Source organism: Metamycoplasma auris 15026 (genome assembly GCF_000367765.1).
In the GTDB taxonomy this organism is placed as follows: Bacteria; Bacillota_I; Bacilli_A; order Mycoplasmatales; family Metamycoplasmataceae; genus Metamycoplasma; species Metamycoplasma auris_A.
This window is the reverse complement of record NZ_AORI01000005.1, coordinates 1-57671: the sequence shown is the minus strand read 5'-3', so window position 1 is coordinate 57671 and position 57671 is coordinate 1. Positions and strand designations below refer to the sequence as shown.

At 26.6% G+C, this 57671-nt stretch carries 44 protein-coding genes, 3 tRNA genes and 1 pseudogene (1 of these 48 running past the window's edge); 29 read left to right on the top strand and 19 right to left on the bottom strand.

All coding sequences use genetic code 4. The features are described 5' to 3' along the window. Both MAU_RS00970 and MAU_RS00965 read left to right on the top strand, forming a co-directional pair. On the top strand, positions 1-270 hold the 3' portion of the coding sequence (locus tag MAU_RS00970) for a DUF885 family protein (protein ID WP_004423748.1). 2403 nt of this gene lie to the left of the window's left edge; 270 of the gene's 2673 nt are visible here — the last part of the coding sequence; the start codon falls outside the window, past its left edge; its stop codon occupies positions 268-270. Positions 271-608: 338 nt separating this feature from the next. Next, positions 609-977, top strand: a complete 369-nt coding sequence (locus MAU_RS00965) for a variable surface lipoprotein (RefSeq protein WP_004423744.1) — start codon at positions 609-611, stop codon at positions 975-977. 89 nt (positions 978-1066) lie between these two features. On the opposite strand, the gene MAU_RS00960 is transcribed toward MAU_RS00965, so the two are convergent. Further along, entirely contained in the window at positions 1067-2257 is a 1191-nt protein-coding gene (locus MAU_RS00960) for an Mbov_0401 family ICE element transposase-like protein (RefSeq protein WP_004423741.1), read from the bottom strand. Between the two features lie 53 nt (positions 2258-2310). Beyond that, positions 2311-6027, bottom strand: a complete 3717-nt coding sequence (locus MAU_RS00955) for a hypothetical protein (RefSeq protein WP_040543818.1) — start codon at positions 6025-6027, stop codon at positions 2311-2313. 34 nt (positions 6028-6061) lie between these two features. Here MAU_RS00955 and MAU_RS00950 point away from each other — a divergent pair, with 34 nt between their 5' ends. Both MAU_RS00950 and MAU_RS00940 read left to right on the top strand, forming a co-directional pair. Then, positions 6062-6367, top strand: a complete 306-nt coding sequence (locus MAU_RS00950; RefSeq protein WP_152414843.1) for a hypothetical protein — start codon at positions 6062-6064, stop codon at positions 6365-6367. Between the two features lie 413 nt (positions 6368-6780). Then, complete coding sequence (locus MAU_RS00940) at positions 6781-7377, top strand: Mbov_0392 family ICE element protein (RefSeq protein WP_004423734.1); 597 nt, start codon at positions 6781-6783, stop codon at positions 7375-7377. 25 nt (positions 7378-7402) lie between these two features. Here MAU_RS00940 and MAU_RS00935 read toward each other — a convergent pair whose 3' ends face one another. After that, positions 7403-11800: a hypothetical protein gene (locus tag MAU_RS00935; protein WP_004423731.1), complete on the bottom strand. Its 4398-nt coding sequence runs from the start codon at positions 11798-11800 to the stop codon at positions 7403-7405. Positions 11801-12692: 892 nt separating this feature from the next. On the opposite strand from MAU_RS00935, the gene MAU_RS00930 reads away from it, so the two are divergent. The 10 genes from MAU_RS00930 to MAU_RS03400 all read left to right on the top strand — a co-directional run bounded on the left by MAU_RS00930 (position 12693) and on the right by MAU_RS03400 (position 24597). Next, complete coding sequence (locus MAU_RS00930; RefSeq protein ID WP_004423728.1) at positions 12693-13388, top strand: hypothetical protein; 696 nt, start codon at positions 12693-12695, stop codon at positions 13386-13388. A gap of 47 nt (positions 13389-13435) precedes the next feature. Then, a complete protein-coding gene (locus MAU_RS00925) occupies positions 13436-13846 on the top strand; it encodes a hypothetical protein (protein ID WP_004423726.1) in 411 nt (136 codons plus the stop codon). After that, a complete protein-coding gene (locus tag MAU_RS00920) occupies positions 13840-14532 on the top strand; it encodes an EcoRI family type II restriction endonuclease (RefSeq protein ID WP_004423723.1) in 693 nt (230 codons plus the stop codon). The genes MAU_RS00925 and MAU_RS00920 overlap by 7 nt, the downstream gene beginning before the upstream one ends. Beyond that, the gene (locus tag MAU_RS00915) at positions 14522-15721 is read left to right on the top strand and encodes a hypothetical protein (RefSeq protein ID WP_040543811.1); all 1200 of its coding nucleotides are present in this window, start codon (positions 14522-14524) and stop codon (positions 15719-15721) included. The genes MAU_RS00920 and MAU_RS00915 overlap by 11 nt, the downstream gene beginning before the upstream one ends. Before the next feature lie 69 nt (positions 15722-15790). Further along, positions 15791-16123: an Mbov_0395 family pilin-like conjugal transfer protein gene (locus tag MAU_RS00910; protein ID WP_004423719.1), complete on the top strand. Its 333-nt coding sequence runs from the start codon at positions 15791-15793 to the stop codon at positions 16121-16123. Positions 16124-16162: 39 nt separating this feature from the next. Further along, the gene (locus MAU_RS03760) at positions 16163-17776 is read left to right on the top strand and encodes an Mbov_0396 family ICE element transmembrane protein (protein WP_004423717.1); all 1614 of its coding nucleotides are present in this window, start codon (positions 16163-16165) and stop codon (positions 17774-17776) included. Then, positions 17763-20438 (top strand): Mbov_0397 family ICE element conjugal transfer ATPase, encoded by a 2676-nt coding sequence (locus MAU_RS00895; RefSeq protein ID WP_004423713.1) that lies wholly within the window; start codon positions 17763-17765, stop codon positions 20436-20438. Before MAU_RS03760 ends, MAU_RS00895 begins: the two co-directional genes overlap by 14 nt. A gap of 6 nt (positions 20439-20444) precedes the next feature. Next, positions 20445-20921 (top strand): single-stranded DNA-binding protein, encoded by a 477-nt coding sequence (locus tag MAU_RS00890; RefSeq protein WP_004423710.1) that lies wholly within the window; start codon positions 20445-20447, stop codon positions 20919-20921. 90 nt (positions 20922-21011) lie between these two features. Further along, entirely contained in the window at positions 21012-21794 is a 783-nt protein-coding gene (locus MAU_RS00885; RefSeq protein ID WP_004423707.1) for an MSC_0882 family membrane protein, read from the top strand. Between the two features lie 136 nt (positions 21795-21930). Next, the gene (locus tag MAU_RS03400) at positions 21931-24597 is read left to right on the top strand and encodes a BspA family leucine-rich repeat surface protein (protein ID WP_004423704.1); all 2667 of its coding nucleotides are present in this window, start codon (positions 21931-21933) and stop codon (positions 24595-24597) included. A 463-nt stretch (positions 24598-25060) separates the two neighbouring features. On the opposite strand, the gene MAU_RS00875 is transcribed toward MAU_RS03400, so the two are convergent. The 10 genes from MAU_RS00875 to MAU_RS00830 all read right to left on the bottom strand — a co-directional run bounded on the left by MAU_RS00875 (position 25061) and on the right by MAU_RS00830 (position 33179). Beyond that, the gene (locus tag MAU_RS00875; protein WP_004423701.1) at positions 25061-25705 is read right to left on the bottom strand and encodes an Mbov_0400 family ICE element protein; all 645 of its coding nucleotides are present in this window, start codon (positions 25703-25705) and stop codon (positions 25061-25063) included. Positions 25706-26917: 1212 nt separating this feature from the next. Next, on the bottom strand, positions 26918-27775 hold the full coding sequence (locus MAU_RS00870; protein ID WP_040543803.1) for an ArdC-like ssDNA-binding domain-containing protein: 858 nt from the start codon (positions 27773-27775) through the stop codon (positions 26918-26920). A gap of 110 nt (positions 27776-27885) precedes the next feature. After that, on the bottom strand, positions 27886-28137 hold the full coding sequence (locus tag MAU_RS00865) for a hypothetical protein (protein ID WP_152414842.1): 252 nt from the start codon (positions 28135-28137) through the stop codon (positions 27886-27888). 35 nt (positions 28138-28172) lie between these two features. Then, positions 28173-29078 carry a hypothetical protein gene (locus tag MAU_RS00860; protein ID WP_004423695.1) on the bottom strand — a complete coding sequence of 302 codons (906 nt, stop codon included), beginning with the start codon at positions 29076-29078 and terminating at the stop codon, positions 28173-28175. Positions 29079-29162: 84 nt separating this feature from the next. Further along, positions 29163-29753 carry a hypothetical protein gene (locus MAU_RS00855; RefSeq protein ID WP_004423692.1) on the bottom strand — a complete coding sequence of 197 codons (591 nt, stop codon included), beginning with the start codon at positions 29751-29753 and terminating at the stop codon, positions 29163-29165. Further along, positions 29743-30372 carry an Mbov_0392 family ICE element protein gene (locus MAU_RS00850; RefSeq protein WP_004423688.1) on the bottom strand — a complete coding sequence of 210 codons (630 nt, stop codon included), beginning with the start codon at positions 30370-30372 and terminating at the stop codon, positions 29743-29745. The genes MAU_RS00855 and MAU_RS00850 overlap by 11 nt, the downstream gene beginning before the upstream one ends. 30 nt (positions 30373-30402) lie before the next feature. Then, complete coding sequence (locus MAU_RS00845) at positions 30403-31086, bottom strand: hypothetical protein (RefSeq protein WP_004423685.1); 684 nt, start codon at positions 31084-31086, stop codon at positions 30403-30405. 8 nt (positions 31087-31094) lie between these two features. Further along, complete coding sequence (locus tag MAU_RS00840; RefSeq protein ID WP_004423682.1) at positions 31095-31691, bottom strand: Mbov_0392 family ICE element protein; 597 nt, start codon at positions 31689-31691, stop codon at positions 31095-31097. Between the two features lie 74 nt (positions 31692-31765). Continuing rightward, positions 31766-32404 carry an Mbov_0392 family ICE element protein gene (locus tag MAU_RS00835; protein WP_004423678.1) on the bottom strand — a complete coding sequence of 213 codons (639 nt, stop codon included), beginning with the start codon at positions 32402-32404 and terminating at the stop codon, positions 31766-31768. After that, a complete protein-coding gene (locus MAU_RS00830) occupies positions 32388-33179 on the bottom strand; it encodes a hypothetical protein (protein ID WP_004423675.1) in 792 nt (263 codons plus the stop codon). The genes MAU_RS00835 and MAU_RS00830 overlap by 17 nt, the downstream gene beginning before the upstream one ends. Positions 33180-33361: 182 nt before the next feature. Between MAU_RS00830 and MAU_RS00825 the strand changes: the two genes are divergently transcribed. The 6 genes from MAU_RS00825 to MAU_RS00800 all read left to right on the top strand — a co-directional run bounded on the left by MAU_RS00825 (position 33362) and on the right by MAU_RS00800 (position 39540). Then, positions 33362-34405 carry a BMP family ABC transporter substrate-binding protein gene (locus MAU_RS00825; RefSeq protein ID WP_004423672.1) on the top strand — a complete coding sequence of 348 codons (1044 nt, stop codon included), beginning with the start codon at positions 33362-33364 and terminating at the stop codon, positions 34403-34405. Positions 34406-34410: 5 nt separating this feature from the next. Beyond that, positions 34411-36288 carry an ABC transporter ATP-binding protein gene (locus MAU_RS00820; protein ID WP_004423669.1) on the top strand — a complete coding sequence of 626 codons (1878 nt, stop codon included), beginning with the start codon at positions 34411-34413 and terminating at the stop codon, positions 36286-36288. Between the two features lie 2 nt (positions 36289-36290). Further along, a complete protein-coding gene (locus MAU_RS00815) occupies positions 36291-38225 on the top strand; it encodes an ABC transporter permease (protein WP_004423667.1) in 1935 nt (644 codons plus the stop codon). Continuing rightward, positions 38225-39178: an ABC transporter permease gene (locus tag MAU_RS00810; protein WP_004423664.1), complete on the top strand. Its 954-nt coding sequence runs from the start codon at positions 38225-38227 to the stop codon at positions 39176-39178. The genes MAU_RS00815 and MAU_RS00810 overlap by 1 nt, the downstream gene beginning before the upstream one ends. Positions 39179-39374: 196 nt before the next feature. Continuing rightward, a tRNA-Leu gene (locus MAU_RS00805) sits at positions 39375-39461 on the top strand. 3 nt (positions 39462-39464) lie between these two features. Continuing rightward, positions 39465-39540 (top strand) — tRNA-Lys (locus MAU_RS00800). Positions 39541-39685: 145 nt separating this feature from the next. Here MAU_RS00800 and tsf read toward each other — a convergent pair. The 3 genes from tsf to arcA form a co-directional block, all read right to left on the bottom strand. Further along, complete coding sequence (gene tsf / locus MAU_RS00795; protein WP_004423656.1) at positions 39686-40564, bottom strand: translation elongation factor Ts; 879 nt, start codon at positions 40562-40564, stop codon at positions 39686-39688. 27 nt (positions 40565-40591) lie between these two features. After that, positions 40592-41494 (bottom strand): 30S ribosomal protein S2, encoded by a 903-nt coding sequence (gene rpsB / locus MAU_RS00790; RefSeq protein WP_004423653.1) that lies wholly within the window; start codon positions 41492-41494, stop codon positions 40592-40594. Positions 41495-41768: 274 nt separating this feature from the next. Then, positions 41769-43001, bottom strand: a complete 1233-nt coding sequence (gene arcA / locus MAU_RS00785) for an arginine deiminase (protein ID WP_004423650.1) — start codon at positions 42999-43001, stop codon at positions 41769-41771. A 496-nt stretch (positions 43002-43497) separates the two neighbouring features. Here arcA and rpoE point away from each other — a divergent pair, with 496 nt between their 5' ends. From rpoE to MAU_RS00765, 4 genes are all read left to right on the top strand, one after another. Next, a complete protein-coding gene (gene rpoE, locus MAU_RS00780; protein WP_004423649.1) occupies positions 43498-43773 on the top strand; it encodes a DNA-directed RNA polymerase subunit delta in 276 nt (91 codons plus the stop codon). 39 nt (positions 43774-43812) lie between these two features. Then, complete coding sequence (locus MAU_RS00775) at positions 43813-44661, top strand: class II fructose-bisphosphate aldolase (RefSeq protein WP_004423646.1); 849 nt, start codon at positions 43813-43815, stop codon at positions 44659-44661. 2 nt (positions 44662-44663) lie between these two features. Continuing rightward, on the top strand, positions 44664-45410 hold the full coding sequence (locus MAU_RS00770; RefSeq protein ID WP_004423643.1) for a thermonuclease family protein: 747 nt from the start codon (positions 44664-44666) through the stop codon (positions 45408-45410). Positions 45411-45576: 166 nt separating this feature from the next. Continuing rightward, positions 45577-45670, top strand: a tRNA-Ser gene (locus MAU_RS00765). Between the two features lie 96 nt (positions 45671-45766). Here MAU_RS00765 and argS read toward each other — a convergent pair. Continuing rightward, complete coding sequence (argS, locus tag MAU_RS00760) at positions 45767-47392, bottom strand: arginine--tRNA ligase (RefSeq protein ID WP_004423639.1); 1626 nt, start codon at positions 47390-47392, stop codon at positions 45767-45769. Positions 47393-47452: 60 nt separating this feature from the next. Here argS and cysS point away from each other — a divergent pair, with 60 nt between their 5' ends. Next, positions 47453-48664, top strand: coding sequence for a cysteine--tRNA ligase (gene cysS, locus MAU_RS00755; RefSeq protein ID WP_004423638.1), 1212 nt, complete (start codon positions 47453-47455; stop codon positions 48662-48664). Positions 48665-48673: 9 nt separating this feature from the next. Then, on the top strand, positions 48674-49366 hold the full coding sequence (gene rlmB / locus MAU_RS00750; RefSeq protein ID WP_004423637.1) for a 23S rRNA (guanosine(2251)-2'-O)-methyltransferase RlmB: 693 nt from the start codon (positions 48674-48676) through the stop codon (positions 49364-49366). A 20-nt stretch (positions 49367-49386) separates the two neighbouring features. Here the strand turns inward: rlmB and MAU_RS03395 are convergent, their stop codons facing one another. Continuing rightward, the gene (locus MAU_RS03395; protein ID WP_004423635.1) at positions 49387-50277 is read right to left on the bottom strand and encodes a nuclease-related domain-containing protein; all 891 of its coding nucleotides are present in this window, start codon (positions 50275-50277) and stop codon (positions 49387-49389) included. Between the two features lie 331 nt (positions 50278-50608). On the opposite strand from MAU_RS03395, the gene MAU_RS00740 reads away from it, so the two are divergent. After that, positions 50609-51394: a hypothetical protein gene (locus MAU_RS00740; RefSeq protein ID WP_004423633.1), complete on the top strand. Its 786-nt coding sequence runs from the start codon at positions 50609-50611 to the stop codon at positions 51392-51394. A 387-nt stretch (positions 51395-51781) separates the two neighbouring features. Then, entirely contained in the window at positions 51782-53077 is a 1296-nt protein-coding gene (locus MAU_RS00735; RefSeq protein WP_004423630.1) for an ATP-binding protein, read from the top strand. Positions 53078-53412: 335 nt separating this feature from the next. Here MAU_RS00735 and MAU_RS03755 read toward each other — a convergent pair. Further along, positions 53413-54634: pseudogene (locus MAU_RS03755) on the bottom strand (transposase); the annotation flags it as partial. Positions 54635-54843: 209 nt separating this feature from the next. Between MAU_RS03755 and MAU_RS03390 the strand changes: the two are divergent. After that, complete coding sequence (locus tag MAU_RS03390; protein ID WP_004423628.1) at positions 54844-57447, top strand: MAG6090-like repeat-containing lipoprotein; 2604 nt, start codon at positions 54844-54846, stop codon at positions 57445-57447. Positions 57448-57671: the final 224 nt, after the last annotated feature.

Below are 57671 nucleotides of genomic sequence, written 5' to 3'. Positions count from 1 at the left end.
ATGAAAGAAAATTCTGCTTTAGGTGTTGGTGACATCGCTGCCGAATCTAAACGTTATCTAAATAACCCAGGTCAATCAGTTTCATATAACACAGGTAAAGAAAGCATGCTAAAACTATATGATGCTGTAAGAAAATCTAAAGGTCTATCAAGAAAAGCATTTGTTGAAAACAAAGAAAACATTAAAGAATTTACAAACATCATTCTAGAAACTGGTGCTTTACCACTTGGTGCTCTAGAAGAAATTGTAAAACTACACTACAATCTATAATTGTTTTATAGAAACAAAAAAATACAAGAAAGGAAGCCAAAATCCCTTTCTTGTTTTATTTATATAAGTTATTAATACCACAAATTATCATTTTAAAAACAAACTTGCATTTAGTCAAATTTTTAACTTTTATAAATTTATTTTTAAAATGATAATATTTGTATAGATAGATAGAATATAAATATATATTGAATCTACGAAACAATTGAATAAAGAAATCAATTATATAGACATTTTTCACAAAGTAGTTAAAGAAAGTTTTAAAAATTAAGATTTTCTTAAATAACTAAACACCTTTTTCTATCTATCAATCAATATAATAATGAGGATAAATCAAGATGAAAAAATTATTATGAGGACTTAGTGTTTTATCAAGTGTTGTAACTTTACCTTTGATAGCAGCCTCATGTGGTAAGAGTAAATATACTCACCCAAATGCTCCTAAGGTACCAGTAGCTAATATTAAATTGAATGAAGATTTAAAACTTACAGCCGATGAAGCAAAAAATCTTCCATACAAATACATTATGATTACTGATGGTGCAGCTCTTAATGACAAGTCCTTTAACCAATCAACTTGAGAAGGTCTATTACACTTTGCTGAACTTCAAAATAAATTGCCTCGTGATAAATTTGGGACGGTGTTCAATATAAAGTGGCAGATTCTAGTTAAGAATCATTACAATATCATTATATCGGGTTTTTAAGAGAATAAACACAAATATTTTTAAAAAAAGTAAAAGTTAAAAATATGCTTATGGCATATGAAACAACTTGTGTTTTTTAGATTTATAAATTAATAATTAATATAGTTTTCTAGATAAATCCCAGTCTGGTTTTTAAGCAATAATACCATTATAGAGTGCACTCCATAAATAGTTCAGTTTCTTTTGATTTTCTTCTTAATTAAGTGTGATACAAAACTTTCTGCAACATTTCCAAAATATAAAGAACTATCCATAGGAACATCTACAAGTCCTTTAAGATTTCTTTTGATATATTTTAAAAAATCAACAAGATGATTTCACCTTGAGAGGTTAAGATAATCTTTTAGTTGACTTAATCCTTGCTCAAGAAACTTAATAAGTTCTTCATAGTTTTTATTAAAAAGAAATCGATTAATTACCTTATCCAATCTAATGCCTGAATCTTGATAATATTTATCAAGCATGTTTTTTAATTCCTTTGAATTATTAAATATTACTCCTAGTTTTTGTTTTAAATGAAACCTACAAAGAATATAATCTGCTTTTAATCTAACAGCAAGATTTTTAATTCAAGTGGCACCATCACCAGTGACAACTAGTTTAATATTATCTCCATAGCAATAGGAAACTATGCTTTTAATTTTTTCAACTAGTGCTGAAATTGGATAATTGATATTATCTAAATCATCACGAAGAATAATAAAATGGTTTTTATTTATCATTTTTCTTGAAGGAGTAAGCATATAAAAAATAATCAATTTAAACTTGATTTTTCTCACATTATTTTTAGAAACATAAAACCTATGATATGCATCATCAAGTGAAATATAAACTATATTTTGTTTATTATTTTCAAGTTTTTCCTTGTAGTCAATCAAACTGTTTTTATTGACTTCAGAAGACTTAATAATTCTTCAAATGTTACCTAAGGAAACATTATGCTTTTTAGCATTTGCCCTATAACTATACCCATTTAAGAAATCATTGATAATTGAATTGTAAAAAGATGAAGATACTAATTGTCTTTTATTTTGTAATAAGGTATGCTTATCAAATATATAAATCCTATTAGGTTCACCTTTAATCTTTCTTATATATTTTGTTAACAAAACAACTACTACCCCATTGGTAGTAGCAATTTTTCTTGTAACTTTTGAATGAACAGTCAAATGTAGTTCTTTTCTTTCTTTTGATTGTTTAAAGTCTAAATCTGCTTGTTCAATTTGCTCCTTAAGTAATGACAATACTGATTTATCATAGGAACTTATATTATTGCCCATTAAAAAACTCCAAAAAATTAGTTAGATATTCTAATTCTAAATAATAATTAAACCTACTCATCATTTTCTTCTTGCAATTCAATCTTAATATGATTTTTATGTGTTTTTATAAAGACTGCAGCTATTGCTATTATCACACCTAAGAATACTAGTGAAGTTAACACACCAGCAATAATTTTAATATTTAGATTTGTATCATTCTTTTCTTTAGGCTTTGGTATTGTAGGAATTGATGGTTTTGGATCTTTTTCAATTGGTTTTTTAGTTTCTTCAACAAAATCAATTTTAAGAATTAATTCGCCTTGAAGAGCACTAAAACGATTTGCTACAAACTTAATTTGTCCATGGTCATTTTGTTTAACTGGAAATCTAGTTGAATAACTAAAATCTATGTCTTTTCTTGGAACAAAATAAGGAGTTCTTAATAAATTAATAAACTCATCTAACATATCATTTATGTCTGTATTTTGTGTTAGTCTTAGTGTTCATTGTGATTTTAATTTAGATATATCAATAGGCTTTGGTCTATTATAAGCTAAGTGTAATGAATTAATAAACATTTTGTTATTTTTTGAAAATATTCTTGCAAATCCATCTAAACTAAAGTGTGACTCACTAGTTAGTATTCCATAATTAATATCATATCTAGGGTTTCAACCTAATGCTTTATTGAATGAAGCAATAATTTCTGATGTTGGAGTATATTTAGTAATTTCTTTTTCAATGTCTAGTTTTAGTTTTGATAAATCAATTGGTAAGTTCTTCTTAGGGATATAAATTAACAACTCACCAGTTATTTTTGTATCTAATGCTGTTATTTTTATAATTCCTATATTTTCTTTTGTTGCAGGAGTTATTGAAACTCTAAAGTCTTTGTTTTTTATTACCTTAAATCTTAGTTTTTCAATTAATGCTTCAGTAATCATATCTTCAGTAATATCTTTTGTTAAATCTAGATTTAATTCCAAAGATGAAATATCATCAAGTTTAAGTTGGGTAATAGGAATATATAATGAACCATAGATTTTTTGACCAAAACCTTTAATTCAAACTTCACCTGATGCTTTTTTAGTTGCTTTTCGTATAGATATTTCATAATCTTGATATTTCTTTATTTCAAATCCTAATACCTGAATAAGTCTTTTGATAATCAATTCTTCTTTAGTCTTATTTGTTATTCTTAAACGCAAATCTAATTTTGAGATATCTTTTCTTATAAAAGGAAGTTCAATTTCAAGTTCACCTACTATTTTTTTAGTTTTCTTTGCTTTAAACTTAACAAATCCTTTAATTCCAGGAACTGATTTTTTTAATTCAAAACTAAAATCTATATTTTCTTTAACTTCAAATGGTATTTTTTTAGCAAACGCTCTAATTCAATCTTCATGAGTTAAATTATTAGCAAGAACTATATCTAAATCTAAATCTGAAATGTCAAATAGTTTATTAATTTCATCAATATCAATTCTTAGTTGCTTATTTCATGAAGTTAAAATACTAACATAAGATTTCATATCAGCAATTGAAACTTTTTTAAAGTCATTGTCTGCAATTGACATTGATTTTATTAATTCAGTTTTCTTTGAATAAGCATTGTATATTTTTTTTGCATATTGAATACTTTTTGATTTGTATTCTGAGACTAAATCTTTGTATTTCTTGGCAGTTAAAGAATCAATAGTTGAAATAAACTTATCATATTGTGAATTAAATTGCCCAATTAGTTGTTTTTTAAGTTTTTCTAAATACTCAGCATACTTAGTTTTAAATGTATTTTCAAAATCACTAATAACTTTTAATATGTTTGTATAGTAAGATTTATCTTTTGAGTTATCAAAAATATTAATCTTATATAATTCATATTTATTAAAGTCTTCTTTCAGAAATTGCAATTCAGTATTGATTTTTTCTTTTGTGATTTTTTGGTCATTCAATCATTTATCAATAGTTGCTTGTTTCTTTTTAATTTTATTGTATATTTCAATCTTTTCAGATGAGGCATTTAAACTGAAACGTCTTTTTATTAATTGATTTTTTAAAGTTGGATGATTAGATAATGAAACTTCAAAGTCTAATGTTGATTTAGTTCCATCATTTGATGGATTTAATTTTATATTGCTAATTTTAAATAGACCTTTATAAGGCGCTTGAATATAGAATGCTAATGCTGAAGGTTTTAAATTATATAAATCAATATCATTGATTAAGAAATTATGATAATTGTCTTCAAGATTAAACTTAGTTATATATAAGTTATTTATTAGAAAATGGACTTCTGGAGATTTTAGATTGGTAACTTTAATTGCTTTATTAAAGATATCAATTGATTTTACTAACGAATCATATTTTTCTTTAATTCTTATATATTCATTATAAGTGTGTTGCCATTTAGAAATATCGCTTATATATTTTTGATTTAATTTATTATATAAGTTTTCAATCAACTCTATTGTTGCTAAAAGATTTTTATTATTCTTTATCCTTTCAACAACTGGTTTAATTGAAGAAATATATTTATTTCATTCTTCAACTTCAGGTTTGATTAATTCAATAGCTTCTTTTCTTTTATCTTCATTTAGTTTAGTATTGCCATTTGAATTGGCTATTTTAATAATGTTTTTAGCTTTAGAAATTAAGTCTTTTAGATTAGCTAGTAACATTGCATGTGAAACACCAATTCATTTATTTGAGTTAGATGGTTCTACTTTATATTTTAAATGTCTTGCAATTTCTTTTAAAAGATTATTAAAAGGTTCTTGAAGTGATTTTGGTAGATTTGTTGGTGGATAGTTAAGGATTTTATCTATTTCTGTTTTTGTTAGTTTATTCACTTCCTTATAAGAACTTTCTCTAGTTTTAAGTTCTAAATCATAAAACAATGATTTAGTATCTAAATTAGCAAGATTATTTCAGTTTCATCAAGGTAAAAAATCAAGAAATGTAGATTGAAGAAGTTTAAAGTCATGAAAAATAAACTCAGTAGTAATATCTTTATTGTTTAATGAATGCAATAAAATATAATGGGATAATGCACTTAAAGAGGAAAATAAATTATTTTTGGAACTTAGATAATCTGATGCATTGATTTCTTTGAAAAATTGGTCAAGTTTTGGTATTTCAAATTCACCATTGAAATACCCGTTTTTTAACATATCACTAACTGTACGAAATCATCAATCCTTGTTTGCTTCTTTGTAAAAAGTAAAATGGTCAATATATTTTTTAAATAAACCAGATTGGGTTTTATATGTTTTAACAAAATCAATAAAGAAATCATAAAATCCAGATGAATTAAAGAAATCTTCTTTTTCAATATCATCTTTATCAGAATAGACCCCATCATAAGAACTAAACTCCTTTAGCGAATCTAATAAATATCTAGCCATTTTTTCAAATGTATATAATGTTAGATATTGATTAAGACTTGCGTTATTTGTTCTTTTGAAATGAGGAAGCAATAATGATATTTTGTTAACATCAAATGTTTTAGTTTTAAAAATAGAATGCTTTTTAATCATTTGATTTCAATACATCAAAATAAGAAGATTACTTCTTAACTTGGGGTTCTTGATAAAGACTATAGTTTCCTGTTTGTTAGCATCAACACCAGCATGTAGTTTTTCAATGTAATTTGAGATATTTATAGGTAAAACATCAAGATTTTCATATAAACTTCTTAATTTATTTTGTAATTCATATTCAGATTTTGGATTTTTAAGTTCCTCTTTGATTTCTTTTTCTAATGATTTTAGAAAATTAGAATCAAACAACAAATTAGTATTATTTACTAATACTTTTTTGACTGTGGAAGAGTTTCTTGGAGGAGTTGTAGAGGAAGAAGATGGAGTTGAACTTCTTGGATTTAATTCATCATCGTCTTCAGCTTCTTCTTTAGGCTGTGGTTTTGGTTTAGGAGTTGGGAAGAATCTATCTGAATTAGTATCTATTGTTGAGGATGATGAAATAGCATTAGAAGTAGTGTCTAAAGAAGTTGTAGTTGTAATCGTTGATGAAGAAGGTTCTTCTTTATCAGTTGGATATCTAGGTATTCATGGTTTACTATTTTTTGGTCAATTTTTTGGTAAAAAGAAATCATATCTGGTTCTATAAACAGGTCTGCCATGGTAATAAGATATTTTGGAATTATTGGTTTTTTTAGTTTCGTTATTTATGTTAATTTTATTCTTGCTTTTATTGCTAATATGAACTTTTAGTTCATTTATACCAATTCCAACAATTCCTATACCTGCAAAAATACCAAAAGCAGCAAGAAATTTCTTTAGCTTTGATTTTCTAGGTTCATTATTTTTACTGTTATTATTTGGATTAGAGTTATTTTTAAAATTATTATTTATGGTTTATACCCCCTATTTTTTAAAAAAGATTACTAAAGTAAATGAGAATACAATAAAACAACATATTTGCTATAAATATGTAGATAATAAACTTAGTTTGGTATCTTAATTATAATATAATTATAATTAAAGTAGTTTATTATCTGATATTAATGAAAGTAAGAATAAATGAGAATTACAACTAAACAAGCAAAAGATATTTTTTTAAATCAAATACGGCAAATGAATGACAATGATATTTATTTGCTATTTAGATTTTTTATTTTAAGCAAAAAAGAATCTGAGAAAATAGAATATTTATATGACTTTTGTTTTTATTTAAAAGAAATCCAAAAAATAGTTATTAATTTAAATACCAACTGAAAAGAAAAAGTCTTAGATGAACTTTTTAGTCAAAATATATCTATTTTTAAATTAGAGATCGTTTATAACTTTCTTATTTGACTTAACTCAAATAACATATCATACACATATTCAAAAAATGAAGAAGTGTTAAATATTGGATATTCAATTAAAGACTTTTGCTATGAAAATAATATATATTCACACAACCATTTAGAGTTTTTAATAAATGAAGATTTAAAACTATATGGTTGAAAAAGTAAATGAATTATTTTAATACCTCAGATTTTAACTTTTAAAAGTGATTCTTATGTTTGATATAACAAAGAAAAGCATTCATTAATAGAATTAAGTTTGTTAGAGTTGCAAAATACATATAAGAATTGACTTTTAGCTCTTGATTTTGAGAAGATTATTTATTAAAAAATAACGAAAGAAATCTAAGAAATTATTCCTTAGATTCTTTGGTGTTTTTATTGTTTTTTGGTTTTAAAAGTGATATTAAAATATCATTGTTTTTAGATTTTTTAGAGTTCTTTTTATTTTCTTTTGATTTATTAATTACTTCAACTTCGCTGTCAGCTAAAGCTTTTTTACTTCTTTTTAATCTAATGATTAAGATTGGAAGCAAGATAGCGCCAAGTGGCACAATTCAAGCTAAAGGAATAATTCATCATAAATGCTCTTTAACATTAAATGTCTTATCTTTATTAGATTTGTTATTTGAATTGCTATGAGTATTTGTATCATCTGGACTATCTTCTGGATTAATAATTTCTTCAATGTCATCACTTAAAGATAGTTCATATTTTTTGTATACTTTGTCTTTTAATACCTTAGGAAGTTCAAAAAATCCTAATGAAGATTTTTCTAAATCTAGAACATATTTCATTCAAAGTAAATCAAAAATAGTATCTTTATTAAAATTAATATCTAAAGTAGTTTTGAAACTATTAATTCCTCATTTAGGTTGTCCTGCTTCATCTTTAGATGGGACTATATTAATTTCTTTATTTATATCCTTTAGTTTATCTAAAGAAAGACTTTCGAGTGATTTTAGATTTGTAAAATCAACATTTGGAAGAAGAAAACTAAACACCTGATAAGCATCAAAGGCATAACTTTTATTTGCTGAAATAAAATCATCAACATCAAAGAAACTTTTGTCATATGAAGGATTTATTAGTTTCATGTAATTGCTAATTTTATTTTTAATTACATCATTAATATAAGCACCATATAATTCAAATGTAGACTTAGCTAATTCAACTAAGAAGTTACTATTATCAAAGACCTTATTTCTTAATTTATTTGTTAATTCTAAAAGGTTCTTATCAAACTTTTGTTTTAATGCAGCACTTGAGTCTGCAAAAATATCTTTGATAGTAATCTTTGGAGGATTTAAGAAATATTCATCATTGTAATTTTCTTTAATTGGAACATCTAGAGTTTTTGCAATATCATCAAAATCATCCTTGTATTTAGTATTAAGGTTTTCTTTTCAGTTTGGATATTTGTTTTCAAGTGACTTATTAATTTCTTCTCTAAGAATAGAAAAGTCAATTACTCTTGAAGATGAAGAATTATTTTGGATTGAAATATTAAACTCTTCTGCATTCAAATAATATTGTTTTAAATAAGATGGAACATTAATTCCTAAGTTGATTTTTCTTAAAGCATAGAATAATGATTCTAAGTATTTATCTAAGATTTCTTGTCTTTCACCCTCATTAAGATTTAGTGAATCTACTGATTTTTTAATTCAAAAACTAGGAATAAACTCAAAGGTAAATAATTGTTCATTATTTTCCTTGTCTGTTTTTAAAAAGTCTTCTATTGTAGTTTTGCTTCCAAAAATATCTTTATTAGTTTTGAATTGATTTATTAATTCTAATGTGATATTTTTCTTTATTTCAGCAATGATTTCTTTATATCACATTTCATATTCAAAAGCACTAGTGTTAGTTGAAAATAAAGTATCTATTTTTAAAGAAATATCGTTCAATTTTAATGATTTAAAATCAAACGGCTGAATGTTAGTAAATCTAAAGAAAAGTTCTTTTTTAGATTTATTTTCATCTAGTGCTGAAGCATCTAATGTTAGAGATATTTCAACAAAATCACTTTGTTTTTGCTTAATAGAAGATTGATTTGACATTAATTTCTTTATATTTGTATCTTGAATAACATCTTCTAAATTAGATTTAAAATCGCTTAAATTATATGAAACTTCTTGTAATCAAGGGATTTCTTTAAATCAATCTTCTAATTTCTTTTTGATTATTTCTTTAAGACTTTCAATTGATAAAGTGTTAATTATACTAGAAGAATATTTCTTTAATTCATCATATAAATTGATTTCAAACACTTTCTTATCATTATCTAAATAATCAGGTTTTTCATTTTGGAATAAATCCCCTAAGAAAACTAAATCTTTAATTTCAAAACTACCAAAATCATAATGTTCAGATTTAACTCTAAAAACTAAATCTTTTCCATTTGAAGAATTAAAAGTTTCTCAATCATAAATTACTTTTGCTTCTTTAAACTCTTTTTCTAAAAAGTCATCAAAACCATTTTCTTTACTAAAGGAAACATTTTCAATATATTTATCTTTATTTTCAATAATAAAGTTTGGATTTTTTTCAACATATTTAATAAATTGATTTCTAGAAAGACTTTTAATATCTTCTTTTAATTTCTTTTGATTGATTTCTATTTTAGATTTTAAAAACTCAAATGTAATATCCTTTTTTTCTTTTAAATCTAAAGTAAACTCAGTGTTGCTAAATAGATATTCCTTATTCAAATTAGATTTTTGTTTAAAAGTAATCATAAGATGTTTGGAGGCTTCATTAAAATCTAACTCTAAACTTTCTATAGTTTTTAAAACTTCATCAGGAGATATATTTTTTTGTTGTTTAGAAGTTATTTTTACAAAATCTTTAAAGAATAAAGAATTATCTTTTTTATATTTTTCCAATGAAGAAGAAGAAGTAATTGTATTTGCTAGTTTTTCATAATCAAAGCTAACTTCTAGAGCTTTTAGTGGTGAATAAGTAGTTCATTTATTTGCTAAATGAGTTAAATATTCTTGGAAAAGAATATAAATATCATGGTAATTTAAAGATGCTAAATCATTAATTGCTATCTGTTTTGTTTTTTGAAGAAAATGGAAGAAAGAAGATTTTGGATGAATCTCAAGATTTCTATTTGCATCTAAAATTGGGTCTTTTAAACGATATAAAGATTGACTTAGAAGGTTTGCAAGTTCTTTATAGTTAGGTTTATTTGTTCCATTTTCATTAATTTCACTAATGTATTCTATAAATGGATTTAATAAATCTAAAAAGTCTAGATTTCTATTTAAATATTGATTTTTTTCTTCAAGATTTTTAATTGAATATTCAATCTTTTTCTTTAAATTATCAGGTTTCTCTTTATCTTTTATAAGAGTTTTCAATCTTTCAATTTCTTTTTTATTTTCAGCAATCATTGATTCAAAATCAAGTTTTTTTCAAAATCTATTTGATTTATCGTTATCATCAATTAATGGAGGTAGCAATTGTAACAATACTCATTTAGTTTGGTTTGTTTTTTTATTTTTAATTCCAATCAAAAGAACTGACTTTAGAGCACCTATAAATCTTGCATTTCTACTTTCATTAAAAATCCGCTCAAGTTCAGTTTGATTATAAGGTTTCTTTTCTGGCCATTTGTATTTACCAAATCCATTATCCTTAATTTCTGTTAAATCATAAAAATATAATTCATTATTATTAAAATCAAGTTCAGGAATATAAAATCTATCTGAATAAATTGATTCAACAAAAAACCCTATGTTTTTATCATTTTGCTGGTTTTTAGGTTCCAATAAAAAAGGCATGTTTATAGGAAATGGCTCTTGAAATCTTGAAGTATCAAATCATAGAGTTTGTTTTTCAAAATATGAACCTTTTTCATCTTCTCAGAATCTTGATTGAAAATTAAAGGAGTTGCTACTTAATTTAAAAGTTTGTTTGAAAGTAAAGTTTTTTCTAGTTGCATCATCTGTTCAAGAAGTTTTTAGAACAAATGTTTTTATACTATCAGCATCAAGTTCTTTTTCTAGATTTTTCTCCTTATTTTTCTTTTCTTTAATTTGGTTTTTTTGATTTTCAAGGTCATTTTTGGCTCTTGTTTCTTCTTCTGTTCTAGAAGCTCAAGAGGTACTTTTAAACTTAGTAAAAGCTTTCCTAAAGTTATTTTGTAGCTTAGCCTTATCTTTTTTGATAGCAACTAATTGTTTTCTTAATTCTTTAGTTTCTTTTTCATTTAGTTGTGGACTTAGATTTAATCTAGAAACTTTAGAGCTCTTTTTTTCATCAATAACCTCTGCTAAATCAGGGAGACTGATTTTTTCTTCTTTTGATGGTTCAATATCAGTTCTAACAACTCCATTTTGCTCTTTAAGAGTTGCCAATGTAACATTAGGAACATCTGAGATTAAATCAAAGTTATAATGAATTAGCACATCAACAGGATAATCATATTCAAATATTCCAAGGTCAACTTCATAGTTTTTCTTTTCTTTATCTACAAAAACTTTGATTTTACTTTCATCTATTTTGTATTCTTTACTAATAATGCGAGGCTTATTTTCAATTACAGAATCATTATCATAAAACTTAAAAGGAACTACACTTATAGTTTTTTTAAATCTCTCATAGTTTTTAGTCACAGCTTCATCTTTAAAATTAACTTCCTGCCTATCTTCTTCAGCTTTTCTAATAGAAAAAGTTCCACTAACTAAAAAAGGTGGAAATAAACTAAGAGATAACAAAGTTATTAGATTTCTTTTTTTCATAAGCAAAAACCTTTCATTAACTATTGCTTGCTAATGAAGTGCTTACAAAAAACGGATTTTACTTAGTTTGGTATCTTAAGTATATCGGAAATTAGAAGTTAATCTGCAAATTAAAAAATAAAAAATAGAAAGAGAGACATTAATTTTTTTTGTTTTTTTATCTTTTTTATTTTTTTCAAGTAAAATTGCAACCTTCAGGAAAACTGCTAAGATACTTTTATATTATAAGTTTACTTATAATTTAATATACTTATAAATATAAGATAATCTTAGTTATAAGTATACTTATATAAGTTAACTTAATTACTAGTAAATATACTAATAATTTAAAGATAAATAAAAAAAGATAACTATAAATATAAGATTCTAATAATTATAAGTATACTTATAGACTAGGAAGTATACTTATAATTTTAAGTATACTTATATTCCAATAATTCTAAGTATACTTATAAACTAGGAAATATACTAATAATTCTAAGTTTTATTTTATTTCTTTCTTAAAGAAATTATATTTCTCCCTAAAAGAAATTAATAAGAAAGAAATAAAAGAAAAATATATAAAAAGAAAAAAGAAAGAAGGGTTAATAAAGAAAACCCCTCCCTCTTCTACATAAAGAAATGCTTAAAGGGGGGGTGCCCTGCATTTTTCTAAAAGATTTAGGCTTTTTTTGCGCATCCCCCCATTTTTTCCGATATCATTAAAGTACCAAACTAAAAAAAACACAACACAAATAACAAAACCAAAACACACACAAAAAAATCCTTAGTTCTTTACACAACACATATATATACACATTAAGCAAGATATAATGTGTAGATTTATTTGTTGACTTTTTTTCATTATATCTTCCTTTCTATACACAAAATAACTAATCTAAAAAGGAAAAAAATGAAAACTGCAATAATTTCCAAAAAGTCCAAAGTCTTAAAAGTAGGTTTAGAAATACTTCTATTTCTAGTTTTCACTGCTAGTGCATTAAGTATTGCATACTTAGTTTTTAATCTAAAAAAGAACTCTCTACCTACCAAAACTTTTTTAACCTTTTTTGTTTCTAAACTACAAACTTTACTCTTAAGTTTATTTGTAACCATTTTTGCCTTTAGACTAACTTGAATGATAACTTTTGCATTTTTAAAAAACCAGTTTTTGTCTGACTGAATGTCATCAAAACCATATCCTAGACATTACAAATGATTTGATATTGTCCAAAAACAACAAATTACCATAAACCCAAATCAACAATTACCTTTGGTAATATCAAATCCACAGTCAACTCCAGTTCCTCAAGAACAACCAAAAAAAGTAGAGGAACCAAAAATAAAAGAAAAACCTCAAGAAACTAAAAAACCAGAAGTCATAAATCCTTCTACAACTCCTCCTCAACCAAAACCTAAGTCGTCAGAGGAAGTTCCTTCAAATACTTTAGATAAATCTAAGGAAATGACTTCAAGTCCTTCTTCAGAAGAAAATAATGTTGTTGCCCAAGAACCACAATCTACAAAAGAAGAGGATAGTTCTTCTCCAAAAGACTTTAATCCTTTTTGGGAAAATGCTGATGATGGAATTGACTATAGTGATGAGTAAACAAACATTAGTTTCACTTATAAACGGTAACTTTGTAGGATAAAATCATGGAGATAATTATCAAAGATAAAATCTTAAATCTTGATAAACGTCTAAATATCATAACTCTTCCAAATCAAATTCAAGTTTACTATGACATTTCAAATCTCAAAGTAAATGACCAAGTGGAGTTATATGTTTACTGAATAAGTCCGAAAAAAGCACTAGGTTTTAAATCTTATAAAGAACTACAACTATTTTGTTCTTTAAAACAATTTGAACTTTGAAGTAATCTTAATGACCTTCATAATATCTTGACATTAAAGAATGATTATAAAGAAATCATAAAAGCAATTGTTTCTAAAGATTTTAGTAGTTTAACTATTCTGCTAGAAATTGAAAGAAAAAATGTATATGAAGTCATTAGAGTTTTGCAACCTGAGTTTACAGATGATAAAAACAACTTTTTTGTTTGCTAGGTAAAAATATATCTTTAGATATCCAAAAAGAACCTATTGAAATTAAATCAACATCTATAAACTTCTATACACAAGTAGCCCATGAACAAGAAAATAGCCTTAAAGAAACCATTTCTTTAGTAATGAAAACTCTTATAGATAAATACCCAACTTTGGAGTTTGAATTAAAACCTCGCTTGCTTTTAAAAGAAATTGCTTGTGTAATTAATGCCTTAGAAAACTCATCATCCTTTAGTTCTAACTTTGAATCTACTTTCATAAGTCCTGATGGAGGAATATTATTTGTAATTGACCCAAATAATAAAACCAAAAAATATCCTATTTTAATTTCTGAAATAAAAACTCAAGGGTCTAATAGTTTGGCAAAAGGTAATGCAATTGAGCGACTTGGTAAAAATGTAATTGCTATAAGAAGTTTTTTGGCAAAAGACCAAATAATGCCATTTGTAGTATTTTGTGCTGGCAAAGACTTTAGTAACCAATCAACAATAATTGATAGATTATCAACAATTGCCCAATTTGCTCCATTAAACCAAATTAACTTGTTTAATCATACTTTTGTTTCTCCTGGAAGTTACTTTTATAAGGAAGGTAATTGAAGTGTTTCTGATATGTTTAAAATATGTTATGAAATAGCAAAACGTTCTTTAATGTTTTTTGCTTCAAAGTACAACTTTGAAATCTAAAAGACTTCTTGTAGGATTTCTTTTTCCTACAATAACACTTCCTTTAGTATCTTGTAATGCTCCTGGGCAAGGTAATCCTATCAATACAATTAAACCTTGGGAGTTTTCAAATAATCCTTTTAAAATTAATGAAACAAACTCAATTTCAAATACCAATAAATGATTTTTGGATGATAAAAATACTTTAAATCTAACATTTGAATTAATTAAAAAAGAACAATATGAACTTTTGTATCCTAAAACAAAGGATAATGAAGACTTAATAAAAGTAGCAAGAAAATTAAATTGAGTTTTATTTTCTATTTTGTATCATAAAAAACATAATATAGAAACTAAAACAAAAAATCTTGAAGACTTTATTCAAAAAATAAAAGTATATAAACATTTGCTGTATACAAATAAGACTCTAAATGAAGAAGAAAAAGCATTTAAGAGCTTAATTGAAAATGAAGAACTTTTAAAGAACCTTAAAAAACCTAATTGATATAACCTAGATGAAGATTATATTTTTTGATTTAAGAATAAATATTGACCTTCTTATCAATATTTTCCCTTGTCAAGAATAAAAGAAGGGGATTTATCTTCTTTAAAAGATAATGAAAAAGAAGCTATAAAGTTGCAATCAGCTGAAGCATTATTGTTAACAAACTTCTTATATCCAATTTCTTCTTTATTACAAACAATTAAAGAACAAATTAATTTTTTAGAATTATTTGCATCTCTTAATTTGTTAATTTTAAAAAACAAAGAAGTTTTTAATCAACCTTTGAAAGAAATTAAAGATTTTTTAAAAACAAATCTTAATTTTGAAGAAATCAAAAAATCCTTAAGTTTCATTTTTTCTTTAGAAAATAGTAGTTTTTCTCAATGAGAAGAAGAAAAAACTATGGAAATTTCAAATATTTTCTTTTCTCCTATTAATACAAAAGAAGTAAGTAAAGCATTATTTTTCAATGATACTCTAATGCTAATGGATATTATTCTTAATCCGATATTAAGTATTTATTCAGATAATAACTTTTTTGAAAAAACATTTGAAAAGCAAAATGAATGGTTCCCAAAATATCTTTATGAAAAACTTGATTCCAATTCAAATATAACCTTTTATCATCCTTCATTTACAAAAAACCCAAACGAAAACCAAGAAAAAATAAGTAAATATTTAAATCATTATCTAAATCTTAAATAAAGTTTTTCAATTTTAAGACTTAAACACCTAATTTAATTATTTAAAGAAACTAAATGAAAGGAGTCATATATGACTACATTCTTAGCAGAAGCAACCGAAGCAAACACAGCATCAGAGACCATTAAAAAACTGGCAACTCCAATTTTTGACCAAGTATTTAAAATTGGTAGCATCATCATCGGAATTATCGTTGCAATTTTAGCAATTTCATGTATCTTTGCTGCAATTTCAGCTCAATTTAAATTAAAATCTGGAGATTCTGAAGCAGCAGCTGTTGCTAAAAAACGAATGAAAAACATTTTAATTGCTTTTTTAGTAGGATTTGCAATTTTAGCATTGTTTAGTGGGGTAATGTTAACTATTGGAAAAGTTACTGGTATCATGTCAACTCCATCTGCCTAACATAAAAAAACCTTATTTAAGTAATAAAAAGGAGATTTAATGGTTTCAATTGTGAGTCGAGTAATACTTACGCTTTTTAGTCCAATTTTATATTGAGTTTTCTTTGGTATTTGATTTCTTTCAGTCACCGCCTTTTGGTCACTTTTAGAGGGATTGTTTTCTTTTACTAAGTTTCTTTCAGTTGATTTAACAAACTATTTGATTTTTGGTAAATCTATTTCCAACACAAAATCAATATCAATTAAAGACTTACCAACCTTTTTTATCTCAATTGCTATCTTTTCAATGTTGATGCTTGTCTTTATTTTTTCAGTAATCTTAATTAAACATGCAACATCAACTAATAAAACTGAAGACAAAATGCCACTAAAAATAGCAATGAAAAAATCCTTACCAGCAATATTTATTATTGTAGGTATTCCGATTTTGTTCTTATGTGTTAATCTAGGATTATCTTTAGTTATTGATTTATTATCTAGTTCGTTTTTAGTTCCTTCTATTGCAACAAACACAAAACTTACTCCTCTCCAAAGCATCTTCCTTTCAATAAATGGAAATGCTTCTTGAGTAGTAAATAACTTTAATAATTTTCAGTCATATTTAGGGTGATATAGTGCTCCTCCATTTGACTATTATATAGCTTCTATTTGAACAACTAATGCTCTAGGATTGCTATTTCAAATGGTCAATGGTCTTATAATGGCAATTATCCTTCTTTCTTTCTTTGTTGGAATATCAGTTGACTTATTTAAACTCACTCTTTACCAATATTTCTTATTTTTATCCTCTCCTGTTGTTGCAATTTCATCAATTTCAGATGATGGAAGGAAATTAAAAAACTGAAAAAACTCTTACTTTAAAACAACATTTTTAGTTGTTATTAAGGTATTGATGATTATGTTATATTCAGTTATTCTTAAATTAATTTTTGATTATGTAATAAATGGAGTGGCACTAAATAATAACAACATATTCTCGGAAAGTCTTTTAGGATTTACTTCATCATTAATTTATCCATTTGCAGCTCTAGGTACTACTTATGGATTTAAAGCAATTGGTTCAAAAATTGATGGATACTTTGGATTTGGTTCCTTTTCAGCAATTAAATCGATTAAATCCTCAGTTGCCAAAGGTACTTCAGCACTTAGTGCTGTTAAACAAGGTAAACTTGGTGCTACCTTAGCAACTGGTGGTATTGGTTCATTAGTTGCAGGAGTTGGTGTAATTCATGGACTTAGAAAAAGGTCACAAAACATATCTGCCTTAACTTCTAAAGGAGTTGATAAAAAAGTTGCTAAAAATCTATTAGGTAAATCTGATGTTATGTTTAATCCCCAAAAACAACAAGAAATTGTTGACAATATCAAAAACAGTGGCATTGACTTATCAAAAGTTAATTCTAAGGGTTCTTTAGAAACTGAATTATTTATTTCTAAACATTTCAATCAACAAAAAATCAATAGCATCCAAAACTCTAAGGAATATAAAAAAGGCACTGCTTCTGAAGAAACAATTAATGAATTAAAAGAGGCAATTAACAAACAAAAAGCAACAGAAAATGCCATTAAGCAGCTAGAAGAAAATCAAAAGAAAATAAAAACAGAACAAAAGAAACTTAATCTTGCCAAAGGAGTAAATAATGTTACAAAATAAGAAACTAAGTGATGTTAGACTTCAAATATTTAGAAACATATCTTTAATTGATATGGTATTAATAATTCTTTTTGCAGGACTATCATTTGTTTTGGGATTTCTTACTTCCAAAAATCTTCCCTTAATTGCTCGAATAGCAATAGCTGCTGGTGTTTTTGGGTCAACTTTTTGGGTAGTTTTGCCAAATAAAAAGCATAATTGTAAATATTATGTGTTTCTAATTAGGTTCTTTAGATTTCATCTAAAACCTAAAAAATATCTCCTAGGTTCTCAATCACCAAAATTATTAGTTGCTTATAAAGAGATAACAAATGGTTCAATTGTTAAGGTTAATGATGGAAGTTATTTCTCGGTTCTATCCTTCAAAGGATATGACGTATATTCAAATGAAATTGATGATAAAATGAGTTATTACCAAACAGTTATTAATGCTTTGGATAACATAGATTTTCCAATTTCTTTTGTTAAAATACCAAAATCTTCAAATCTTGAAGCAAATTATGAATACATTAGAGAGAAGGTTTCAAAGGAAACCAAAGTTGATTGAGAAGTTAGAAATGAATATTTTGTTAATAATTTACATGACCTAAGCACTCTTGATATTACTGAAAATATAGATAGTTATTATTTAGTAATTAAATCAGGAAGAATCTCTGACCTTAAAAACAATGTTTCTAGAATACAATCCCTTTTTGCTTCAACTCCCTTAAAACTTAATTTGTTACAAAATGCTTCTTTAATAGACTTCCTAAACTTCCAGTTTAATGTTGAATTAGATGAAATTAAACAAGAACAATATTTATCAGCACAAAGTATGAAATCTAACTCGCAAAAATCAACTTTAGTTGACCTTTTATCTCCTAAAAAAGTTATCTTTTTTAAAGATAAAATCAAAGTTGATAAGACATTTCTTTCCTACCAAACAATTAATGATTTTAATACTTATCAAATTGCTGAAGGATGAGCAAATGTAATCTTTAATTCACCATCTTCTGTTATTTGAAATCTAACTCCATTAACTTTAAAAGAAAAGCAAAGTATCTTAGATAAAACAATGGAAAAGATTGAACTTAACAATAATGATGAAAAATCTAATTTTGCAAGAAACAAAAATGCTTTAGCAAATGAAGTTTTAGCAGAAATAACTCAATCTATAAATATTGAAAATATGAACTTGTTTAACTCTAATTTAATTCTTATCAACAAAGCATCAAGTGCAAAAGAATTAAGAGAAATTGAAAACATTAATAAAAATAATGCAGCTACAATTCAAGCAAACCTAAATCCTAATTTGTATTTACAAAGATTAGCATTTTTAAATAGTACTTTTGATATTAAGGATTACATGAATAATAACTTAGAAATGCTTTCAAGAAATGTTGTAATGGGTTGACCTTGAATTAATATTGATTTAAATGATAATAATAATTTATTATGAGGTTTTTCAAAAACAACTTCTTCTCCAATTATTCTTGATATCTTTAAAAAAACAAAAGATAGAACTAACTTCTCAATGTTCTTCTGAGGAGTTCCTGGCGCTGGTAAGTCAGCTGCAACTTCTAAATTATTTTTAAACTATTTAATGAATGGAGATAGTGTTATTGTAATTGACCCGCAGCGTGAATATAAATATCTAATTCCAAAATTAAATGGAACTTGAATTGAACTTGGAAAAGGTCTTGAAACAACACTAAATCCTTTGCAATTAAATGCTCAATTTAGTGATAGTAACCAAAAAGTTACAAATCATCAAATTGTAATTGACAACATTAAAAAAGTATGTGTTTTTGTTAAAACTCTTTATCCTGATTTTTCGGATAACAAACTTAGAGCACTTTTCATTGTTCTAAAGAAACTATACAAAAACTGAGGTTTCTTTGAAGATACTTTTGATGTTTCAAAAGCAAAGAATGAAGATTATCCAATTTTTGATGACTTAATCAAACTTCTAGAACATTATGATTTTGGTAATGACATTGAAAAAGAGTTTTTTGATAAAGAAATTAAAGAGTTATGAATTAATTTCAGAAATGATTTTGCTGATTCAGGACAATATCAAAATCTTTATAATGGAATAACAAATATTAATATCACTGATGATGATTTCTGTGTTATTGATACATATAATCTAATTCAAGATACAACAAGTCCAAGTGCCCAAGCAGCAATGTATTTAATCCTTAACTTTGTTCAAAATAAAATCACTAATAACTTTGTTTTAAACAAAGATAATAAACGGATTTTGATTGTTGTTGATGAAGCACATAAGTTTATCAATAATAAAAACCAAGCAATTATTGATTTCTTGTTTGATACAGTTAAAACCATTCGGAAATATAATGGAAGTCTAATTTTAACAACCCAACAACCTTCTGACTTTGCGCAGGATAGTACAATTGCTACAAAAACTCAAGCAATCATTGAAAACATTGATTATTCACTTATTTTAAGATTAAACCAAAAAGACTTAGATGCTGTTAATTCAATGTACAAAAACAGAGGTGGTCTTAATAAATCAGAAATAACTTTTATTTCTAGTGCTGCCATTGGAGAAGGGTTAATGAATATAGGAAGTAACAACCGGATTTTGATGCAACTTTATTACAATGGTTTTGAAAAAGAAACAATCTTTAAAAAAGGAGACTTAAGTCAATTAAGTTAGCAATATATGAATAGTGTAATTTTAACAGGGCGATTAACAACAAAGCCATATGAAGGTGTAACTATAAATGGTAAAGCATTTTCTAAGTTCAGTTTAGCAGTAAAAAAAGATTATGTACCAAATCTTAATAATAAAATGAGAGAAGTAGATTATATTAGCTGCTCTGCATTTAATTCAATTGCATCATTTGTTAATAGATTTTTAGATAAGGGAGACTATGTCTTGGTTAAAGGACAATTAACATATATAAATCAAAAAAATGACAATAATCAAGCATCAAGTCATTACTTTATTGATGTTAAATCTATTGAACCTCTTGAAACTAAAGAAACAATTGAAAAAAGAAGAGCATTAAATGTAACTATTTCCTCTAAAAATAATCTAGATAATGCTTTTGTTTCTCCAAATAAATCACCAAATCAACAATCCCTTTCATCTTATGATGATGATTATGATGGTTTGACATGAGATGACCACTATTAGAATGTAATAAAAAGGGTAACATTACCCTTAATTCTTCAAGGAGATAACTATTAAATAAAATAATTCTTAATAAATATTAAACGCTAAAAAATGGAGAAGAAATATATGGAAACCCAACAAAATGGTATGTATAGACTTATCAATTTTGAAAAAAAGACTAAGTCTTTATCATTAATATTCTTCTTAATTTTATTATTTATTTCAGTTATCACAATATTCTTAATAGCTACTAAAAGAGTTTATCTTGAAATTATTAATAATGGAAAGAATGTTCATATAACTCCTTGGTGATTTTATATTCTTCCTAGCTTTTATTCTTTATATTCAATTATTGAAATAATTTTAATATCAATTGATATAGTTACTTTAAAAAAAGCATGGTCAATTGTTCTAAATGAAACAAATGCCCAAAACTTTACTCCATTATTCTTTTTAAAAACTTATCGCAATCTTTTAAAAAAACAAGCAACTAGTTTTTGAATTGCTTTTTCTTGTATATTCTACTTATCAATCTTTACAGCAATAATTTATGGATTATCAAAAATTAAAAATCAAACTATAGTAAAAAGAATTAATCTCCATAATAGTTTTAGCGACCCCAAAGCATTTATCTGATTTCTTGTTTCAATTTTAATTCTAATAGCAATGACTTATATATTTAAAGCTATTTCTTTAAAAATTAGAAGAAATAACTTTGAACTCTTTTTTTCAATATCTTCAATTGATTATTTAGAAATCTCCAGATTAAAATCAGCAACTCATAAGTTTTGTTTTAAAGTCTTTTTATGAAGCATATTTCTTTTAGTTTTAATGCCAATAGCGTTATTTATTCTTATATCTAAAAAAATGCTGAGATTAAGCAAAAAAACATAAAAAAATTACTTAATAAAACGACACTTTATTTAATCTTAAAGAACTATAATTTTATAGTATATAAATCCTTAATTATTTTAATTTATTTTAATTATGTAACTAATCTATCTTCTTCATTCTAAAAAGGAGGCAATTAATGTCCACTAATCCAAAAAATACTATTAACAAACTACTATTATTTTCCCTTATTCCCCTAACCTCTTTTTTACCTTTATTAGCAATTTCATGTAAAAAAGAAAAGAGTATTTCACAATCTTCTTTGATAAAAAATAAACTTCTAGTCCAAAAAGCATCCCTTATTAATTTATGAGATGCTAGTGCTGATGAAATTAAATTAAATGATAAATATGCAGCTAGTTATAAAAAACTTCGCAGTGCAATTGATATTGCTCTAAGAAGCAATGATACAAGCAAACTAACTGCTACTCTAAATGAAGTTGAAGACTTTATTAAAGAGGTTTTTGGTGACCCAAATAGCAAAAACAAAATTGATATAGTCGAATTATTAGATGCAATAAAACTTTATTGAGATTCATATGAAAGATTTGTTCAACTTATGCAATACAAATATATTGCAGAAGCATATACAAAAACTAAAGAAAAATATGAAAAAGAAGTTTTAACTTACCAAGGAAAAAAATACAACATTTATTTTGATGCTCCAGCATTAGTAAATATCTTAAAGAAAAAAGATATAGCCACTTTTGCACAAAGCTTAAAAGAAATTACTGACAAATTTGAAAATGAATTAAAGGATATTGTTAATGATTCTATTTATAATAATGCCCCTACTTTAGATGAAAGAATCTGAAGAAAACCTCGACCTTCTTTTATTAATGAAGTTCTACCTGCATTAGAAAGACTAATTAAGGATACCTGGGATAAAGAAACTTTAAGTAAGATTAAAAGTGGACAAACCTATGGCAATGTGTTATCAATGTTAAAAGAAGATGTAGCAAAGAATTATCATAATCTTCCCCAAGTTATTTTGGATGATAATTTATTCATCAATGACTCATATTTGAAAGAAAAATTATTCTTAAAAAATGGTAATGAATCTGACATATTAAATAAAGAACCTAGCAAAACTTTTGATGTTGAAATCCTTAGTCATCCTATTAACTTAAGATTTTTTAAAGAAAATCTAAGTGCAAAAGAAGTTATTAAATATCTGTGGTATGAAAAAGTAGTTCCTGAAATAACAACATATCACTCAGAATTAGTTATTTCTAACAAACTTAAAAGAACAATTAAAGAATATGAAGAAAGATTTCCTATTTTAAAAAATGCAAAATTAAGATATGATAACAAACCTTCACCAACAAAATATTCATATATTAAACCTAGTAGAGATAATTTTATAAATGATTGAGGTTATGTACCTAGAATAAATAGGCGACCTCATTCATTAGAATCTATTATAAAGGTTTCAATAGATAATGAAGACATTGAATTAGGATATTATGCTAAAAAAGAAGCAAACACTAAACCCACAAGATTTAAAGCAAAAAATGGAATAATATATACAACACTTGCTAAGGATTTAAATAATATTGATATAGGTTATGAAAACATTGAAGAAATACTTGAAATAGGATACTATAAAGATGAAACCACAGGTTTAATTAGAGCACCTAGAATGCCAAAACACATTGATAAAGTTCCAAAGCAACTTCCTGAAGTAGTAACTAGTATAAAAGAAATCTTTAAAGGCAATAATAGTTTTAAGATTGAGGGTATTGAGAAATGAGATACTTCAAGTATTAATAATATGGAGAGTGTTTTTGAAGATGCACCTAATTTTAATCAAGATATTTCAGGTTGAGATGTATCACAAGTAGAAAATATGTCTGGTATGTTCAGTCAGGCTCATTACTTCAACCAACCATTAAATGATTGAGATGTCTCAAATGTTAAAAATATGAACTATATGTTCAATGAAGCCACTTCCTTCAACCAACCATTAGATAAGTGAGATACATGGCAAGTAGAAACCATGGAAAACATGTTTTATAAAGCAACTTCTTTCAATCAAGATATTTCACAGTGAGACATAGCTTGTGTTCATATTATGAAAAATTGAAGTATCGCAGAGAATCCTGTATTAAGTATTATTAAGAGATATACTCCTACCCTATTCTATGATAAATCTAAATTGACTTTTTCAACAATTCCTCGTTTTCCAACAAATCATTTTTTTGTTACCTTTGGGAAATCATACGTGCCTACTACATACAAGTTAAGAAATGGAAAAATAAAGAAAACATATCATATTCACTTACCTAATTTAGCCTTTCACACAGACATTGAGGAAATTATTGAGATTGGATACTATAAAGAAAATGATCTATTTACAATGGTTAAAATGCCATACAACATTAATAAAGTCCCAAAATCATTACCATCTAAAATTACTAGTTTAAAAAATGCTTTTTCAGCAGTTGATACAAATCATATAATAGGTCTTGATGAATGAAATACTTCTAATATAGTTAATATGAGTCATACATTTAGAGGCTCTAAAATCAATCAAAATCTTAATAGTTGAAATGTTGAAAAAGTCACAGATATGAGCTTTATGTTCAAGGAAGCCACTTCCTTCAACCAACCTTTATATAAATGAAAACCTAAATCTCTCCAAGACATGACCATGATGTTCTATGGTGCCAAATCTTTCAACCAAGATTTAAGTGATTGAAAAGTAAAAAATGTTAAATCAAAAAGCAGGTTTTTTTGATACACCAACAATTGGCAAAGCTCAAGATGACCAAATTTTAGTGAGATATATAAGGAAATAAATTAAAAATAAAAAATCTTTGACTACTACATTATGTAGTAGTTTTCTATTGCAAATCTTGTAAACCTTTTTACTAGAAATCTGTAAAGAAAAAAAGTGTAATTTTGTAAAAAAAATTGTAGGTATTTAAACCTACAATTGTTTCTTTTGTTCTCCGAGTGCCCAGACACCCGAGGGTAGTTTGAAACAATAATCTACCTAATAATAGAGATATTTATCTCAACATTATTCTACCACTTTTCCTGTTGTTCTTTTCACCTATATGGTAGAAAAAGTGCTAATAAATATATTTATAAAACAACAAGATATGTGCATAAAATGTAAAAATTGTTGATAAATGTATTGAAAAATACTAAATAATCTACTGTTTGTACCATTGGCCTAACATAAGTAGCAATAGCTAATATATAAATTAATTTCAAATACTATTATTTTAATTACTAATATTAACTTAGGTTTTAGTGTTGTTTTATTCTGAGCAACCTAATCTAATGAAATGTTCTTTTAACTCATTAATTTCTTCTTTTTTTAGATTTAGTACTTTTAATTTATCTAAAGATATAAAATTGCTATCTCATGTTTCTTTATATATTTTTATAAAATCTATAATTTCTTTTTTAATATTGATATCAATTTCGCTTTCCCAAAGAAATTGAGTTTGATTATTTTGAAACCCTGTCACTTGTGAGAATCAAATGTTATTTGAGATTAGATTCTTATTTAATTTCAGCATTACTTTACGATAAATCTTATCATTAACTTTGACATTGTTTAAATTGCTTTTTAAGTCAAATAAATCTAAAAACATTTGTTTATCCATTATATTTATTACTGAGCAATTAATTGAATTACCTAGAAGTCCACTTTGGCCATAAATATTTTTATCTCTAATATTTGTATTTGTAATGTCTTTAAATGTTGCAAACCTATTATATTTATTAATTGTTTTAATTGGTAAATAATAGACTTTTTTATTAGAAAAAATTACTAAATAAGGGCGATTTAATTTCTTATCTTTTGCAGAAATATAAGTATTATCTTTATTTTTTGCAATTGGTAATACGTTATTTGTCAATCTATCTTTATAAATATGTGCTATTAGCGATTGAATCATATTAATAAATTATAAAATAAAAGCTGCCCCTAAAGGCAGCAGCTACTTTTTATTTTTTGACTAAGTTAATTTATAGTCCGGTCAGATAAAGTATAACTCCCGATACGCGTTTTTAGGAGTTTCTCGAAAAAGCTCACTCTCCAATTCCAACTAGAATTACCATTATTATAGCATATATTTCAATTTGGAATACTATATAAAGACAATAAATAATTATATATATGTTATTCTATTTAGTAATCTATTAAATATATCTTAGTAAAGATAGGAACCGAACTTAAAGAAGTATGTTTATGATTACTTTTTTTACACTAATAATTAATTCCCTATGTTAATAGATGTGTATAAATATAATAATGCTCATTTTATTTTCTTTTAGTTTTCTATCATAAATAAAAAAGCAATCTATAATTGGTGACTAATTATTCTATTCTTTTTTAGATGTTACTAGTTCTGTAACCCAATGAAAACAAAATATAAACTCCCTATACTTGTTTTTTAAAAGAAATCTGTAAAAAAAATGTAGGTAGAAAAACCTACATTCGTTTCTTTTTTTAACCCGAGTACCAGGATCGGAGAGTGGTTGAAACTAATCCACTAATAATCAAGAAAACTAAGTTTCTAAAAAATATTATAACACACATTTTTTGCTTCGGTTATTTTTTTATTTGAGCTAATAGAAGCCTACTAATATACAAGGGCATATAGTAACTTATAAATAATTTACTCATATTAGAAATTATAATAAAAAAACATAGGTAAATACCTATGTTTGGTTCACTCTCCTCATTTCGTAATCTCTAAGTCATACAGGGTCAGTAGAACCACACTGCCAATATAGTTCTTATTAGGAACACATTTATTATAACATATATTGTTTCTTTTGTTCCCGAGTGCCCAGACACCCGAGGGTAGTTTGAAACAATAATCTACCTAATAATAGAGATAATTATCTCAACATTATTCTACCACTTTTCTACCACTATGGTGGGAAAATGGTAGAAACTTAAAATTAATCTAAAGTTTATTTTATGCAAAATATATATTTTTGCAGTGTACAATTTCTTATTAGAATAAAACATTAGAATAAAAAAGTATGGACTTCCACATATTTTTGCGCTGTACAATTTCTTATTATAGTAAAACATAAATATCCACTTGTACTTTATCAAAAAAGAATGTGGATATTTTTTTATTAAATAAATTAACAAATTAATTGATAGTTTTGTTGGTCTCCAATTCCATTGCTCTTAGTTCATCTTCCAACTCATTAACAATTTCCTTAGAAACTCTTATTATTTGGTCAACAATTGCTCTTTTTTGTGAAGCATTAATATCCTTTAATCAACCTTTCATGTACTTAAAACTATGTTCTTTAACTTCAATGTTGATGTGTTTATGACAAGTATAAGCGACTAGTTCTGCTTGATATTCTTTAAGTCCTAAAGAAATCTTAGATTTATCATGTTCACATAGAATATGCGCATATTCATGGAATAAAGTGTTTAAGTTTTCATGAAGTTCATTAAGTTTGTTAAGTTTAATTTCTTTTAAAAGAAATGTAGTTTGTCCTTGAACAAGTCCCAGTGTTGCATCAGTATTAATTTTTCATCCCTTTCTTTCAATAATTCTTGAAAGAACATTAAAAATTATTGAACATTTTTCATCTAAAGTTGGGTCTGGTTTGTTTTTACGATACCAAGAATCGAAATAGTTTTTTGGATATTTTTCTTTAGGTAAAAAAGTTTGTGAAATATCAAATACATATGAGATTCCAAAACTTCTTAAAACATTTTGAACTTCTAGTTCATTATTTTTGATTTTTTGCAATATTGCATCATCCCATTTTTTCTTTGGAATAACCTTATTTTCAATTTCTACAACTTCAGCAAAAATAGGACGCAATATTTTTATTCCATGTTGACCTTTACGTACTTCTATATTGTCTTTTTTTCAATCTGAATAAGTCTTAACTATAGATGCTCCTTTATATTGCTTCTTTATTCAGTTAGTGTTTCTATACGAATATTTAGACTTAATTTGGGCACTAAAAGAAAGAAAATCTTGCATCTTATTAATATCTAAGAAATATTCATCTAATTCTTTGTTACTTTGTTCAATAAACTTTTCAATTTCTTTGTTAATTTCTTGCTTTTTTAATTCTTTTTTAGTAATAGTTTTTACTCCTTGTTTTTAATTTGTTTTTTATGATACTGTGCTTTCCAATGTTCTAATACATCAAAAACAGTTAGAAGTCTATCGTAGTAGAAGTCTTGATATTCTGCTTCGTCTGAGAATGGTTCGGGCTCACCATATGAATCACAAAGTTTGGCTAATTCCTTTAATTCTCCATATAAAAACAAACTAGTTTCATTCTTTTTTAAATTGCTGTCTAGTTTTCTTCATTTTTTTGTACCTTTTTTTACAATCAACACGAAAAAACATATATCTTCTTTCAATTTATTTGTTATTTAATATGAATCAATTCAAAGTTTGAAGATATAATTGATTTAAATAAGTCTTCAACATCATTTGTTTGCTGTTCTTTGGAATAATAATAGTTGGATAAAAATCTTGTTTTTGATGATGCTATATTTCTTGAGGATGAAATTAAAATTGGAAGTTCTTTAGTTGTGCGTGTTTCAATAATATTTATTAAATAATCCAAAAATCATTGAGGTTTTATGCCAAGTGTTAAGTTATTAATAATTAAGATATCAACTTTATTTAAATAACCTAAAACAACTCTTTTTTCATCAGGATTAGAAGAAATATAACTGTATAAATCATTGGCATTTAAGATTGCAACTGAGTTATTTAGTTGAATTGCTTGCAAACTTCCTATGTATTTAAGAATATTGCTTGCATACTTATTTTTTTCATCTCAAAATCAATAATTTGTTGATATTTTTCCATTTTTTGCAATCTTAACTAACTCATTTTTAATTGAAGTAGATTTAATATCACTACTCAAGGAAGATAAGTAATCCTTAAGCGCACTTTTGAACTTTAAAAATACTTTGTTATTTAAATCATTATCAAAATAAGACTGGATTATCGGATCTAATTCAGTTATGGAAGTTAATCAAAAATTATCTAATTTCTTATATTTGTTTAATCATTTGGATTCACTAAAATCTTCTGCTAAGTCATTATAAACATTGACATATAGTGAATATTGAGGTTCAGTGTTATTTTCGATTATAAAGTCATGATATCTTTGCAAAATCCCTCTTCCTTTTTTAATTTGTTGTTCACTTAAATTAAGTCTTTTTATTTCTTTTTGAATGAAATCCTTAGATAAGACTTCTTTTAGTAATGATTCTGAATCAAAGGGAGTTTTATCCAAATTAAAGACCTTACTTAAATCCATAAGTTATTGAGTTTCCTTTCCTTTTTTTAAAGCAATTTAAGTTAATTTATGTTGTTTTATTTAGTTGTTTAGGTTTTAATGTTATTAAAGACTTTTTTCTTTAATCCAAGAAAGAATATGACCTTCATTAAAATGATTTTCTAAATAAGAAGACATATACTCTGATTCATCCACTAAATATCACTCATATGGATTTGTGCCACTAGGATAAACTAAATCATCATCTGATGTAGAATCAACTAATCAAGGCAACTTTTTATTTCTTTTTTTGAATAATGCATAAAGTTCTCAATCAATTCATGTTAGGTTGTCATCATGTTCTTCTAATATTCCTTTTAGACCACCTACAGTTTCAAGATCGCACTCTTCAATTAGAAAGTTTAAATAATCAGCACCACATTCAAAATAATTAAAATGTTCCATATAGACTGAATTATCAAACTTCAACACAATATTTGTAAGTTCTAATAGTTTTTGTAATTCAGGTATTGTAAGTGTTTGGGGTTCAAGAACTTTGTAAATGTTATTTGAGAACTTTTGAGCATAAATTGGTGATTTAGCAATCTTGATTGCGTTATTAGAGATACTAATAACTAAATCCACATATTTTTTTGCATTTTCTTCAGTATACTCTTCTAATAAATCATCAATTGAAATATTGATATTATTTTTCATTTATCTCTTTATTTATTCCTTTCTTTATTTGTTTTTTATTGGATGTAATATTGTTATTTTTTTCATACTTTTTCTTAAGTACTAACTCAAGTTTCTTTTCTTCTAAATAATCTTTTAATTGAAAAGGATATAGCACAAGTAATTGTTCAATAGATTTTGAAACAATTCAAGTTTGAAAATCTTTTTCTATATTTTTAATTTGAATTGCTCTTGAACATTCATCCAGTTTAATATATAGTCTTGTATCTTGAACTTCTAATAAATCTTTAAGTAGATAAATATTGGCATCAATACCATTAGTTCTTAAATCGCTATCCATTTCTTCTCATAAATCATGAAATGAATGGATATCTTTATCTTTAAAGAAAATATTAGATAAAGGATGCTCTTCTACACTGCAATCAACTAAATCACTTGTGAACTTATAAATAGATACTAATGTATCAAAACTATTTTCAGAAACTAATTTAGTAATAACTTTAGACTTGATATCTTTATTTAGTTTTGAACAATTCAAGAGGATTTCTTTAATTAATTCATCATAAAGTGCCTTATCTTCATTATTTTTGAATGTTGACTTAATTTCTTCAAATGTTTTAAGATATTTTTCTTTCATCATATTTATTAAATATCCTTTCTATTATTCTTTTTAATCTTCTTTTCAAAAACTAATTTTGGTTGTAACTAATGTATCCAAAAATCTAATTAGAAGTGGTTTTGGGTTGTAAATAAGTCTTCAATCGTATGGATTTCTTTTTTTACCAACATAAACTAAGTCATTATTGCTGATATAATTTACTAATCATTTTGGATTAGTCTTTGTCTTTGTTCTTGTTGCTTCAAATTGATGGAAATCCACTATATTTAAATAACGTTCCTTCCCAGAAAGAACTTCTTTAAGGGTCTTAATTGTATGGATATTATTTTGATTTAAAAATGCATTATATAAGTTTGAATATGGATATGATTGAACATTAAAGTGTTTCATATAAACTCTATTTGAAAAACTTGCAGCATATTTAGACATTTTTTGTAGGTGGTCTAATTTATCAAATGTTATTCAATTATTTTGAAAAATCATAGTTAAACAATCACTAACAAATATCACTTCACTTTTTGCTTCAAACTCAATTTTTTTAAGATTTTTAAATAGTTTTTTTAATGTTTTAACATAGAGTCTAATTTTCTTGATATCTTTATAAGTTTTATTTATATGTGAATTAAAGTAGTTTATTCAAGAATGTACATTGTCTTTATAAACATTATGTGCAATACATCTATTTTTTAGTCAATCAAAGTCTTTTTCTTTAAGTCAATTAGTTTTATTTATCATATGCTTCTTTAACAGTCCATTACATCTGGGTCATCTAGATAGTCATCTACAGAAAAAGGATAATAACTTAATAAGTATTCAATTTCTTGGTCACTAACTCAGTCATGAAACTCTTTTTCAATATCATCAATTTCAACTCCACGATTATATCCATCTAATTTCACATAATTTCTTGTATCTTGAACTTCTAATAAATCTTTAAGTAGATAAATATTGGCATCAATACCATTAGTTCTTAAATCGCTATCCATTTCTTCTCATAAATGTTTAAATGAATGAATATCTTCTTTTTCAAAAAAGTCATCAGTTAGGTCATTGTATATAGCACCATGCTTATAAACATCACAAGTCATATAATATAAACTTATAATTTCATCCAAATCAGGGTTAGTTGCTAATCATTCAATAACTTTGATTTTAAATCTATCATTAAAATCTTCAAGTTTTAAGAATATTTTTTCAAGCATATCTACATAGAATGCTCTTCCTGGTTCAGTTTCTTTTGAAGATGCTATATTTGAAATATCATTAATATATTTTTCTATGTCAGCGAAATCAGTTTCATAAAACAAATTGTTTATACTATGTTTCAAACGATTTTTCATTATTAATTTCCTTTCAATTTTTAGTTTTTAAATAGTCTTATATGTGCGCTTATTAAATTGAAAAAATCTAGATTTTAATAGTTATCCTTGAATACTTTTTTAATTGCAAAAATCTCTTGATTGTCATTTACAAAATCATCTTTTGAATATGAATAGCATAGTATTAAATCTTGGATTTTAGACCCTGCAATTCAATCCATCAAATCATGTCTTAAAGATGAAATCAATTCTAAACGTCCTAAAGAATTAATTTGAACTAATGTATCTTTGTCTTTTAATTCATGATTAAAAGTCACTAAATCACTTGCTAATAAAACATTACCTAAGATGCCCTTTTCTTTTAATTCAGTATCAACTGAAGTTCATATTTCTTGAATTGTAAAAATACTATTGTTTTTGATAAACAAATCAAACAAAGTACATTTTTTAATATCGGAAGTAAGTCTTAATTCTTCTGTCATTTTTGCAATTTTAGATATTCAATTTAAGTTTTTAGATACTTTTAGTTCATCATAAATTAATTGAATAAAGTCTTCATCGAAGTCTTCTAAACTTGAAACTATGTTCTTAATTAATTCAACATAGATTTCTTGTTCTTTTGCAACCTTGAAACTTCTTGCTTTATTATTAAACATTCTATAAACATTTATATTCTTGCTATCTTCATATGCTTGCAATCATTTAATATGTTTTTTCTTAAATAACTTCTTCATTTTTAATTTCTCCTTTCAATATTATTTGGTTTAAAATATCAAGAATTAGGGCACTTGGAATTGAACTTCTTTGTTTGTAATTACCATTCAAAAAATGAGTTTTGTTGTATCCTTCTTTTAAAGTTTGTTTCTTTAGATTTAGTTGTATATTACTTAGAAAACAAGTTGGTTTTTTGCTGAAGTTTAAGTTGTAATTGTAATAATAAGTAATATTTCTAAAACCCTTAAAGTTTCAATGATTTGCAAAAAACTGTCATATTTTGCTATTCTCTGGATTTTCAATTACATAGGCTTTAGGCTTAAAAGTTTCTATGATATGAACTAGGCCTGAAGCACAGCCTTCTCCATTTAGCCTATTTCTTTCTTTTTTAATAAAGTCTCTAGTTTTATTAGGAACATTAACAGTTAATGCTCTGTTTCTATATCACTCTCTACTTCTTACTATTCACTTATCATTATCGTAAGTTTGGCTCATTCTGCAAGAACAATCTGCCATACTAAAACTTTCACATGGTGGTGATGCTAAAACAATATCTGGTTTAGGATATGTCTTTAATTCTTTTATTAATTTTTCATTAGTCAATGCCAAATCAAATTGTGTATAAGTTCAGGAAATATTTTGGAGTTTTTTAGTTGTTTCAAGTATTTTGTTTTTTCCAAACCCATAAGCATATACTGCATCATATCGACTAAAAACTTCAGGATGTTCTAAAATTGCATTAGCAAAACTACAATGATTGTCATCAAAAAGAAGTCATAATACTAACTTTTTCATAAGCTACTACTTTTAAAACTTAACTTAGTTTTTTTATAAATCTTTTAAAAAAGATATTTTAAAAAAAGCCCTTCGAAAAGAGCTCTCTCCAAACTAAGTTAAATCCTTTCTTTTTACACACATATATATAACAAGCGTAATGAGATTTAACTAGTTATTTAACTAACCACCTATTTTTGAACATGGCCAAATTTGGTGTTATTGAATCTAAGAATAATAAAGAAGCAATTACCGAAGCTTATAATACTGCCTTAAGAAATGGATATAATGTTTGAATTCTTCCAGGTCAATTCCATGAAGATAAAATTAAAACATGATTAGACACTCATAAAGAAGAAGTTAAGAAAAAAAACATTATCTTTATTGGCCAAGACTACACAGGAAAGAAAGAAAATGGATTCAACACTCCTGGATATTCAATCTTCCAAGAATTTAAAACAAAAGAAGCAGGGTTTGCTGCAGGATATGCAACTGCTGAATTCCTATCTAATGAAGAAAAGAAAGAAGATAGAACATTTGGAACATTTGGTGGATCAATTCATGCTTCAGTAACTGACTTTATCGAAGGTTTCTTAAAAGGTGTTCTATATTGAAATACTAGACCAGATCACAAAGACAAGAATAAAACCTATTCAGTGACAAACACCATTGACTTAGATTCTGGTTTTGAACAAACTCAAAAAATGGATGCAACAGTTAAGAAAATGATTGCATTGAACCCTAAGATTATTCTTCCTGTTGCCGGAATTGCTTCAACTCTTGTTCTTCAAGAACTTGAAAAGAAAACAGGCAAATATATGATTGGTGTTGATGCTGACCAAGGATTTGCAGCAACACCAGCTCAAAAAAACTTAGTGTTTACATCAATTATTAAATCTTTAGGTCAAGCTACATATGATGCTCTAACACAAATTACTAAGGTAAAAGATCCAGCAAAATTAAAAGAAAATCTAGGTGGTTTTGAACTTGGTAAAGCTGATGGAAAAATGTTTGAAGGTTACAACAAAAACTGAGTTGGTGTAACTAAGACCCACATTAAAGATAAAAAAGAATTAGCTGACAAAGCACTAGAGTTAGGTGAAGAAGTATTTAGAAATTTAAAAGAAAACGAAAAGAAATGATTAAACTCATCTAAGATGGTCAACATCGATGGTCAAGAAGAAAGTAATCTTGGTCTTTCTGAATTACTAAACAAGCTTGCTGCTGAAATAAACAAAAATAAATAATTACAATGTACGCTGTTGAATTTAGAAACATAACTAAAGAATTCCCAGGTATTGTTGCAAATGATAATGTGTCCTTTAAAGTAAAAAAAGGTAGCATTCATGCACTAATTGGGGAAAATGGCGCAGGAAAAAGCACTTTGATGTCAATATTATTTGGACTTTATGAACAAACAAGTGGTGAAATCCTAATTAATGGCAACAAAGTGCTTTTTTCTGGACCAAACGATGCCAATGCCATTGGTATTGGAATGGTACACCAACATTTTAAATTAGTTAATGTGTACACAAACCTTGATAATATCATTCTTGGAGATGAATGAACATCAAATTTAGGTGTTATTAACCGTGATATAGCAATTAAAAAAATTAAAGCTCTTCAAAATAAATACAACTTATATTTTGATTTATTTCAAAAATCTGGAGAAGCTACAGTTGCAACTCAACAAAAAGTTGAAATCATGAAGATGCTATATCGTGGAAATGATATTCTAGTATTTGATGAGCCAACTGCAGTTTTAACTGACGAAGAAATTCAAGGTTTATTAAAATCATTCGAAATTTTTAAGCAAGCAGGCAAGACAATAATTTTCATATCTCACAAATTAAAAGAAATAAAACAAGTAGCTGATACTGCTACAGTTTTAAGACTTGGTAAAGTCACTGGTAATTTTGATATGAAAAAAGCTTCATTGGATGAAATTATTTCTGCTATGGTTGGAAGCCAAGTAGTAGAAATTAAAAATGATTCCAAATGTGAAAGAAAAGATGTCATTCTTTCAGTAAGAAATGTATATACTCAAAAACTAAGAAAAAATCTTCACAATATTTCATTTGATGTTCATGCAGGTGAAATCTTTGCAATTGCTGGTGTTGATGGCAATGGTCAAAATGCACTAGAAAAAATCATTAGTGGTATGGAAAAACCATCTAAAGGTTCAATTCATATGCGTCTAAAGAAGCAATTGAAAAAAAATGATGATCAAGTTAATATTGATGAATATGAACTAAGAGATATCACTAACACAAATACATATACTAGAAGCATCAATCATATGGCATATATTCCAGCGGATCGTCACCACCATGGAATTATTCTTGATTTTAGTATCCAAGAAAACTCTGTTATTAGAAGACTATGAGATAAGCAGTTCCAAACATTTGGGGTTTTAAAACCTAAGAATATCAATAAATTTACCAAAGAAATTATCGCAAATTATGACGTGCGTAGCTCTCAAGGACCAAAAAGTATAGCGCGTTCCCTTTCAGGTGGAAATCAACAAAAATTCATTGTTGGTCGTGAAATGATGTTTGACCATGATTTCATTTTAATAGTTCAACCAACTAGAGGTATGGATATTGGAGCTATTACACATATTCACTCCCAAATTCTTGAAGAAAAGAAAAAAGGCAAAGCTATTTTATTAATATCATATGAATTAGACGAAATAATTGCTCTTGCTGACACAATTGCAGTTATAAATGAAGGAAGAATTCTTTCCATTAATGATGCAAGAAAAATATCAAGAGAACAAATTGGTAGTTTTATGTCAGCTTCCTCAAACAAAGAAGAAACATGATTTAATCCAAATGATATTGAGGATTCAAAAATTTCCTATATTTCATTTATAAATAAGAAATACAACTATGAAATTGAGCAATTAATTCTTCAATTGGTATCAATTAAATCAGGTCTTTTAATTGCTAAAAAAGCAAAAGATGCTGATAAAAAATCTATTGAGGAGTTAACTAACAAATATCTAGAATTAAAAAAGACACTAAAAGATTTAAAGAAAAATCACAAGTTAGAACTATCCAAAGTTAAAACTTCATTTAATGAAATTTATGAAGCACAAATAAATAAAATAGAAATGGAAGGAGTTTAGAAATGACAGCAATAAAAAACAAAAACAAATCTCCTAATCCATTAAACAAATTTACAAATTGAATGTCTAACTTTATTAAGATGGACAAAACTAAGTCAACTGGAAGAAAAGTAGCATCTTCGCTATGGGCTTTATTCTTTGGAATTTTAGTTGCTTATATTTATATTCTTCTATCTAAAACAATTGGTAAAAATTCTTTTCCTGATCCGATTGCTATTATAAGAGGAATATTCAATAGTTTTGATTCGCTTAATAGAGAAACGATTTTAAAATACTTTTTAGTATTTGGCTTTAGTTCAATTGCTTGTGCACTCAGTTTTAAGGCTGGGCTTTTCAACATTGGTGTTCCAGGTCAGATGATGATAACTGGTGTTGTAAACTTCTCTATATTTATAAGATTAGGTTATAAGGATAAAAATGTTGTTCCTGGTCATGTTGTATTATTAGCTTTATTATTTTCAATCGCAGTAGCTTTTTTAGTTGGTTTAATTGCTGGCGTACTAAAAGCTCATCTTAATGTTCATGAAGTTATTTCAACTATTATGTTGAATTGAATTATTGTTGGAATTGCAAGTTTACTTTTCAAACAAGGATCTGCTTCTGTTGTTTGGAAACACTTAAGCCAACAAGAAATTCAACAATATTTTGCTGATGCGCAAACGGGTATTAAAGATGGTGCAATTAAAATTAGTGATGCAGCTAGAAGAACTTTTATAATTATTGGAATGATTGCTTTATTTGGATTAGCAATAAGTGTTGAATTCATTTTTAACCACACAAGTTTAGGTTACAAAATTAGAATGCAAGGAATATCCAAAACAAATGGAAAATACATGGGTGTTAATGATAAAAGAATAACCATCTTTGTATTAGGCATTTCTGCAGCTATTGCAGGGTTAGCTGGATTTTATAACTACATTGCCCTAAAAACTCCTGAATTTTCAGGAGTAGGCGAACCTCTTAATTTAGGTTTTGAAGCAATTGCAATTAGTTTACTTGCTCTTAATTCACCAATTGGTTCACTATTTTCATCACTATTCTATACTACTTTATACTCATCCACATCAACCTTACAATTAGATCCTGTTTATCTAGAATCATATGATATTCAAGTTATTACATCAATAATTCTATACTTTGCAGCATTGTCAGTAATGTTTACTCAATTCCAACCAATTAGATATTTTAGAAGACAATTTAGTTTATGGAGTGACAAACGTTACCTTGCAAACTACAAACTAAATAGATTAAAAAATAAAAAGATTAAATTGATAGCAAAAGCAAATATCTTTATTAATAAGATTCAACTATTAATAGATGAAAAAAATTATGATTCATTGTTTAAAAAACTAGAAAACAAATATAAATCATTTGTTAAAGAAATAAATGCAATCAATATGTTAATAGCTAAAAGTCAAATTGAAGTTGAAAGAGCAAATTCCTACTTTGAATTACAAAAGAAATTATATATTGCTAAAAAAGCTCTAAACGTTGAAGAAATAACCTTAATTAAAAATGAAATCAAAGTTCATAATACAGAAACTAAGAAACTTTTAGATAAAAAATTAGAAATTTCTCCTTTAACTGCTGAACTTATACCTCTAGAAAACATAGAATTAAGCAAAGATAAGATTTCAAATAAGAAAAAAATTAAGCTATTACGCAAGGAATTAGTTCAATTAACAAATCAATTTTTATCCCAAGCTATGAACTATAAGAATACTGATGATCAAACTATTGAACAATTTGAATTAATTAACAAAGAAAAATTCCGTGTTAATGGTGAACTAAATGCTTTAGGTTCAACCAAAAAATTCAATATTAAACAACAAAAAACTGCCCTAATAAAAAACAATAAATTTGAATACAAAGAAATATTAGATTTCATTGTTTTTGAAAGAAAACAATTTAGAATGTCCTTAAGGGAGGCTAAATAATGTCAAGTCTTACTCAACTTTCAATTAATACTTATAATCATCTTATTATTTTCTTTTGTATATTTACGCTTGGTGGCATTAGTGGTATGTTTTCTGAAAAAGTAGGTATTGTTAATATTGGTATCAATGGGATGATGATTGTTGGGGCTGCTTCTTATTTAGTTTTTACTGATTCGCTTTCAAAAATTACTGGAGAAACTGCCTTTAGTGGATGATGGCAAATTCCTGCTACTTTATTTGCCTCACTTTGTGCAGCAGCATTTGCATTATTACATGGGTTTGCAACAATTAAACTAAAAAGTGACCATACTATTTCTGGATTTGCTTTAAACTTGTTAGCATTTGGAATTGCAATTATTCTTCTTGATTTCTTTGGAAATGGAAATAGAAAACCAACTATGGGTGTTAGAGAACTTCATTATGCAGTCGAAGTTGGAGCCCAAGCAGTTGATGTAATTTCATGAAAATTAGTTGTTACCATTGCTATTATTGTTATAAGCGCCTTTGCTCTTTATAAAACAAAATGAGGACTTAGATTCAGAGCCATTGGTGAAAATCCACAAGCTGCTGACGTAGCTGGAATTAATGTTAACAAATATAAATGAGAAGGCATTATTCTTTCAGGTGCTATCGCTGGAATCGCCGGAGCTGTATTTGCCCAATGAACTCCTGGTTCATTTAATGGTGAAGTTAGAGGATTTGGATATTTAGCACTAGCCATTATGATTATGGGACAATGAAATATCTTTATAATTACAAGTATATCCTTTGTCTTTTCATTCCTATATGCACTATCTTCTTCTTCAGGTGTATTCATTGATCCACTAAAACCTTATTCTCCTCTTCTTGAAATGACTCCTTATGTATTATCATTGGTTGTTATTATGGTTACTTCAAAACGTTCCCACGCCCCCGCTGCGAGTGGAATATCCTATGACAAATCAACAAGATAAAACATTTAGTTATTTTTTCAAAATACACATTATTTAAATACTAAAAACATAAGCATATAATCTCAAGCTTATGTTTTTTATTTTTTGTAAGTACCTTCTATAAAAAAATAGTAAAAACCAAAAAAATATTGAATTATTTTTTAAATGCTTTTTTATAAATATATTATAATAATTAAGCATTAAAATTTTAGTTAATGCCCAGGTGGCGGAATGGTAGACGCTACGGACTTAAAATCCGTTGACTGTAATGGTCGTGCTGGTTCAAGTCCAGTTCTGGGTACCAGAAGCGCCCTTAGCTCAGAAGGTAGAGCAAATGGCTTTTAACCATTGGGTCAGAGGTTCGAATCCTCTAGGGCGTACCATTTCAGGAAACTGACATTTAAAACTCACTTTTTAAATAGGTGAGTTTTTATTTTGGTGTTTAGATTTTTTCTTATTAGCATAAAAAAAAGACAAACAAAAAATCTAGGAGTTTTTTATCCTAGATTTAATTTAAGGTTTAAGTATTTAAACTGTCATTTGTTCAGCTACTTCAGCAGCAAAGTCAACAACTTTTTTTTCAATACCTTCGCCAACTTCGAATCTTTTAGCATCAACTAATTCTAAATGATTTTCAGCTAAATATTGGGCAACGATTTTTGAATCATCCATAACAAATGGTTGATATAATAAAACGCCTTTTTCGTTTAGTTCTTTCTTTAGAAGACCAGCTTTGATTGATTGTTGAATTTTTTCAGGCTTGTTAGCAAGTGCAGGACTTTTTTCTAATCTTTCATGAATTTCTTTTAATTCATTAGCATCAATTGCATCTTCGCTTAAATAACTTGGATTTAAAGCTGTAATATGCATTGAAACATTTCTTAAAGCATCCGCATTTTTACCATTAGCTAAAACAATGGTTGCCACTCTGTTATTTGCATGTGTATAAGCAGCAATAACTTGGTTTTCATTTGCCACAAATTTATAAGCTCTTCTTAATCAGATTTTTTCTCCGATTTTAGCTGTTAGTAAACTTGTTTGATCTTCAATAGAGATTCCATCAATTTTAATTGCAAGAAGCTCTTCATTGCTATTAAAATCATTTACAAATAAAGCATCATTGATTTTGTTAGCAAGTTCAATGAATAATTCATTCTTGGAAACAAAGTCTGTTTCAGAATTAAGTTCAAAAATAACTGCAACATTATCCTTGACGCTTGCTTTCACAATACCTTCAGCAGCAATTCTTCCAGCTTTTTTAGCAGCTTTTAGAATTCCTTTTTCTTGCAGTCAATCAATTGATTTTTCAACATCATTATTATTTGCTTCTAAAGCATTTTTAACATCTAAAAAACCTAAATTAGTTCTTTCTCTTAATTCTTTAATTTTCTTTAAATCTACTGCCATATGATTTTTCTCCTTAAGTAAACTAAATTATTTTTCTTCTTTAGTTTCAGCTGCTTTTTCTGCTTCTTTTTTTGCTGCTTCTAAACTTAATTTGGCTGCTGCTGCTCTTGCTCTATTTTCAGCTGCTCTTGGGTCTTCTGGTAATACTATTTCTTCATTTGGTTTAAAGGCAAATAATTGTTTACCACCTCTTGCTGAAGCAATAGCATCAGCTAGAATTGTAATAATTAAAGTAATTGATTTTGCTGTGTCATCATTTGCTGGAATTACAAAATCTGATAAATCAGGATCAGAGTTAGTGTCATTGATTGAAAAGATTTTTAGACCTTTTCTTTTTGCTTCTCTAATTGCAATTTCATCTTCAATAGGAGAAGCTACGATCATAACATTTGGCATTGCTGCATTTGATGCTAGTTTTCTAATTCCACCTAAATTCTTTTGTAGCTTAGCAATTTTTTTATCATATAAAAGACCTTCTTTTTTAGTGTAACCTTTATAACCATTTTTTTGTAACTCTTCTAGTCTTTCAAGTTCTTTTACACTTCTAAAAATAGTTTGGGAGTTAGTTAAAGTTCCACCTAGTCAACGTTCAGAAACATAAACTGAATTTGTTCTTGCTGCTGCATCCTTGATTGCATTTTTGGCTTGTTTCTTTGTTCCAACTCAAATAAATGAAACTGGTTTTTGTGCCATTTTATTTAGCAGTTTGTAAGCATATTCCAAAGTTTTTTGGGTTTTTGCTATGTCAATAATATGAATTCCTGCTCTTTTTCCATAAATGTATTGTTTCATTTTTGGATTTCAACGGCTAATTTTGTGTCCAAAATAAGTTCCAGCTTCTAAAAGTTTTTCTCTTGAAACAATTGGTTGTTCAGCTGGTGATACTTTTGTTTCAGCTGATTTTTGTTCATTGATATTTAAATCTGACATTTTTTTCCTTAATTTTATTTAGTTTGTTTTTTCTTCCCATTGCTTCCAACAGCTAACACTATTAAAAAATAGCACACGCAGCTGAATCCACAATAGTGTTTGATAAATTATTTTTAATAAGACTAATTTACCAGTTACTTTTTATATTAAAAAGTATGAACTATATTTTATCATAGATTTAAAAAAATAGAAAATAGAAAAAATCTCAAGGCATTTAGCCAAGAGATTTTTTTGAAATTCTTGAAATAAATATTCTTAATTTCTTAGAAATTTATTATCATTTAACATCTTTACGTGATAGAGGCATTGACATGCAACGTGAGTTACCCATACCTAATGATAATTGGTTTCCGTAGAATGGAAGAACTTTAATTCCAACAGCTTCTAGTGCAGCGTTTGTTTTTTCGTTACGTGCATAACCAACAACAACACCTGGTCTTAGTACTAAGTAGTTTGTACCATCAAAGTGTGTTTCTCTTTCTAGATCAATTTGAGAAGCACCTTCACCTGCGATAGGAATTAAAATTGGTTTCTTGTGGATAATTGATTCTAGTAGTTTGTCTAGAGGTAATTCATTAACAACTGGTTGTGGTTCTGCGCCACCGTTTACTAAGTCATAGTCTCAGAATTTGAAGTAATCGTTAGCAATTGGTGAGTATAGGAATTTATCCTTGTCTAACATTGTTAGTCATGTATCTAGGTGCATTAAGTTTGTTCAGTGAGGAACATTAATTGCAACGATACGTTTGAATTCACATTCTTTGTTAGCAACAATGTTTTTAGCTAACAATGTTACAGTTTCTAAGTCAGTTCTTTCTGAAACTCCCATTACTAATGTGTCATTGTTGTAGATAAATACGTCACCACCTTCGATTGATAATTTCAATGATGGGTCGTAGTATCTTGGTGTGTTAACTAGTTTAGGGTGGTTATCAAAAATGAATCTTGAAAATAGAGTTTCACGTTGTCTTACTTTGTAACGCATGTAGTGGATTGTAACACCATTACCAACTGATGCAAATGGGTCACGTGTAAAGTACAAGTTAGGCATAGGATCAACGATTAGGTCACCTTCTGCTTCGATTCCTAAATCGTATTTAGTAATACCTGCCATCATGTATTCAATTAATTCACGTGTGCTGCTCCGTGATTTTAGGAAGCTGCGGACTGCTTTCTTGTGTTCTTCGGTTAGAACTGGATATGAGTCGTCTAAGAATTCTTCAATCAATTTGTCTTTTAATTCTTGTGATACTAAGTCGTATGTTTCTGCAACTAAGTCAGTTAATTCAACAACATTAATATCGTTAGCTTTAAGTTCAGCAACAAATTGTTTGTGTTCTTTTCTTGCTTCGTGGCTTTCTAGAATAGCTGAGAACAATAATTCGTCCAATCTCTTTGGTGTGATGTAATCAATTTCACGACCTGGTTCATGAACTAAAACGGTTTCTAGTTCCCCAATTTCAGAATAAACATGGATTCCTTTAAATTTACTATCAAATACAGACATTTTTCCCTTTCTTTCAATATAAACAATATATTTGTTTACATAATGTATAAATATGTAATTTAGAATGTTTTTTTGCTTCTTATCCTTATTAAAATGTAATTTAGATTTAATTGAAATTATGCAACAACATGATCTAGCAAATATTTATACACTTAAATTATATTACTTTATATAAACCCTTTTTTTGAGTTATCTAAAAAATATTTAGATTATTTTTAAAGTTATAAGAAATGGAATTTTTATATATATTTATAATTTGAATTTTTCTTATAATAAAAACAAAAAAAGACTTTTCTTTAATTTTTCTTCATTTTTTCTTTATTATTAGTCTATAACAATATAATGACTATAATAAAGGTTAAGAATGCCTAAAAAATTGCTTAATTTAAGCATTCTTCCCTTAAATTAATTACCTCTAATTTAGAAGTTATAGATATAAAAATTAATATAAAAATGAAGTTTTAAGTTAACTTTATTTTTAAAGAAAGACAAAAAAATGGAAAAGCAAAAAAATGAATACAAAACATTACTAGATGTTGCCCAAGAAATTCTAGACAAAAGACTAAAAATGGACTTTACAAAACTATTTGACCAAGTTAAAAAAGTTTTATTCGATCGCTGAAGAGAAGAAATTGATGCAAGTGTGGATGATGAAACAATACTGCTAAAAAAACGTGGTGAACTATATCGTTTATTAACTGTAGATGGTAGATTTTTTCATAATGCTGATGGAACATGAACAACAAAAAGACCTGAATTTATTAGAAACTAATAACCACATTAGTTTCTATTTTTAACTTTTTTTAAAAAAATGCTTGTTAATGCTAAAGAAATAATCCAAAACGCTTACAAGAATAAAAAAGTTGTTTTTCATATTAACATCAACAACCTTGAATGAACTAAACAGATTCTTCTTGCAGCAAATTATAAAAATGTCCCAATTATTTTAGGAGTTAGCCCCTCTGCTGCTAAGTATTTTGGGGGATATAATGTTTGTTATAGTCTTGTAAAAAGTCTAATCAAAGATTTAAAAATAAAAATTCCTGTATGTTTACATTTAGATCATGGCTCTTATTTTGATTGTCTAGAAGCAATCAAAGCAAAATTTAGTTCAATTATGTTTGATGGCAGTAAATTACCATTTGAAAAAAATCTTGAGCTATCAAAAAAACTAAGTGAAATATGTAAGAAAAAAAATCTTTCAATTGAATGTGAAATTGGAAGAATAGGTGGAGCTGAAGATGGAGTTATAAGCGAAATTTCTTATACAAATTTAAATGAAGCAAAAGCATTTAAAAAAATAGGTATTGATATGCTAGCAGTAGGGATTGGCAATATTCATGGAGAATATCCAAGTGATTGAAAAGGACTAAACTTTTCTTTGCTAAAAGAATTAAATGAAACTTTAAATATGCCTTTTGTTTTGCATGGTGGATCTGGTATAAGTGACACTGACTTAAAAAAATGCATTAGTTTAGGAGTTTCCAAAATTAATATCAACACAGAGCTTCAAATAGCTAATGCAAGAGCACTAGAATCTTTCATTAAAACCAATGACATAATGGAAAATAAGAATTACAATCCAAGAAGACTATATAAGTTACCAAATGAAGCAATTTATAACAAAGTCATTGAGATTTTGGATAAATTTAAGGAATAAAAATGAAGAGATTACTAAAGAATTCTTTATTTTTAATTCCAACTGCAGCTTTTCTTCCATTACCCTTAATTTCTTTAAAATGTGAAACCAATAAAGAAATTAAGAATGAAAATCAGGAAAAAAGCAACCCTAATGCACTAAATAAACTTCTATCAAAGTCAATTATTCTTAATAATGTAGAATACGAATTTTCAGATGAATTTAAACACAATAAGACAACACAAGTATCTCTTAAATTCACTAAAGATGGCGATACTGCAGACTTTTTAAATCATAAAACCAACAAAGAAGTAGTTACAGTAAGATTTGCAGGTATTGATACTCCTGAAAAATCAAAAAGGCTACCAAATGGAAAAAGAATTCCGACAACTGGAGTTCAATTTAAATATGCAACCTTAGCTTCCAAACACACAAAAAATAGATTAGAAGAAGCTAAAAAAATTTGAATAATTCCCCAAAAAACAAAAAGCTTTAAAAAAGATACAAAATATAGTTTGACAGATAAATATGGACGCATTATTGGTATTGTTGTCATTCTTACAAAAGAAAATGAATTAATCTGTTTAAATAAGGAATTAGTTGAATTAGGTTTTGCTAAAATGCGTTATATTTCTAGAGTTTTAGGTGATCTCTATTACACAGAAAATACAAATTATTACGATTGAATAAAAAAAGCTGAAGGGACGGCTAGAAAAGAAAATAAAGGATTTTGAAAGGAAAATGTTGTACAAATCTTCCCAAAAAATTAGTCACTATTTATAGCCTAAAATATTGCATTTCAAATTAGATATTTCTTAAATTTAATCCCATTTTTTTCTGTTCTTTTTCTAAATACTTAACTTAATTTATTTGCTTATTTTTAAATAAATAGAATATATTTTATATAATTATTTTATATTTTTTTAACCTAATGATGGGTAAGTACTCAAGTGGTCGAAGAGGCGGTCCTGCTAAGACTGTAGGGGTGTATAAAGCACCCGCGGAGGTTCAAATCCTCTCTTACCCGCCATTTTTTTTATGCCTTTTTTAAGGAAATAAAAAAGTTAAAAAAAACAGAAATAAAAACCTCGCCTAAGAAAATCTAAGTGAGGTTTTTAATTTCTTATTACATTTTGTTAGGGATATCTAAGTCCATTAATTTCATTCCGTCAGCTAAAACGGTTTTTACTGCTTTAATTAAAGCAACATAGCTTTCTTCATTTTCTGAATTTGCTACTTTAATGTTTGAATAGAATGAGTTTAGAGTACCAGCTAATTTTAGTAAGTATGGAGGAAGTAAGTTAACTTTGTAACTTTTTGCCATTGTAGCAATTAAGTCTGGATATTCTTTTAGCTCAGCAATTAATTTTTGGGAGAATTGGTCACTAAATTCAGATGCTTGTGGATTTTTGTAATCAAATTTTTCAAGCAATTGCACACAACGTGCATGTGCGTATTTGATGATATACAAGGAGTTTGATTCATCAGTACCTGTAACTTTTCTAATATCAAAATCAATTCTTGAATTATATGATCTTTCAATTAAAAAAAATCTAATTGCATCCTTACCAACTTCATCCATTAATTCACGCATTGTTAAAGAAGTGCCAAGACGTTTAGACATCTTGATTTCTTTTCCATCTTTCATAATTCTAATAAGTTGGAAAAGTAGTACTTCCATTTGCTCTCTACGGTATCCTAAATCCTCAAAAGCAAACTTCACACGTTCAACATATCCAGAGTGGTCGCCACCTCAAACATCAATAATGATACCTTTATCTGGATCATTTAAGGCTTTGAATTTACGTTCGTGGTATGCAATATCTGCACACATATAAGTAGATTCACCATTGCTTTTAATGATAACTCTATCTTTATCGTCTCTACCACCTTTTGTGGTTTGTAATCAAGTGGCGCCATCTTTTTCATATGTTGTTTTTAATCTTCTTATTGCAGGTCAGATTAGATCATTTTCGTATTGTTCTTTTTCTGATGCAAAAATATCAAATCAAACACCAAATCTGCCAAGATCTTTCTTAATATTTTCTAAAGCAAATTCCTTACCAAAATCTCTAAAAATTTCTTCAATTTCAGCAGTATATTCGACGTCTTGATATTTGTTTCCTACCTTGTTATAAAATGCTTTGGCAAACTCTATAATATCTCCACCACGGTAAGCATTTTCTGGCAGTTCATAGTTTGGATTAAAAATTTGTTGATATCTTGAATAAACTGAGATTGCTAATTTATTCATTTGATTTCCATAATCGTTGATGTAATATTCTCTAACTACACTATGCCCACCTTTTTCTAAAATGTTACATAGAGTAGCTCCGATTGCTGCATTACGGGCATGGCCAATATGTAAATATCCAGTTGGGTTAGCTGAAACGAATTCAACATTAATTTTTCCTTTCCCTTCTTTTGAGCCATTTCCGTATTCAGCACCTAACTTATTAATCATATTAACAGTTGAAGCAAAAGTTTCATTTGTGATTCAGAAGTTTATAAATCCAGGTTGGGCAATTTTAATTTCACTAATTTGCTTATACTTATTCAAATCAATATTTTTAACAATATCTTGAGCAATTTCAATTGCAGGTTTGCTTAATTCTTTTTGCAAAGTTAAAGCAATATTAGTTGAATAATCACCATAGTTTTTTGCTTCTGTTAAAATGATTTCTTTGTTTATTTTTAGTTTATCTAACGATTCTTTTAAAGAATCAATAATGATTTCTTTTACCATTTTCATAAACTAAATTATATATGAAATATATACCAAAAGAATTTTATTTAATATATAATGAATTGCATGAAAAAATACTACTTATGTGGCCCAACTGTATACAATTATCCACACATTGGAAACTTGCGCCCAACAGTCACTTTTGATCTTCTAATTAGGGCACAAAAGCACTTAGGACAAGAGATTTTTTATCTTAATAACATTACAGATATAGATGACAAAATCATCAAAAAAGCAATGGAAGAAAACACAACTGAAGCTGCAATTGCTAAGAAATATGAAGACTATTATTTGTCTTTATTTGATAGCTTTAATTTAATAAAACCAACACAAATTGTTCGGGTTACAGATTCACTTAATGATATCTATCAATATATACAAAAAATGCTAGATAGCAACGCTGCCTACCAAGTAGGTGGCAATGTGTTTTTTGATGTGCAACAATTTCGTGATGTATATGGAAAAATAAGCAATCAAAGAATAGAAAACTTAGTTGCTGAAGAAGATACAGCCTTAGATTTAAAGAAAAAAAATAAAGCTGATTTTACGCTTTGAAAAGATACAAATTTAGGTATTAAATTTGAAAGTCCTTTTGGACTTGGCCGCCCTGGGTGACATACTGAATGTAGTTGTTTTATTGCTAAATATTTCAATGGTGAAACTATTGATTTACACGGTGGCGGTATTGATTTAATTTTTCCGCATCATGAAAATGAAAATATTCAACATTATGCAATCTATAAAAAACCTATAACAAAAAATTGAATGCATTTTGGTACTCTAAATTACAAAAACCAAAAGATGTCAAAATCAATTGGTAATCTTATTTTCCCGCATGATTTTTTAAAAAAATATGATGTAGATACTTATAAGCTTCTTATGCTAACAACTAATTATTCCAAACCAATTAATTTAACTGATGAATTGCTCCAATCAATTCAATCAATTATCAATAAATTTCAATTAATTTCCAATAAAAATCAATTGAATGAAACTAACGTTGAACCTAATACACAAAAAATAAATGAAGTTATTTTCGAAGTTGCTAATCTTAATTTTGCAGGTGCTTACAAAGAAATTATTCAACTATCAAAAAAAGAAGCTGATATTCCAACCTTTTTAGCAATAATGAACATTCTAGGTTTCATTTTTCCATCCAAAAAAATAAATAAAAAAGATAAAAATCTTTATTTAGAATGGAAAAATCTTGTTGAAAATAAAAACTATAAGAAAGCTGATTTGTTAAGAGATATTTTGAAAGAAAAGAAATTAATTTAAGACGTATTTATGAAAAATTATATTTATGGAAAAAATTCCGTTTTAGAAGCTTTGGCTGATAGGTATCCAATTAAGAAACTCTATTTATTAGATTCACTAAAAAATAAAGAAATTAAGTTTTCTAATATTGCTTATTTAAAAAAAGCTGAACTAGATAAATTAGTAAATGGCAATCACCAAGGATATGTTGCTGAAATTGATGCTTTTAGATATGATGATATTGGCATTATTAAAAAGAATAATCCCAAAATTGTTTTAATTCTTGACCACATTCAGGATCCCCAGAATTTTGGTGCAATTTTACGTAGCTGTAGCGTTTTTGGAGTATCTTACATTATTATTCCAAAAGATAGAAGTGTTGAAGTAACGCCAACTGTTTTAAAGATTTCTTCTGGAGGTTTTAAGAATATTAAAATTATTAAAACAAATAGTCTTCTAGAAGCAATTAAATATTTAAAACAAAATGGTTTTTGAATTTATGGAAGTGCTTTAAATAAAGAAGCAAAAAAACTTTCAGACACTTCCTTTAGTTTTCCAGTTGGACTAATTGTTGGCAATGAAGGCAGTGGCATTTCAAAAACACTCCTTAAAGAATCTGATGAAATAATTTATATTGAACAAGCACCTCAAGCAGTGCAATCTTTAAATGTCTCAAATGCCACTTCTATTTTTTTATATGAGCTTTTTAAACAAACAAAATAATTCTTCTAATTTGCTTAAATTTAAAATATCAATTCTTCATCATCATCTTTATTTTTAGTCTTGTTATTATCATCGTCATCTTGATTTGAAATAATTTGTTGAAATTTAAATTCATCTATTGCACTATTTGCACTTGCATCTGTAATTTTTTTAATAATTGATTCTAGTTTATCATTGCTTAAATTAAGATCTTCAACCAAATAAGATTCAAAAATATCTAAATAATCTTCCACATTAGTTAAAGATGCAACTAATGTGGGATTTTTATTTTGCCCTTGAATTTCTAAACTAATTAAATTCTCAAGAATAATGAATGAACAAATAGTAACTTTTTCTTTTAAAATCTTTTTAAGATGCCAAATATGTCTATCATTTTGGTCAAAAGGATTTGTAACTTCAATTTTGTTATTACCATCAACTAAAAGAAGTGTTTTATCCTCATAACTACCAATTAAAGAACCACTGAAATGTTTAACTTCGACAATATAAATTGCTTTTTTAGTTATTAAAATTGCATCAATTTCAAAATACTTATTTTCATCATGTTTAAAAAGTCCACCATCAATAATTCAATATTTTTTTCTTATTGCTAGCTCACTAAGTTTAAATTTGATTTCATTTTCAAACATTTTCCATTTAGGTATATATAAGGGATCTTCTTGTGGAAAATATGAAGGATTAGAATAAGGATTTTGATTAGGCTTGTAAACCGTTTTTTCTTTTGGAAAAAAAGAAGAAGAATTAAAAAAGTTATTTTGGTTAATGTGAGATTGTTCTTTATTTATCTTATTTAGATTTGTATTTTTATTATTAGCCTCTTTTTTTGATTTTGAAACAAAAGTAATTGCTGTTATAATAGCAGCAATAATACCAATTACTAATAAACTTAAGAATATAAAAAGAATTACCATAACCTATTTTTTTACTTCCAAATAAAAAGAAATTAAATTATCTTAAAGAAAGTTTTGTGAATTTCTTTTATATCTATATTTTAATCTAAATTAGAATAAAAAACCTCACTATAAGACCTTATAAAGTTCCTTATTTTTTGGTGTTGTAATTTTGAAATTCAATTAGTTGCTCTTATTCATAGATTGTTATTTTTTATTGCTTTTTAGCCAATTTTCAGTGTTTTTGATGATTTTTTTTGCCAAAATCGGCCTTTTTTTTTTGGTTAGGGATAAAATAAAAATAAACAAAGAAAAATTAAAAGGAAAGAATAGATAATTAAAGAAAAAACACATGAAAAAAAGTCTTGCATTATTATTAAGCGCAACTACAATTGCAACAATTACAACTCCAATTTTAGCAATCTCTTGTGGCACTAAAGAAACCCCTAAAAAAGTTGATGAAAAAAAAGAATTTCAAACTGAAATTGCTAAATTAGAAAAAGAAATTAAAGAAGATACCAACTTAAAACCTGAAATTAAAAAGAAACTAGAAAAAATTCTTGAAGAAGCAAAAAAAGAACAAGAAAAATGAACAAAACCTGAAGACTTTAAAAAAGCATTAGAAGACTTAAAGAAAAAAGTTGAAGAAGCAAAGAAGGAAACTTCAGACAACACTCCTGGAAGTCAAACTAATCCATCTAACCATGTAACTCCAGCTCCAGTAACACCTGCTCCAACTCCTAAAAAACCTGAAACAAGAAAAGTTTCATGAGATTCTATTTTTATAGATAGTCCAACCGGAGAAGATCTTGGCTGAATTACTGCAAAAATAAATAAAGAAGAAGAAATCAAGGCTATGAAATTAGTGGATGAAGAAATAGCATTATTTGAGCACTTATTTTCTTCTTCTGAATCAACTGGTGATTGATTAGGAGATGAATGAAATCTTTGAAAAGAATCATTACCTAAAAAAGCAGTTGCTACATCCAATGAAAGCGTATACAACAACTCAGTTTCAATAAATAATGGTGAAAATTGAATTGGTATTCCTAAAGAAGAAGAAAAGGAACTAAAAGATTATTTATCAGACGTTTCAGATAAGATTCTAAACAATGAATTACCTGAACATCTAAAATAAATTAGACCTTTCTAATGATGCTTAAAAAAAATAGACCATAGTTACACATGGTGGTCTATTTTTTGTTTGCTGTTTTAGAAAGCTTATGCAAGATTATAAAACTATTTAAACATATAAAAAACTCCCTCTTCTTCTTATATGTTTTGTCCGGTTTTGGGGGACTGTGCAAAATTGAATATTTATTATCTAAAATCAAACAATTAGTGACTTGATTGATAGTATTTAAAAATTAGAATAAAAAAGTATGTAATTCCATATAAATTTATTGTATTTAGATGAAAAAACATTGTTTTACGATAAAAAAGTATGGAATTCCATATAATTTTATCGTATAACGGATTTTTTGTTATTTACAAAAATTCAAACAAATTAAAAAGGTTCCTTATTATGAACATACAAAGAAACAAATATTTAGAGCAACTAATTTCAAAAATATATAATAGCAGAGTAAAGGTGATTACTGGTATTAGACGTTGTGGCAAGTCTTATTTATTGTTTAATTTATTTAAAAATTACTTATTGGAAAATGGTGTTGAAGAAAGACAAATAATTTCTCTAAATCTAGAAGATATTGCTAATGCAAAATATCACAATCCCTTGGAATTATATAACTACATTTTAAGCAAAACTGCTAACAAAGATATTAAATATTATGTTTTTATAGATGAAATTCAAAATTGCAAACCAATTAAAAATCCTCATTATGAAAACGATGAAGGCAAAATTGACTTTCCTAATGTTTTAATTGGTTTGATGAAATATGAAAATATTGATATTTATGTAACAGGAAGTAATTCAAGAATGCTTTCTAGTGAAATTGTTACTGAATTTCGCGACAGAGGTGACGAAATTAGAGTATATCCATTAACATTTAAAGAAATATTTGAAAGCAAGCAAGTAAACGATTTTGATTTAAAGACATATTTTACTTATGGAGGAATGCCATATGTTTACAAAATTGAATCAAATATTGAAAGAGCTAAGTATTTGAGAAATCTAATTGATATTACATACATCCGAGATATTTTAGATAAACACAGAATAAACAACGATCAATACTTATTGGAAACATTATTAAATTTTATTTCTTCCAATATTGGTTCATTAACAAATCCAAACAAATTATCAAATAGATTTTTATCAGAATACAAAATTAAAATTCACCCTAATACTGTTTCTAATTATATTCAACATTTTGAAGACTCTTTTATTATCTCAAAAGCTAAACGTTTTGATATAAAAGGAGCAAAATATTTTTCAACACCACTGAAATATTATTTTACTGATATAGGATTAAGAAATGCTTGACTGGATTTCACTGATTTAGACCGCTCGCATATAATGGAAAATATTGTTTACAACGAACTAAAAACTCGCGGTTTTAATGTCGATGTGGGACATATTTTACTTGATGAAACAGTTAATAACAAACGCAATGCATATAGTTTAGAAATTGATTTTATAGCGAGCTTTATCAATACAAAATACTATATTCAAGTTGCGCTTAACATTGATGATGAATCAAAAAAAGAACAAGAAATCAAACCATTATTAAAGATTAACGACAATTACAAAAAAATCGTAATTGTTTATGATGATATTTTTGAACATTATGATTCAAGGGGAATATTGTACATTGGGCTTAATAGATTTTTACTAGATCCTAATGTCCTTAATTTATAAGTATAAAATGGACACATTAATATAAATTTAAACAAAAACATATTTGTTATTGCGGTAGTTGATTCTAAATATAACTATATCCAACAATTTCTAAATTAATATTCTCTTTGCACAATTAAAATATTGTTTATTATCATTATTTACTTTAAATTCTTTAAGTCCCATTATATATTTGTATTAAAGAAATTCTAATAATATAACTATTGAAAAAAAGATAAAAAACCACAAAATTATATAAATGTCGAGAAAAAGCTGAGAAATCGCGAAATTTCCCAGCATTTTTTAATTAATTTTTTTTAAAATAGCCCTAATTTATGTAAAGGATTCCCAAAAAATTAACTATATAAGATTTTTTTAATAAATTCCAAACTCTTTTTTGGAAGCTCAATTTCATATCAAATGTCATTTCTAGATAGCATTTGAATTTTTTTAAATTGCTTAAATATTTTCATTACATCACAATAAGTTTCTATCTCCAAAGCTTTTGAATCTAAAAACTTATTCTTTATTCGATTGCTTATAATAAGAATTAGCATGTTCAAGAATTCATCGCCATAGACACTATAGTCATCATGTTGTCGCACAGTTTCTAGTTCTAAAGTATTTTTATAGAAATCATTTAGTAGTTCAATATCTCATCTTTGCTTATACAAATTCAGTGCCTCTTCGCAACTAATATCTTGGTTAGAAACATAGACAATTGTTCCGAATTTATGTTTTATTTTCTTATATCTTTCGATTGAAAAAATCTTACTTGACATAAAATCCTATTCTTCTTTAGTTGCTTTTTTTAGATTTCTAAATGAATAGTAATATAGTCCCTTATGAAATACTTTTTTACATCATGTTGGGTCTTCTTTATCATTAAGTTTATCAGTCATATTATATGCATCTATTTCTTCAAGAAGTTTTGATGACCTTTTTAGTGGATATATAAATCCTATATCCGTCACTATTTCTTTACAATTTATTCCTTTATCTCCAATAATAATTACCCTGTTAATACCAGTTTTTTCTAAAAAATCAGGAAAACTTGTAATATCTATGCAATTTCCTGAATAAGGAAGTGAGCAAATAACATCCCTTGTTGTTACATTAAAGGCAATTAAAATTGATATATTTTTGCTATTTTTTAGCTTAGATTTATAATAAAAATCATTTAGAGAATTGATCTTACTATTGTTATTTTTAAGCATTCCCACGATGGCAATTTTATTATCCTCATCAATCTTATTAACTCGATTTTGAATAAATTCAATAACTTTAATCCTTACCAATCCATCTAATCAAAGTAGAAACGCTATTTTTACCTAACTTAAGTTGAGGTTTTTCAACTAATATATAAGATTCATAAAAATTCTCTTCCATTCTATTGTTTGTCATCCTTGGATTGAATGAGCAAAGTAAACAAATGGCATATATTTTTTCTGCAGTATCAGATGGATATACCTTTTTTAATTCGACTAATAGAACACTGGAAACTAATTTTGCTAATTAATAGTCACCAAAGTTTTTCATTGAAGCTTTAAATGTTACCTTTTCTTTCTTATATGTTTTGTCCGGTTTTTGGGGGACTATGCAATTTTAGCGTTTAGAGCTTAAAATCTCAAAAATTGCTTATTTTGAGTTGAATTTTGCTTTAATTTCAGTGTTTTTGAGAATTTTTTTGGCCAAAATCGGCCTTTTTTTTTTTTTTGGATAGGGCTAAAATAAAAATAAACAAAGAAAATTAGAAGGGAAACACAAAATAAATTAACAAAAAACACATGAAAAAAAGTCTTGCATTATTATTAAGCGCAACTGCTGTTGCCACAGTTACAACACCATTTTTAGCAATCTCATGCAAAGATAAAACTCCTAAAGAAAAGAAAGACTTCAAAGCTGAAATTGCAAAATTAGAAAAACAAATTAAGGATGATAAAAATCTAAATCAAGAAGCAAAAAAGAAATTAGAAAAAATTTTAACTGATGCTAAAAAAGATCTAGAAAAACTAAAAAGTGCTGATGAATTTAGTAAGGCACTAAAAGACTTAAAGAAAAAAATTGAAGAAGTTAAAAACAAACCAGCAACTACAAGAGAATTAACCAAGGAAGAAGAAATTGCGAAATTAGAAAGAACTTCTGCAAAAATCACAGGTGATCTATTTGATATATTAACCCATCAAATTGATAAAGAAAGTATTAAAAAAGCTGAAGAAGCCGATCTAAAAAAACAAGATGAATGAGCTAAAGCTTATTTAGCCAAAATTGAAAGAGCAAATCATAGAAATGCAGCTAAGCTAATTTTAGATAAAGAAATTCCTAGAGAAAAAGAAGAAGCTAAAAACATAGAAAAAATATTAGATGATCAATATAGGGCAGAAATGCATAAAGAAGCTTCAGCTGATGAAGTTGAAGGTATGTTTGATGATTCAATGGCAGATAAAATTAAGGAAGCTGAAGAAAAGTATGCCGCTGAATTAGTTGAAAGAGAATTGCAAAAAGAATTGCAATGAGAAAAAGCAATTGAAGCTGCTGCAAGAATGATCTCTGATTTGTTTGATAGTCCATACAACAAGGCAATTGAAAAGGCTAAAAGAGATAAAGAAATTACATCAAAAATCTACACTGATTCAGCATCCGGATTAGATATTGATATTCATTTATCAGAAGAAGATCTTGAAAGATACGTTAATAAGGTTTTAAGAGATAATTGAGACCTAAATAAGGGCACACTTGATGCAATTAAGTCAGCTAAAACTACAGATGAATTATTTAGCGTTGAACATGAAAAATGACTTGAAAAAACAAAAAAAGAAATTTTAGGTAGAATCTACATTAATTCTAAATCAGGCTTAGATATTCATTTATCAGAAGAAGACCTTGAAAGATACGTTAACAAAGTGCTAAGAGATAACTGATATTTGAATAAAGTTAAGTTAGATGAAATTAAAGCAGCTAACACTATAAAAGATTTATTTGATAGCCCTTACAAAAAAGCAACTGAAAAAGCTAAAAGAGATAAAGAATTTTTAGCTAAAATTTACAGCGATTCTAAATCAGGGCTAGATATCAATATTTATTTAACAGACAAGGAAGTTAAAGAAATTCTAGAAAAAAATAAAAAAGATAATGAAATTGCCTGAGCTGAAGCAATTGCTGCAATTCATACTAAAAAACTCTTTGATACTCCATATTTAAATGACTTAATTAATTTATTAAAAAGAAAACATGCATTCCTAACAACATCATTAGCTTCATTAGAAAAGAATAATGACCAAGCTATTGAGTTGTTAAACAAAAATTCTTTTGGAGTTTTGGATAGAACTCAGAAAGAAATTGAAAATGAAAAGAATGCCTTAAAGAAACAAATTGAAGACAATAACAAAAGAATTAATGAAATTGAAGCTGAATTAGAAAAATCAAACCTTAAAGAAGAGCTAAAAGAAATTAAGGGTGAAATTGCAGACTTCAAAGAACTACTTGAATATAGCAAAGAAGAATCAAGTAGACTAGAAAAAGAAATCAAAGATTTTGATGCAATTCTAAAAAATGCTTTAGAAATAAGAGCTAAAAAAGAAGCTGAAGAAAAGAAATTAATGGAATTAAAAAATTCTTTAGATTCCTATAAGAATAATATTGAAAAAACAATTAAGGAAATTAATGATAAATTTGCAGCAAATATTAAAGATCTAAATGAACACATTGAAGAAGAAATAGAATCTAAATTAAATGCAGAAAAAGAAATTAAAGAACTTCTTTCTAAATTAGAAGAATATGACAGAAATTGAATCTATAGTGACTCTAATTCAGAACAATCTATTCAAGAATATCTAGAAAGAATTTCTGAATTTAATGACTTTAAGATTGTTACTGAATATGCTATTAAAAATCTAAAAAGCCGAAAAGAAACTCTTGAAGCAAGAAGAAACAAAGAAATTGCTGAAATTAAAACTCCTTTAATTAAAAAAGAAGTAGAATTCAAGGCATTTGAAAAAGAATTCAAGATTTTAGAAGAAAAAGACAACCAAGCAAATATTGAAGTAAGCAAAAAAGATGCTCAAAACCAAAAAGATAAAAAAGAAAAAGCTTTAGCTGAACAAGATATTAAAAAACTAGAAAAAACAATTTCTGAATTAACAAATAAAGAAAAAGAAAAAACAACAAAACAAAAGCAATTAGAAGAAGAAAAAAGAAAGCTAGATACCAAAAACCAAAGAGCTGAAGTTCAATTATCATCGGCCTTTAAAGAAAGAGAATCAGTATTTGCTAAATTAGAAGAAAACTATACAAAAGACCTAAAGAAATTAGAAGAAGAATCATACAAAAAAGAAAAAGATCTAATTGACAAAATTAAAGAAGTTGAAAAAGAACTAAAGAAATACAGTTAACAAATATAAAAAATAGCCCGCATTTAAAAATAGAATGTGGTCTATTTTTTTATACCATAGCAAACTAAAACTAAGTTGCAATAATGCTTCTAATAAGTTTCTAAGAAATCTATTCTTCATTACAAAATTTGAACTATTAACGATGAAAAAGGTTTATTAAAAATAAACAACTAAAAATGCATTTTTCAACTTAATTTAAGACGATTTTTGCACCAAAATCGGCC